At 63.4% G+C, this 50,080-nt stretch carries 50 protein-coding genes and 3 pseudogenes; 30 read left to right on the top strand and 23 right to left on the bottom strand.

Annotated features, from left to right (window positions below):
* Positions 1 to 40: 40 nt before the first annotated feature.
* On the bottom strand, positions 41 to 1,483 hold the full coding sequence (locus KXJ60_RS05570) for an ammonium transporter (RefSeq protein WP_291124929.1): 1,443 nt from the start codon (positions 1,481 to 1,483) through the stop codon (positions 41 to 43).
* 31 nt (positions 1,484 to 1,514) lie between these two features.
* Positions 1,515 to 1,853 carry a P-II family nitrogen regulator gene (locus tag KXJ60_RS05565; protein ID WP_291124926.1) on the bottom strand — a complete coding sequence of 113 codons (339 nt, stop codon included), beginning with the start codon at positions 1,851 to 1,853 and terminating at the stop codon, positions 1,515 to 1,517.
* A gap of 340 nt (positions 1,854 to 2,193) precedes the next feature.
* Here KXJ60_RS05565 and KXJ60_RS05560 point away from each other — a divergent pair.
* From KXJ60_RS05560 to KXJ60_RS05540, 5 genes and pseudogenes are all read left to right on the top strand, one after another.
* Positions 2,194 to 3,144 (top strand): annotated as a pseudogene (locus tag KXJ60_RS05560) (ATP-binding protein); the annotation flags it as partial.
* Between the two features lie 460 nt (positions 3,145 to 3,604).
* Positions 3,605 to 4,558 (top strand): hypothetical protein, encoded by a 954-nt coding sequence (locus tag KXJ60_RS05555; RefSeq protein ID WP_291124924.1) that lies wholly within the window; start codon positions 3,605 to 3,607, stop codon positions 4,556 to 4,558.
* A 303-nt stretch (positions 4,559 to 4,861) separates the two neighbouring features.
* Positions 4,862 to 6,607 (top strand): hypothetical protein, encoded by a 1,746-nt coding sequence (locus KXJ60_RS05550; protein ID WP_291124922.1) that lies wholly within the window; start codon positions 4,862 to 4,864, stop codon positions 6,605 to 6,607.
* Between the two features lie 104 nt (positions 6,608 to 6,711).
* Positions 6,712 to 8,826 carry a hypothetical protein gene (locus tag KXJ60_RS05545; protein WP_291124921.1) on the top strand — a complete coding sequence of 705 codons (2,115 nt, stop codon included), beginning with the start codon at positions 6,712 to 6,714 and terminating at the stop codon, positions 8,824 to 8,826.
* On the top strand, positions 8,823 to 9,374 hold the full coding sequence (locus KXJ60_RS05540) for a hypothetical protein (protein WP_291124918.1): 552 nt from the start codon (positions 8,823 to 8,825) through the stop codon (positions 9,372 to 9,374). The genes KXJ60_RS05545 and KXJ60_RS05540 overlap by 4 nt, the downstream gene beginning before the upstream one ends.
* 773 nt (positions 9,375 to 10,147) lie before the next feature.
* Here KXJ60_RS05540 and KXJ60_RS05535 read toward each other — a convergent pair.
* From KXJ60_RS05535 to KXJ60_RS05485, 11 genes are all read right to left on the bottom strand, one after another.
* The gene (locus KXJ60_RS05535) at positions 10,148 to 10,495 is read right to left on the bottom strand and encodes a cytochrome c (protein ID WP_008904214.1); all 348 of its coding nucleotides are present in this window, start codon (positions 10,493 to 10,495) and stop codon (positions 10,148 to 10,150) included.
* Positions 10,492 to 11,724 (bottom strand): sulfite oxidase, encoded by a 1,233-nt coding sequence (locus tag KXJ60_RS05530; protein ID WP_041484972.1) that lies wholly within the window; start codon positions 11,722 to 11,724, stop codon positions 10,492 to 10,494. The genes KXJ60_RS05535 and KXJ60_RS05530 overlap by 4 nt, the downstream gene beginning before the upstream one ends.
* 85 nt (positions 11,725 to 11,809) lie before the next feature.
* Positions 11,810 to 12,412: a hypothetical protein gene (locus tag KXJ60_RS05525; RefSeq protein WP_066787015.1), complete on the bottom strand. Its 603-nt coding sequence runs from the start codon at positions 12,410 to 12,412 to the stop codon at positions 11,810 to 11,812.
* Positions 12,409 to 12,942: a sigma-70 family RNA polymerase sigma factor gene (locus KXJ60_RS05520; protein WP_050813810.1), complete on the bottom strand. Its 534-nt coding sequence runs from the start codon at positions 12,940 to 12,942 to the stop codon at positions 12,409 to 12,411. The genes KXJ60_RS05525 and KXJ60_RS05520 overlap by 4 nt, the downstream gene beginning before the upstream one ends.
* Before the next feature lie 70 nt (positions 12,943 to 13,012).
* Positions 13,013 to 13,372 carry a DUF305 domain-containing protein gene (locus tag KXJ60_RS05515; RefSeq protein WP_008904210.1) on the bottom strand — a complete coding sequence of 120 codons (360 nt, stop codon included), beginning with the start codon at positions 13,370 to 13,372 and terminating at the stop codon, positions 13,013 to 13,015.
* The gene (locus KXJ60_RS05510; RefSeq protein ID WP_062405660.1) at positions 13,369 to 14,763 is read right to left on the bottom strand and encodes a YncE family protein; all 1,395 of its coding nucleotides are present in this window, start codon (positions 14,761 to 14,763) and stop codon (positions 13,369 to 13,371) included. Before KXJ60_RS05510 ends, KXJ60_RS05515 begins: the two co-directional genes overlap by 4 nt.
* A 161-nt stretch (positions 14,764 to 14,924) precedes the next feature.
* The gene (locus tag KXJ60_RS05505) at positions 14,925 to 15,824 is read right to left on the bottom strand and encodes an anti-sigma factor (protein ID WP_108322911.1); all 900 of its coding nucleotides are present in this window, start codon (positions 15,822 to 15,824) and stop codon (positions 14,925 to 14,927) included.
* A gap of 19 nt (positions 15,825 to 15,843) precedes the next feature.
* A complete protein-coding gene (locus tag KXJ60_RS05500) occupies positions 15,844 to 16,347 on the bottom strand; it encodes a sigma-70 family RNA polymerase sigma factor (protein ID WP_008904230.1) in 504 nt (167 codons plus the stop codon).
* 46 nt (positions 16,348 to 16,393) lie between these two features.
* Positions 16,394 to 16,711, bottom strand: coding sequence for a hypothetical protein (locus KXJ60_RS05495; protein ID WP_231624607.1), 318 nt, complete (start codon positions 16,709 to 16,711; stop codon positions 16,394 to 16,396).
* Positions 16,712 to 16,831: 120 nt separating this feature from the next.
* Positions 16,832 to 17,263 (bottom strand): nuclear transport factor 2 family protein, encoded by a 432-nt coding sequence (locus tag KXJ60_RS05490; protein ID WP_008904227.1) that lies wholly within the window; start codon positions 17,261 to 17,263, stop codon positions 16,832 to 16,834.
* A gap of 161 nt (positions 17,264 to 17,424) precedes the next feature.
* Entirely contained in the window at positions 17,425 to 18,531 is a 1,107-nt protein-coding gene (locus KXJ60_RS05485; protein WP_100174373.1) for a YeiH family protein, read from the bottom strand.
* 117 nt (positions 18,532 to 18,648) lie between these two features.
* On the opposite strand from KXJ60_RS05485, the gene KXJ60_RS05480 reads away from it, so the two are divergent.
* The 5 genes and pseudogenes from KXJ60_RS05480 (at position 18,649) to KXJ60_RS05460 (ending at position 23,152) form a co-directional block, all read left to right on the top strand.
* Positions 18,649 to 19,578: a LysR family transcriptional regulator gene (locus KXJ60_RS05480; RefSeq protein ID WP_100174423.1), complete on the top strand. Its 930-nt coding sequence runs from the start codon at positions 18,649 to 18,651 to the stop codon at positions 19,576 to 19,578.
* A 1,154-nt stretch (positions 19,579 to 20,732) separates the two neighbouring features.
* Positions 20,733 to 20,948 (top strand): annotated as a pseudogene (locus KXJ60_RS05475) (IS21 family transposase); the annotation flags it as partial.
* 44 nt (positions 20,949 to 20,992) lie between these two features.
* Entirely contained in the window at positions 20,993 to 21,844 is an 852-nt protein-coding gene (locus KXJ60_RS05470; protein WP_291124882.1) for a hypothetical protein, read from the top strand.
* A 550-nt stretch (positions 21,845 to 22,394) separates the two neighbouring features.
* On the top strand, positions 22,395 to 22,595 hold the full coding sequence (locus tag KXJ60_RS05465) for a hypothetical protein (protein WP_291124879.1): 201 nt from the start codon (positions 22,395 to 22,397) through the stop codon (positions 22,593 to 22,595).
* A 284-nt stretch (positions 22,596 to 22,879) separates the two neighbouring features.
* Entirely contained in the window at positions 22,880 to 23,152 is a 273-nt protein-coding gene (locus tag KXJ60_RS05460) for a hypothetical protein (protein ID WP_291124877.1), read from the top strand.
* An 11-nt stretch (positions 23,153 to 23,163) separates the two neighbouring features.
* Here KXJ60_RS05460 and KXJ60_RS05455 read toward each other — a convergent pair whose 3' ends face one another.
* Positions 23,164 to 23,865: an SOS response-associated peptidase family protein gene (locus KXJ60_RS05455; RefSeq protein ID WP_291124875.1), complete on the bottom strand. Its 702-nt coding sequence runs from the start codon at positions 23,863 to 23,865 to the stop codon at positions 23,164 to 23,166.
* 17 nt (positions 23,866 to 23,882) lie between these two features.
* Between KXJ60_RS05455 and KXJ60_RS05450 the strand changes: the two genes are divergently transcribed.
* Positions 23,883 to 24,263 (top strand): hypothetical protein, encoded by a 381-nt coding sequence (locus KXJ60_RS05450; RefSeq protein ID WP_291124873.1) that lies wholly within the window; start codon positions 23,883 to 23,885, stop codon positions 24,261 to 24,263.
* A gap of 71 nt (positions 24,264 to 24,334) precedes the next feature.
* Positions 24,335 to 24,487, top strand: coding sequence for a hypothetical protein (locus KXJ60_RS05445; protein ID WP_291124871.1), 153 nt, complete (start codon positions 24,335 to 24,337; stop codon positions 24,485 to 24,487).
* Positions 24,488 to 24,616: 129 nt separating this feature from the next.
* Here the strand turns inward: KXJ60_RS05445 and KXJ60_RS05440 are convergent, their stop codons facing one another.
* The 4 genes from KXJ60_RS05440 to KXJ60_RS05425 all read right to left on the bottom strand — a co-directional run bounded on the left by KXJ60_RS05440 (position 24,617) and on the right by KXJ60_RS05425 (position 28,512).
* Positions 24,617 to 25,168, bottom strand: a complete 552-nt coding sequence (locus tag KXJ60_RS05440; protein WP_291124869.1) for a hypothetical protein — start codon at positions 25,166 to 25,168, stop codon at positions 24,617 to 24,619.
* Between the two features lie 352 nt (positions 25,169 to 25,520).
* A complete protein-coding gene (locus tag KXJ60_RS05435) occupies positions 25,521 to 25,961 on the bottom strand; it encodes a hypothetical protein (RefSeq protein ID WP_291124867.1) in 441 nt (146 codons plus the stop codon).
* A 260-nt stretch (positions 25,962 to 26,221) separates the two neighbouring features.
* Complete coding sequence (locus KXJ60_RS05430) at positions 26,222 to 26,713, bottom strand: hypothetical protein (RefSeq protein WP_291124866.1); 492 nt, start codon at positions 26,711 to 26,713, stop codon at positions 26,222 to 26,224.
* Positions 26,714 to 26,751: 38 nt separating this feature from the next.
* Positions 26,752 to 28,512: an AAA family ATPase gene (locus KXJ60_RS05425; RefSeq protein ID WP_291124863.1), complete on the bottom strand. Its 1,761-nt coding sequence runs from the start codon at positions 28,510 to 28,512 to the stop codon at positions 26,752 to 26,754.
* Positions 28,513 to 29,204: 692 nt separating this feature from the next.
* On the opposite strand from KXJ60_RS05425, the gene KXJ60_RS05420 reads away from it, so the two are divergent.
* The 3 genes from KXJ60_RS05420 (at position 29,205) to KXJ60_RS05410 (ending at position 31,469) form a co-directional block, all read left to right on the top strand.
* Positions 29,205 to 29,843 (top strand): VOC family protein, encoded by a 639-nt coding sequence (locus KXJ60_RS05420; protein WP_291124861.1) that lies wholly within the window; start codon positions 29,205 to 29,207, stop codon positions 29,841 to 29,843.
* Position 29,844: 1 nt separating this feature from the next.
* Positions 29,845 to 30,219 carry a YciI family protein gene (locus tag KXJ60_RS05415; protein ID WP_291124859.1) on the top strand — a complete coding sequence of 125 codons (375 nt, stop codon included), beginning with the start codon at positions 29,845 to 29,847 and terminating at the stop codon, positions 30,217 to 30,219.
* A gap of 104 nt (positions 30,220 to 30,323) precedes the next feature.
* On the top strand, positions 30,324 to 31,469 hold the full coding sequence (locus KXJ60_RS05410; RefSeq protein ID WP_291124857.1) for a porin: 1,146 nt from the start codon (positions 30,324 to 30,326) through the stop codon (positions 31,467 to 31,469).
* Positions 31,470 to 31,492: 23 nt separating this feature from the next.
* Here KXJ60_RS05410 and KXJ60_RS05405 read toward each other — a convergent pair whose 3' ends face one another.
* The gene (locus tag KXJ60_RS05405; protein WP_291124856.1) at positions 31,493 to 32,275 is read right to left on the bottom strand and encodes an IclR family transcriptional regulator C-terminal domain-containing protein; all 783 of its coding nucleotides are present in this window, start codon (positions 32,273 to 32,275) and stop codon (positions 31,493 to 31,495) included.
* Positions 32,276 to 32,416: 141 nt separating this feature from the next.
* On the opposite strand from KXJ60_RS05405, the gene KXJ60_RS05400 reads away from it, so the two are divergent.
* The 12 genes from KXJ60_RS05400 to KXJ60_RS05345 all read left to right on the top strand — a co-directional run bounded on the left by KXJ60_RS05400 (position 32,417) and on the right by KXJ60_RS05345 (position 44,855).
* On the top strand, positions 32,417 to 33,661 hold the full coding sequence (locus KXJ60_RS05400; RefSeq protein WP_291124855.1) for a Rieske 2Fe-2S domain-containing protein: 1,245 nt from the start codon (positions 32,417 to 32,419) through the stop codon (positions 33,659 to 33,661).
* On the top strand, positions 33,658 to 34,143 hold the full coding sequence (locus KXJ60_RS05395; protein WP_291124854.1) for an aromatic-ring-hydroxylating dioxygenase subunit beta: 486 nt from the start codon (positions 33,658 to 33,660) through the stop codon (positions 34,141 to 34,143). The genes KXJ60_RS05400 and KXJ60_RS05395 overlap by 4 nt, the downstream gene beginning before the upstream one ends.
* Positions 34,144 to 34,150: 7 nt before the next feature.
* Positions 34,151 to 35,197: a 2Fe-2S iron-sulfur cluster-binding protein gene (locus KXJ60_RS05390; protein ID WP_291124853.1), complete on the top strand. Its 1,047-nt coding sequence runs from the start codon at positions 34,151 to 34,153 to the stop codon at positions 35,195 to 35,197.
* Positions 35,198 to 35,222: 25 nt separating this feature from the next.
* Positions 35,223 to 36,443, top strand: coding sequence for a cytochrome P450 (locus KXJ60_RS05385; RefSeq protein ID WP_291124850.1), 1,221 nt, complete (start codon positions 35,223 to 35,225; stop codon positions 36,441 to 36,443).
* A gap of 26 nt (positions 36,444 to 36,469) precedes the next feature.
* Complete coding sequence (locus tag KXJ60_RS05380; protein WP_291124846.1) at positions 36,470 to 36,793, top strand: 2Fe-2S iron-sulfur cluster-binding protein; 324 nt, start codon at positions 36,470 to 36,472, stop codon at positions 36,791 to 36,793.
* The gene (locus KXJ60_RS05375) at positions 36,793 to 37,968 is read left to right on the top strand and encodes an FAD/NAD(P)-binding oxidoreductase (protein ID WP_291124842.1); all 1,176 of its coding nucleotides are present in this window, start codon (positions 36,793 to 36,795) and stop codon (positions 37,966 to 37,968) included. Before KXJ60_RS05380 ends, KXJ60_RS05375 begins: the two co-directional genes overlap by 1 nt.
* A gap of 47 nt (positions 37,969 to 38,015) precedes the next feature.
* Positions 38,016 to 38,774, top strand: a complete 759-nt coding sequence (locus KXJ60_RS05370) for a glucose 1-dehydrogenase (protein WP_291124840.1) — start codon at positions 38,016 to 38,018, stop codon at positions 38,772 to 38,774.
* A gap of 11 nt (positions 38,775 to 38,785) precedes the next feature.
* Positions 38,786 to 40,234: an NAD-dependent succinate-semialdehyde dehydrogenase gene (locus KXJ60_RS05365; RefSeq protein ID WP_291124838.1), complete on the top strand. Its 1,449-nt coding sequence runs from the start codon at positions 38,786 to 38,788 to the stop codon at positions 40,232 to 40,234.
* A 74-nt stretch (positions 40,235 to 40,308) separates the two neighbouring features.
* Complete coding sequence (locus KXJ60_RS05360) at positions 40,309 to 41,355, top strand: TRAP transporter substrate-binding protein (RefSeq protein ID WP_291124836.1); 1,047 nt, start codon at positions 40,309 to 40,311, stop codon at positions 41,353 to 41,355.
* Entirely contained in the window at positions 41,352 to 42,344 is a 993-nt protein-coding gene (locus KXJ60_RS05355) for a 4-hydroxythreonine-4-phosphate dehydrogenase PdxA (RefSeq protein WP_291124834.1), read from the top strand. The genes KXJ60_RS05360 and KXJ60_RS05355 overlap by 4 nt, the downstream gene beginning before the upstream one ends.
* A gap of 574 nt (positions 42,345 to 42,918) precedes the next feature.
* Positions 42,919 to 43,563 (top strand): 3-hydroxyacyl-CoA dehydrogenase family protein, encoded by a 645-nt coding sequence (locus KXJ60_RS05350; RefSeq protein WP_291124832.1) that lies wholly within the window; start codon positions 42,919 to 42,921, stop codon positions 43,561 to 43,563.
* Between the two features lie 107 nt (positions 43,564 to 43,670).
* Complete coding sequence (locus KXJ60_RS05345; RefSeq protein ID WP_291124830.1) at positions 43,671 to 44,855, top strand: acetyl-CoA C-acyltransferase; 1,185 nt, start codon at positions 43,671 to 43,673, stop codon at positions 44,853 to 44,855.
* A gap of 133 nt (positions 44,856 to 44,988) precedes the next feature.
* Here the strand turns inward: KXJ60_RS05345 and KXJ60_RS05340 are convergent, their stop codons facing one another.
* Positions 44,989 to 45,741: a hypothetical protein gene (locus KXJ60_RS05340; protein WP_291124828.1), complete on the bottom strand. Its 753-nt coding sequence runs from the start codon at positions 45,739 to 45,741 to the stop codon at positions 44,989 to 44,991.
* A gap of 197 nt (positions 45,742 to 45,938) precedes the next feature.
* On the opposite strand from KXJ60_RS05340, the gene KXJ60_RS05335 reads away from it, so the two are divergent.
* Positions 45,939 to 46,256 (top strand): helix-turn-helix transcriptional regulator, encoded by a 318-nt coding sequence (locus KXJ60_RS05335; protein WP_291124826.1) that lies wholly within the window; start codon positions 45,939 to 45,941, stop codon positions 46,254 to 46,256.
* 23 nt (positions 46,257 to 46,279) lie between these two features.
* On the opposite strand, the gene KXJ60_RS05330 is transcribed toward KXJ60_RS05335, so the two are convergent.
* The 3 genes from KXJ60_RS05330 to KXJ60_RS05320 all read right to left on the bottom strand — a co-directional run bounded on the left by KXJ60_RS05330 (position 46,280) and on the right by KXJ60_RS05320 (position 47,880).
* On the bottom strand, positions 46,280 to 47,221 hold the full coding sequence (locus tag KXJ60_RS05330; RefSeq protein WP_291124824.1) for a reverse transcriptase family protein: 942 nt from the start codon (positions 47,219 to 47,221) through the stop codon (positions 46,280 to 46,282).
* 107 nt (positions 47,222 to 47,328) lie between these two features.
* Complete coding sequence (locus tag KXJ60_RS05325) at positions 47,329 to 47,610, bottom strand: helix-turn-helix transcriptional regulator (RefSeq protein ID WP_291124822.1); 282 nt, start codon at positions 47,608 to 47,610, stop codon at positions 47,329 to 47,331.
* A 42-nt stretch (positions 47,611 to 47,652) separates the two neighbouring features.
* Positions 47,653 to 47,880: a hypothetical protein gene (locus tag KXJ60_RS05320; protein ID WP_291124820.1), complete on the bottom strand. Its 228-nt coding sequence runs from the start codon at positions 47,878 to 47,880 to the stop codon at positions 47,653 to 47,655.
* 535 nt (positions 47,881 to 48,415) lie between these two features.
* Between KXJ60_RS05320 and KXJ60_RS05315 the strand changes: the two are divergent.
* Together KXJ60_RS05315 and KXJ60_RS05310 are read left to right on the top strand one after the other, a co-directional pair.
* Positions 48,416 to 49,027, top strand: a pseudogene (locus tag KXJ60_RS05315) (ATP-binding protein); the annotation flags it as partial.
* Between the two features lie 113 nt (positions 49,028 to 49,140).
* On the top strand, positions 49,141 to 50,080 hold a 940-nt coding region (locus tag KXJ60_RS05310; RefSeq protein ID WP_291124818.1), incomplete at its 3' end, for an aldehyde dehydrogenase family protein.

Genomic DNA, 50,080 nt, shown 5'->3' with positions numbered 1-50,080 from the left:
GCGTGGTGGCATCCGCACCCCCCGCCGGAGCTCGGGGGGCTTAACGGTTGTAGGCCGTCTCGCCGTGTGCGGAAATGTCCAGGCCTTCGCGTTCGGCTTCTTCGCTGACGCGCAGGCCGATGACCATGTCGACGATCTTGTAGGCAATGAAGGCGACCACAGCCGACCACACCATGGTGATCAGCACGCCTTCGGCCTGCACCACCATCTGGCTGGCGATGGAGTAGTCGTCGCCCTTGATGCCGCCCAGCGAACCGGCAGAGAACACACCGGTGAGCAACGCACCCACGATGCCGCCCACGCCGTGCACGCCGAACACATCGAGCGAGTCGTCAGCACCCAGCATCTTCTTCAGGCCGGTCACACCCCAGAGGCACAGGAAGCCAGCGATCAGGCCGATGGCGATGCCGCCCATGGGGCCGACCGAGCCGCAAGCCGGCGTGATGGCGACCAGACCTGCAACCGCACCGGAGGCAGCACCCAGCATGGAGGCCTTGCCCTTGCTCAGCGCTTCGCCGATGCACCAGGCCAGCACCGCAGCAGCGGTGGCCAGCAGCGTGTTGATGAAGGCGAGGCCTGCACCGCCGTTGGCTTCCAGGTTGGAGCCGGCGTTGAAGCCGAACCAGCCCACCCACAGCAGCGAAGCACCGACCATCGTCAGCGTCAGGCTGTGAGGCGTGAGCGCTTCCTTGCCGTAGCCGATGCGCTTGCCCACCATGTAGGCGCCCACCAGACCGGCCATGGCCGCGTTGATGTGCACCACGGTGCCGCCGGCGAAGTCCAGGGCGCCCTTGCTGAACAGGTAACCACCGGCGCCCCAGACCATGTGGGCGATCGGCAGGTAGCTAAAGGTGAACCAGATCACCGAGAACAGCAGCACGGCGCTGAACTTCATGCGCTCGGCGAACGAGCCCACGATCAGGGCGCAGGTGATGCCGGCGAACGTGGCCTGGAAGGCAACGAAGATCAGCTCGGGAATCATCACGCCAGGGGTGAACGTCGCAGCCAGCGTGTCGGGCTTGATGCCCAGCAGGAAGGCCTTGCTGAAGTTGCCGATGATCAGGCCTTCACCGCCGAACGCCACGCTGTAGCCGTAAGCGGCCCACAGCACGGAGATCAGCGAGAACACCACCATCACCTGCATGAGCACCGACAGCATGTTCTTGCTGCGCACCAGGCCGCCGTAGAACAGCGCCAGGCCCGGCACCACCATCAGCACGACCAGCACGGTGGAGATCATCATCCAGGCCACGTCGCCTTTGTCCATGGTCTCCTTGACCGCTTCGGCAGGCGCTGCGGCTTCAGCGGGAGCGGCGGCTGCAGCCGCCGCAGGTGCTTCGGCCGGTGCGGCCATGGCGGGTGCGGCAGCAGGCGCTGCAGCGGCGGGTGCGTCGGCAGCAGGCGCTGCCGTTTGTGCCATGGCGTTGAGGCCGCCAAAGGCCAGTCCCATGCCCAGGAACAGGGTTGCAATGAGTTTTTTCATGTCCGTGTCTTTCTTGTTCAGGGGGCGGCGTTCAGAGCGCTTCCTTGCCGGTCTCGCCGGTCCGGATGCGCACCACCTGTTCCAGGGAAGTGACGAAAATCTTGCCGTCGCCGATCTTGCCGGTGCGGGCAGCGCCTTCGATGGCTTCGATCACGCGCTCGACGAGCTCGTCGGACACGGCGGCTTCAATCTTGACCTTGGGCAGGAAGTCGACCACGTACTCCGCGCCGCGGTACAGCTCGGTGTGACCCTTCTGGCGGCCGAAGCCTTTGACTTCGGTGACGGTGATGCCTTGCACGCCCATGCCGGAGAGTGCTTCGCGCACTTCGTCCAGCTTGAACGGCTTGATGATGGCTGAAACCATTTTCATGCTGTGATTCCTCTTCTAGAACGGAAGGGTGCTCAGACCAGGGGGCCGACACCGCGGTTTGCGGAGGGGCTTTGGGAACTTCCTCGGCCCGGATTCAATCGCTTACATCCCCAAGCACAGACCATGCCAGACGCGGGCAACCCTACCCCCTGGGGTTCCCGCCTCTGAGCGCGCCTACAGTGCGCGGGCGCTTCGGTGGCCCGGCCACGCGGCTCCAGCACCCCCACGGCCCGCACCGGGCCACACCAAAGCAGTGCGCACCATTTGAGTGCGGCACGTGCCGGCGATGGAAATGCACCGCACAGCCCCTGGCGCGCACCGAAACAGGGAGAAATCACACATGAGTCTGTCATTGGTGCACAGCCGCGCCCTCCTGGGCCTGGAGGCGCGCCCCGTCTGCGTGGAGGTTCACCTGGCCAACGGCCTGCCCAGCTTCACGCTGGTGGGCCTGGCCGACACCGGGGTGAAGGAAGCGCGCGAGCGGGTGCGCTCGGCCATCGCCAACGCGGGGCTGGAATTCCCGTCCAACAAGCGCATCACCGTCAACCTCGCCCCGGCGGACCTGCCCAAGGACTCGGGGCGCTTTGACCTGCCGATTGCCCTGGGCATCCTGGCCGCCAGCGGGCAGATCGACGCGGCGCGCCTGGCCGGCTGGGAGTTTGCGGGCGAGCTCTCTCTGGGGGGCGAACTTCGCCCGGTGCGCGGCGCGCTGGCCATGAGCCTGGCGCTGCACCGCCACGACGCCGCGGCCGCCGCCGTCACCCGCCTTGTGTTGCCGCCGGGCAGCGCAGAAGAAGCCGCGCTCGTGCCCCAGGCGCAGGTGTACCGCGCGCGCCATTTGCTGGACGTGGTGGCCCGCTTTCTGCCCGACAGCGCCGCCGCCCACGCCGAACCGCCCGAGGCCTCGGGCTGGACGCGGCTGGCCTGCACGGCCCTGGGCGCCGCGCCCGCCTACCCCGACCTCGCCGACGTGAAAGGCCAGGCCGCCGCCAAGCGCGCACTGGAGATCGCCGCCGCCGGCGGGCACAGCCTGCTCATGGTGGGGCCCCCCGGCTCGGGCAAGTCGATGCTGGCGCAGCGCTTTGCCGGCCTGCTGCCGCCCATGGACACGCTCGAAGCGCTTGAATCTGCCGCCGTGGCCTCGCTCGCCGGGCGGTTTGCGCTGGAGCGCTGGGGGCAGCGCCCCACCTGTGCCCCGCACCACAGCGCCAGCGCCGTGGCCCTGGTGGGCGGGGGCTCGCCGCCGCGCCCGGGGGAGATTTCGCTGGCGCACCACGGGGTGCTGTTCATGGTTATAGCCGGATAAACAAAAAATAGACGAGATAGTCGATACCTCGTATCTTTGATGGTGGGTTCTATTCACAAATTGAGCGCACTAGATGGGATACAGGGTTTACTTCAGCAATCCTGTGGCTACGACAGCCGCAGGCTTCGGCAAGGTTGCGCGGCTACCTTGTATCTTCGATAACCGACCTGGATATCACCGCCTCGCAAGCCGGTATCTCATTGACCGTGGACTCGGGATTTGGGACCCGGTGTCCCATGGCCGTGAGCCTAGGTCACCCCCCACAGACAGGACGATCCTCAACTACGCGCACTGGTTGGCAAACTTTCTGGAGTGGGCCAACACCCGAGGCGTAGACATATTGACGTGTGACTACGCGAACCATGTGCACGGCCGTTATCAAGGCGAGATGCTGAGGGGCTCATGGTCGAGAGACGCTACACCGCTAAGCCCTCAAACCATCAACTTGCGTGTGACGCAGGCGTGCGATTTCCTGACATGGCTAGCCGATAAAGGCCACCGATCTACCTTTGAGTTCCCAGTTGAGACCAGAAGCATCAAGATGGGCTGTGCAACCAGTGCAGTTGCCCATGAGAGCTTCCAAATTGCTGTTCGAAAAGGAAAGATCCGGAAGAACAAGCGCTGGCTCCGAATGCCTACCGACGAACAGCTACATGCTTGGCTCAAGCGGGTGTACCAGACCTGCGGACACACCAAAGGTCTGATGTGTGAGACGGTCCTTCTGACGGCGATGCGGCGCGAAGAAGTCGCGTGCCTGAGAACCGACACGCTACCCGAGAGGCCAGGCGACTGGCACCTTAGCAAGGAGGACGCGCCGCGGCATGAGCAACGCGTTCTTATTGACATCAAGTTCGGCGCGAAGGGGCCTAGTTATGGTGTTGATCACGGCGACAAGGTGGGACCGGAACGCAGCATCTGGATACCGCTCGACCTTGCCGAACGCCTCCACAGCTATCGGGAAATTGAGAGACCTAAGGCGCTGCGGCGTTTAGTCGAGCGGGAGAAAAGCGTGTCGGGGAAGCGCAAGTGCATCATGGAATCTGTGCACCTGTTTCTCGACGATGTATCAGGGTTGCGCTTGAACGCGCGTGAACTTTACAGGGCCTGGACAAGCGTCCAGCTGCCTTTCAAGGGGTGGTCACCTCACCTAGGGCGCGACTGGTGGGCGTGTTCGATCCTTTGGGGAGAGCTCAAGAAACACGAACACCTCGCATCGCATGGCCCCCATCCAAGCGCGGCGCTTCTCGAATCAACCGCAATGAGCATCATCAGGCTACAGATTCAGCCTCAACTCGGGCACAAGCGAGACAGTACGACGATGATCTATCTCCAGTGGGTGGCCGACATGCTCGGCACCAACCTGTCCATCATCTACGAACTCGATCTCGCCGGGGAATAGTGGATGGCGATACGGCGATACAACAAAGACCACCTTCGACAGCTTGCTCCTGAAGTCACGTTAGTGCGACCTAGGGAGCTTGAGCACAAAGAAGGTGACCCGCTGGTGTTTTGGACTAGGCATGAGCTGCCTCAGCTTGTCGACCTTCGTGTTTTTGCTGATGGCGACGATGGACGGTCAGGAGGCAGAAAAGGGCGCCGAGTCGCGCGTCCTTTCACCGGCCGGCCAAACCTGATTGCTGAGCTGGCACCAGCACTTCGTGCCCTGTGGGAGTACGCCGCACCAAGGACAGTCGCACAATATATGCAAGCCCTTCGCGAGTGGTGGCGCCTTTTTGATGTCGTAGAAGGGGACCTTGCTGATCATGGCGTACCGTCACAGAAAGTGCGCAGCGTCAAAGACATCGGCGAACTGCACCGGCAGCGCGCCTTCGATGACAACATGCGTCGTGGCCCCTTCGGTGCTGTCCTTGCGGCAATCAACATCGCGCGCAAGGCGCAAGGCCTTCGCCAATTGCTTTGGTCGCGCCCCGCGTTTAGGCCAAGGGCCCGCCACCTGCCGCCCGAGTCGCAAGTGCGAGAGGTCCGGATTGCGTTGAAACACGGCTGGTTTGCCACGCTGGATCGATGGCAAACCGCAGACGAGCTCCTTGCCGGGCGCGAGCCAACCGATGCAGAAGAGCTGCGATTACTGCGGAATTACAGGATGCTGGAGGCTGCGCAGCTACATGCCGGACAACCTCGTCCGCGCAAAGACGAGGTCTTGAATGGAAGGAATGCCAGCTCGTTCTACGCGGACGGCTTCAGCCTTTCTGACATGTTTCGCGGGCGGTATCCCGATGCGGAAGACATTCGATATGCCTTTTATCTGTGTCTCGCCTCCACCGGGTGGAACCCCTCGGTGCTGCTCACGATCGACGCGAATTCGGGGTTCATCGAGACCCATCCAAAAGATCCCACGAGATACCTGCTTCGTGGATATAAGGCGCGGAGCCGAAGTGAGCAGTACAGCGAAGGTCTTTACAAGTCGCAAGGTTCAGCAGGCGTCGTCATCCAGACGCTAATCAGCCGGACGGAGCCTTTGCGAGTACAGCTTCGCAAAGAGTTGAACAGGCAAGAATTCGAGTATCAACGGATGCTTCGGGATGGGGAGCCCGCAGAGCAACTGGACGCGCAACGAAAGGTCGTGACGAAGCTTCAGATTGGTGTGTCGTCTCCTTGGTTGTACGTGGCGACAAGCACCGACGAGATCGTCTGGCTCGATCCAAACTTGTCGGTGTACGCTAAGGGCGTCAACGGCGGCGAAGGAACAAGCTTCCTGGACGGTCTGATTGGAAGGCTGAACGCCGACCGATCTCGTGATCAACAAATCGCGCCCATGACGGCAGGAGACTTCCGCGACGCATTTGCCGCGTATGCATATCGAATCAGCGGCGGCATGGTTCTGTATGTCATGAAGGCGCTCGGACATAAAAGTCCGCAGAGCACACAAATCTATCTCAACAAAACGCAACTCAACGATCAGTCGGTTGAGTTGTTTCGTACATTCAGCAATGCCTTGTGGAGCGAAATCAAGGTTCACAAGCGACTTGACCCCACCATCGTGGCGAAGTGTTCGCGCGACGGTGAGGCGAATGCCGTTGAGCGAGCGCGCTTGGACAGCTATCGAACGCTGAGTCGAAGTCGAATTGGAGTTGGGTGCAAGGATCCCACGCGCCCACCTGCACACATAGCACCGAACTTCCGAGTGGATGGCAGGGCGATGTGCCATGTGCAGCGATGCATGTTGTGCTTGGAGCATGCCGTTATCTTTCCAGACAGTCTTCCTGGGCTGACGAAAAGGTTGGCAGAGCTACGAGCAATTCAGCGCAGAATGTCTGTTATCGCTTTTCTCGAGTCCTCTTTTGGTCAAGAGATGGAGAACACCGAGCTGGCCTTGAGCGGATTCAACGACGATGCCGTGGCGGCATCGGTACGCGATTGGGAATCGCGGATATACGATGGAACGCATTTCGTCATAGATCTCGATGGGCTACAGGGGGAGGCATGAGCGGGAGGAACAGTTCTGCTCTAGCGACCGACAGCGAGCGCGAAACACCGTCCAATGAGATCGAGAGCACACGAGCACAAGTCCGTCTTCTCATGAGCCCCGAGATGATTGTTTCCGCCGACGTGACATCACTGGTCGCCGCTCAAACGATTCTTCAGCACGGTAAAGTGCTTGGGCGCTGGATCACGCCGCGACGGTGGTGTCCATTTGTGACGCCCGCCAAGCGCGACGTTGACGTTCGGGCTCGGCTTATCGCGGCCATTCCCGACGAGTCACTTCGCTTCATTGCCGAAGACGTGGGTAACGAACGTCTTTTGAAGCTCGCAGTAGAGACACTCACCCGCTATCTTCTTATACTTCGAATGGGTCCCGCGGGCACGGGCAGAAAGGGAAACGCGAGGTCTCTGGATCCAGGCCAGGTTGCGGACTGCGCCTACTACATCGCGCCTACTCTTTTTGCCCTTGCGCTGGTCCACTGGCTGCGTTCCAAGGATGTAGCTCCAACAGCAGGTGGCCTCCTGAGCGTGGTAACCGTTGACGATCTGGCGCACCTGAGTGCCAGCCTGCGTGAATCGGTACTGAAAGAAGTGCGCAGAATGTACGCGCTTCACCACCGAGGTTGCTGGGAAGACCTCCCCAGGATTGGAAACGATCTGGGTCAGATCACAGAAGTTGCTGGGGACGCTGCGCCTGGACTCAGTGAACGCCAGCGCGACTCACATCTCCCGCTTCCTGACGAGTATGTATCTGAGATGGGCCAGCGAAGCCTTTGGCTCATGGAATCTCTTGCGCCAAATCTCTTTGCGATCACGCAGAGAATCCTGGAGATTTGGGAAGAAACTGACGATGGTGCCCTTGCGTCGAATATCGGCTACCGACGCCGGCTGGCCGCTGAGAAGCTCCTCTCACATTGGGAATGGCGCGATGACAAAGGTGCGTTGATCGAGAAGCCGCCGTTTGACCTAAAGCTAGCACTTCAAGGGAGCGAGGGAGAGGCAGCGGGATCTGCATGGCCACCGCGAAACCTTGCTTCTATTTTCGGGTTGCTGAGCAACCTACAACTGGCACACCTCTTCGTAGTCTGCCTCTCCACTGGAGGCCGGAGATCTGAAACATTGGATTTGCGGCGCGACTGCGTTGCATACGCCTCGGATGGCAGACCCTACGCAAAAGGACGCACCTTCAAACTTGTCCAACGTCACGATGGCGAACTACGGGACTGGGTTCTTCCAGACTTGGCAGTAGTCGCGATAGAGCAGCAGTCACGCCTGGTTAAGCTGGTGGAGGCGATTGGACCTCTAAAACCCTCTACGGACGGAAAGCTGGCAGTAGCCCGGAGCACTCTGGACCACCTTTGGGTTCAGGTTTCTGGGGGATCGGCGAGCGACCGGACTAAGCCGCTATTGCACTTGGAGAGGGCGATGCTGTCCTATGCGAGAACCCTCGGGATGGATCTGCGCCCTAGCAATCAATGGCTGAGGCCACACAGGTTCAGGAAGACCGTGGCGCGCATGGCTGCACTTGCTATCACTCATGCGCCGAAGGTACTGATGGACGTCTTTGGCCACAAGTCGATCGAGATGACGCTCTACTACATCCTTAGCGACAAGGCGCTCCAGGCCGAGATTGAGCAGGTCGGAAGAGAATTGCGCGTCATGCGCGCTAAACAGGCGATCGAGTCGATCGTGGCGGCAGAGGACGCGGGCGACAACGGGCTTGCGCTTGGCGGGTATGGCGGACCAGCTGCCCTCATGATCGATCGTGCGATCAAGGTCCAGCGAGAGCGAGCGCATAGACGCGGAGAGCTTTGGGGGGTAGACAGCGTACGTGAGCTTGCGGAGGTGCTGACGCTACAAGGCAAGGCTTGGGAGGTCGTGCGACATGGGGTGCTGTGCACCAAGTTCCCGGGCTCCGAAGCAGGCCCTTGCAATAGGAGCAAGGGACGCCCGGAGCCCGCTCACTGCCAGAGCGACTGTAGCCACCGTCTTGAGGAGGCTTTCCTCACAGACGACGTAGATGCAGCGATAGCCTCATGTGTAGCAGAGTATGTGACAGCAATCGAAACGGACGATGACTTGCTGCAGGCAATGTGGGCCGGACAAATTCGCGCGCACGTCGTGCGCTTCGAGCACCTCCGTGTTAAGTGGATGTGTCATCCGATGGTTGTTCGTGCCGGTGCACATCACGGGGGCGCTGAGCCCGCGAAGGACCCCACATGAGTGCAAGCGATTCGAAAGGCTCCGTGAAACGGTCGGACGCCACCCGAGATTTGATCCGGGCCAAGGCACTTGAGCGGGGGCAACATCGGTCCGCCGAAACGCGGAGCCAGGTGTTGTCAGCCATGGCGGCCATCGAGCAAGAGATGGCGGCGAACAACGGCATCTATCCTCAGAACGGCGGGGCGGTTTCAGCGGCAGAAGTCGCTCGAAGGGCGGGCGTGCACTCGACGACGTTCTTCAGCCCAAAACAGCGCGACCTCGGCCAAGAGGTGCGATCTTGGCTCTCTTTCCTGAAAGGCCGACACGCAATCTCGGCGAAAGCCGTGAAACGATCTCTCGCGGAGCGGATCGCTGATTGGAAACAACTGTATGAAGAGCTGGCGCAATCGCATCGGGACACAGAATTGCAACTGCAACAGCTCGAGGCCGAACTCGCTAAGGCTCGCGTGCAACTCGGCGCTCTGAGCGGCGAACGCGATGTTCTGCTTGAACAGGTCAAGGTTTTATGCAGTACAAGCGTCGTTCCACTGCGCCGCAAGGGGAAGTAAGCCATGACTCGCGGTTGCGTGATGCCTGCCATTCGCGAGCGGCTCAATCACTTACTGGTTTAGTCGTTGACAGTCGGCCGAAGCTGCCAAAGAGAAGTTTCGCCACAATTCACATTGGATCGAAAGACGGTTCATGGCAGATCCCTCTCGTAGAGCGCCACATTAAATGGAACTGGCGCCAAAGTGCTGCGACTGGAGGTCACTAGTTGTTGCGACTGCACTATTTCGTGCCAAAGTTTTCGTCAACTGACGTTGTCAATGGGTTTTGGCTGCGGCCTTCCCTCAGCGCTTGGGACGTCTGAGTGAAGGTCGTCTATGCAGCGGTTGCTGCCGTTCGAGTTTTCAACGTGAATGCCCTTGGCGTGCCGGATTGCGATCACTCCTATTCATGCATCGTGGTAATGCGCAGAGACAGGTTTCAGGCGCGCAGTTGACATTGCTAGAGAGTTGACAACAGCGTGCAGAGATCTGCAAGCTCGACGAGCAAGACTGCAGCAGCATCAAGCATGGTGCGATCAATCACCTGGGCGTGTCGCCAGCGTTGATGGCTTACCGCGAGCACAAGGCCATGCTGGGCAAGACTTAGGCCGGCGAGAAGTTCCCGGCGGTTGTGATGATGGGGGCTGGCTGGATGGTGGTCCCCGACATCAAACCAGGCAAGTGATGGTGAGTGGCTGACCCGCCCTGGGTCAGCCACTCAGTCGGGATCGCTGTTTGCAGGTGATCCCGTCCTTTTTGTCAGTTGGCGCAACAGCGCTGTGGCCAACCAGCCATCACTTTGATCCACCCGAAGCCTTGGCCACGTAGGCCGCCAGGGCGGCAATTTGCGCATCACTGAGTTTGCCGTTGTAGGACGGCATCTGCCCAATGCCGTTGCGCAGCGCGGTGGCCACGCGCTTGGCATCGGGCTTGAGCTCGTCCAGGCTGGGGCCCACGGCGCCTTCGGCTCCCGCGTCCTTGAGCGCATGGCACAGGGCGCAGGCAGGCACCGCGCCTTGGCCGAACAACACCTTGCCTTGTTGAAGTTGCGCGGCATCGTCGGCGGCGTGCACGGGCAGCACTGTGAATGCCAACGACCACAGGGCAGCGACCAACGCGTGTTTTTGGATTGTGCGCTTCATGCCACGCTCACTTTCACGGCGTGGTCGGCCCAGCTGGTGTTGTTGTAGCCGCCCGCGTTTTCCATGCGTTGTTCGGGCTGCACGTTGCCTGCGGTGTCGGTGGCTCGGCTCGCCAGGGTGAACTGGCCCGCCGGCAGGCGCGCCGCAAAAACAAACTGCCGCCACGCAAAGCGGCCGAGGTCGGGCCCCACCATGCGCGCGAGCTGCCAGGTTTTTCCGCCGTCCAGAGAAACCTCGACCTTGGCCACCGCGTTCATGCCGCCAAACGCCACGCCATGGATCTGTGTGTCACCCGCTTTAAGCGGGGCGCCGTCCGTGCCGGGACCGTTGATCCACGACTTCACCGTCATTTCCTGCACCGATGGCTGCGACGGGTCGCCCTTCGCGCCGGGCGGTGAAATGCGGTAGCCGTGCGACATGATGCGTGCGTCGGTCTCCTGAGCGGTGAAGGCCAGGCGTTTGACGTACTTGATGTTGTTCACGCCCGTGTAACCCGGCACGATCAAGCGCAGTGGGCCGCCGTGGGCCAGCGAAATCGGCACACCGTTCATTTCCCAGGCCAGCAGGGCATCGGCGAGTGCGGCAGCAGGCACCGAGCGTTCCACGATCACGCTCTTGGGGTCCAGTCCATCGGGGAGTTTTTCGCCGCCTGTGCCGGTGAGGTAGGCCATGCCGGCCTCCACGCCGCCCAGGGCATCCACCACCCAGCGCACCGGCACACCGCTCCACACCACACAGCCTGCTGCGCCCACTTGCCAAGGCGTTCCACTGGGCTTGTTGGGGAAGTAGCCGCGTCCGTTGCCAGAGCATTGCAACACCATCGCCGTGGTCTCGATGCCTATGCGCTTGAGGTCGCCCAGCGTGAGTTTGCGCGGGTTCTTCACCCCCTCGATGTTGATCTCCCAGGCATCGCGGTTGCCCAGGATCGAGGCGTCGGGCGCGGGCAGGTTGTTGCGGATGTAGAGCTGCTCGGACGGCGTGATTACGCTGGTGCCGAACACACTGCGCTTGGTCTCAATGGTGGTGCTGCTGTGCACGATCAGGCTGGCCGGGTCCTTCCAGCCCACGTACGCTGGCAGAGGCTTGGCAGCACCGGCCAAGGCGACGGGCGCGGTCTCACCAGCAGCGGCTGCGGTGCGGCCAAAGCTGGCCAGACCAACGGCAGCCAAAGCAGCGCCGCTGCCGGCCAGCAGGTGGCGCCGGGGGAGCGAGGTGGGTTGTTGGTTCATTTCTGGGGTCTCCGGTGGTTGGGCGTCGTGCGCCGGTTGGGGTGAAAGGGGTGAGCGGTTGATTCGTTGACAGGGACGCGGTGCCTCAGCCTGGCCCGGACACGGGAGGTGCCTGCAGTGCCGTCTGCGCGACCGCCAGTGCCTTCTTTTTCTGGGCCACCAGCAACAAGGGCTTGCCCTCGCGCGAGCGGATCACCTTCCAGTGCACGTTGCTCCACCAGCCGCTGGCCTCGCGCAGGTCCACAGACTGGTCAAAGGCATACACCGTCACCATGCCGCCCTTCTCGAAGAACGTGGTGAGGTGGTAAGCGAGGTGACCTTCGATATCGCATGGCCGCATGAGTTGGGGAAACCCGGGCACCACGTTGGCGTCCCGCATGCCCAGGTGCATGAGCAACTGGCGCTGCTCCATGAAACTGCCCCGCAAGCTGCGCTCGTGGTATTCGTGGTCGATCGCGTCGCGCACCATCGCTGGCGGTCGCACGGCGAGCACCCCGCCGCTGGTGCCACCGGCCAGCAAAAGCGCAGCCAGAAAACGCTGCAAGCCGCGTCGCGCCAGCAGCGGCTGCGGCTTTCGGTACAGGTGTGCCGGTGCGTCGCTGGCCTCGAAGGCGATCGCCAACTCGGCGCGCGCGCGCAAATCGAATTCGCTGTCGGGCAGGAAAGGCGCGTCGGTATCGGGGCTCATGTCTTGGTCCTGCGAAACGGGGTAACGTTGACATCGGCCTTGGGTGTCGCAGGTACCCCCATGGCCAGCTTCAAAGCGTCGCGCGCACGGGCTAGGCGCGACAACACCGTGCCGGGCGCGATCTCCAGCGCCTCGGCCATCTGGGCGGTGGGCATGTCGTCGAAATAAAACAGCACCAGCACCTCGCGGTGGATGGGCGCCAGGCGCGCGAGCGCCTTGACGACATCGAGTTTGTCGTCCAGCCCCGCGTCGGGCGCCGCTTGCTCGGGCTGCTCTTCATCGTCCAGCGACTGCATGCTGGGTGCGGCCTGGCGAAAGGCGGCGCGGCGCATGATCTGAAAGAGCCAAGCCCGTGCCAGCGCAGCGTCGCGCAGTTGCTCCCGGTGCTTCCAGGCGTTGGCAAAACAGTCTTGCACCACGTCTTCGGCAATGGCGCGCGAACCAGTGAGCGCCCACGCACTGCGCAGCAAAAAACGGTAGTGCTCACGCACCCATTGGTTATAGCGGGACTCGGCAGACTGGAACAGCATGGTGATCAAGAGCGCTGCATGGCTTGGTTCATTCCGTGGCGCTCATTGGTACTTTCCCTAGGGCTGTCGATCAAGGCCCCCGCGTCCCACCCAGCGACGGAAATTCCGCTTCCGCACCTTTGGCTGTGCGCTGCTGCAGGGTGTGCAGTCGGCGTTGCATGCTCTGGATCTCCACCGTCTGCCCGGCAATGATTTCCTCGGCCAACTGCCGGGTGACAGGATCGCGCCCATGCTGCAACACCAGCCGCGCCATGTCCACAGCGCCGGCGTGGTGCGGAATCATCATCGCCAGAAAGTCCTGGTCGGCCTGGCCTGCGTAGCCCGGGCTGTGCATGGCCTGCATCATGCGGGCCATCGATTCGTCCATATCCCGCTGGAATGCGCTGGTGTGCGCGGCGCTGGCGCCGTGGCTGGTGTGCGCGCCGCTCATGCCGTCTGGCCCTTCTCGCCCACACGCACGTAGACGAGGTTGATGCTCTTTTTGTTGCGCAGCGCGCCAGAGGGCAGCGTCAGATTGCCCAGGGGGATCTGCGCAATGAAGGTCGGGCGCAGCGGGTCGCTCACATCAAATGCACTGCACACGGTCTGGCCCGCGTTGGGCGTGCCGGGCAGCTCGTCCTGTTCGTGGGCCACATACAGCAGCGTGTTCTCGGGGTTGGTCCACAACCCGTGCGACTCGCGGCCACGGCTGGAGAAGGTGCCCACCACCTTGCGCTGTCCGCCCGGAGCGCTGCGGTCGATGATGGCGATCGGGCTCGACGCCACGCCGCCGGGGCCACCATCGTCGATGCGCGCCAGGCTGGCATAGACCACGCTGCCGCGCGCATTGCGCACGAACTCAACGTGGTTGGGCCGAGCGCCCATGCCGAGTGGCACGGTGTCGATCAGGTCGAAGCCACCCTGCGTCGAGCGGCAAGACACCGCATCAGCCAGCTTGTGCGAGAACCACACCTCGGCACCGTCGGGTGTGGTCTTCATGAAGGGCGTGAAGCCGGGTTTGTCCTGTGCGCTGATGTCCAGCGTGGTCAGCCGCTGCGGTTGGCTGTGGCCATCCGCGCCGGGGTTGACGCGGAACACGTCGATCTTCGACACCTTCTGGCTGGCCACAAAGGCCAACGTACCCTCACGGTTGAACCACACCTGCGCCGGGCCGCTCAGTGTGGGCAGGTATTGGCGAACCGCGCTGGAGCCCGGGCTGTCGGCCCCCTTGAGCTGGCGAACGGCACGATCGACGCCGACGATGGCAATACGGTCTTCACCGCGCAGCGTGACCCACAGCTCGCGGCCGTTGCGCGTGAAAGTGGGCTCGTGCGGTTCGCGGCCCAGCAGCAGGCCACTACTCAGGCGCTCGGGGTTGGTGGTGGGCCCAGACGCAGGGTTGGGTGTGTTGCCGATCACGCGGCGCTGCTCGGCGTCGATCAGATAAATGTTGCTGGAGCCGCGCCCGCTGGTGGCCAGCAGCCGGCCGTCGGGCGACGGCACCGCGCCGTGGGCGTCGATGCAGCCGTGGTACAGCGGCTTGTGGATCATCGCCGCGTGTGTCGGCGCCACGCCGGCGGTGACGTAGCGAAATGGAGGCCGCGGGTCTTCGTCGAAGCTGGTCAGGTTGATCGTGCTCTCGACGGTGTTCGTCTTCGGATCGATGACGACCAGCGTGTTGGAGTCTTCATTGGTGATGAAGACGCGGTCGCGCGGGTCGATGCCGGTGGCTGCGGCTCCCGCTGAAGCGCCGGACGGGGCCTGGGCATGTGCTGCGGGCAGCGCGCTGGCTGCCGCGGCGGCCAGGGTGTACTTGAGAATGTCGCGGCGTTGGGTGGTCATGTGTGCTTTCTGAGTTGGTGTGGAGAGTGATCGCTTGGGTCGTGGGCCGGGAGCCGCCGATGAACCACTGCCCAGCGCTTGCTTCAGGTCAAGAGCGCGGCTCGGGCCGTTTCATTCCCTGGGCATGCCGACAGCGCGGCGCGCCGACGCCGCCCTGGCCTTCAGCGCGGGGTGCCAAGTTGCCGATAGACCTCGGCCGACACCTGCGCCAGCACGCTGCGGTCGGCGTCGGACGACAGGGCGTAGCCGAAGGGACCGTCGACCCAGTAGAAGACATTGACCACACCTTCGCGTGCGAAGCGGAAGGCCGTGTCTGTGTTCTTCACGCTGGCCTGCAGTGCCTTGTCCGGCCCCGCGGCACTGCCCACGTCGGCGACATCGTTGGATACGTACAGCGTCAGTTTGCTGCCGAGCTCGTTGCGGTACATGAACTGCGCCACCGGCCCCTGGCCGCCCGGCAACAGGCGCCCGCCTTCCAGCGTATAGCCCTGGGCCTGCAGGTACGGCGGCTTCATCGGCGCGCCCATGCGCTTGGACAGCCAGGCCACGAGCTGGTCTTCGTGCGCCGCGTCCACCTCGACCGGGCGGCGCGGGTCGGGACTGTATACCGCGTGAGCCACCGCCGCGCGCTGCGCGAAGCCGCCCGCTGACGCCAGCGTCAGGCCGCGCTCGGCGGGTGCCGCGGCGGCCATGCGGCCGGCATCGTCGCCCCCCGCGGGCAGGCCGCCCCGCAAGCCCCAGCCTGTGGCGCCGCTGATGACGGCGATGGCGATCCCAGCGGCCAGGCGCTGGAGGTACCAAGGCGTCTGCGGCACGGCGCGCGGGCGCGCCGATTTCAGCAGGCGCTGCGGCGGCTGTTCATCCAGCACGGGATCGAACAAGGCGTGCAGTTCGCGCTTATGCGCCCGGTAGGCCTCCAAGCGCTGCGCGTCTTCAGGGCGTGCGGCCAGATAAGCGGCGATCTCGACCTGGCGCTCAGCGGGCAGGCGGCCATCAACGAACGCATGCAGGTCGGCCTCGGTGACCGGGGGAATGGACGGTGGCGGACGGTCGGTATTCATGGGTTGCTTCGCAATACATTCATTTGACGACTTTCAGCCGCACCGGTTCTGCGCGGCCTTCCATCAGGCCGCGCAGGCGCTCACGGCCTCGCGACAGGCGCGACATCACGGTGCCGATGGGGATACCCAGGGCCTGCGCCACATCGGCATAGGCCATGTCTTCCAGCGTCACCAGAAGAAGCACTTCCTTCTGCTCGACGGGCAGCAAGTCCAGTGCAGCCTGCAGATCCAGTACAGCCAGCCTGTCGGTTTGTGTCGGCGCCACCGGCACTTCGGGCGTGTCGTCGTCCATGGTCACGGTGTGCAGCCTGGGACGGCGCACGCCATCGACGTGCAGGTTGTGCATGATGCTGAAGAGCCAGGCGCGCATGTCGGCCACGCCGCCCCACAGGTTCGACTTGGCCCAGGCCCGCTCCAGCGTGTCCTGCACCAAATCGTCGGCGTCGTCACGGTTGTTCACCAGTGCGCGCGAATAGCGGCGCAGGCGCGGCACCCAGCTCAGCAGGCTTGCGTCGTCTTGCATCGGGGGGTCGTGGCCTGAGGGTCTGGACGGAAGTCGACAGCAAATGTCATTCCTTGATGATGTGCCAGACGTCTTTGAAGTTGTCGCCGGCGCGGTCGCCGGGCTTCTGGTCGGCCTGGTAGGTGTACACCGGCTTGCCCTTGTAGGCCCACTGGCGCGCACCGTCGTCGCGCATGACGATCGTGTATGCACCGGCGGGTTGGTCGCTGGCGGCGGCCATCGCGGGCGGCCACAGCGCGGCGCAGCCGCCGTTGCAGGTGCTTTTGCCGCTGCCTGCCACGTCCTTGTCGAAGGTGTAGAGCGTCATGCCCTTGGCGTCGACCAGCGCGCCGTTGGCGAGCTTGGCCGGCGCGTCGGCAGCCATAGCGCCGGTGAGTGGTGCCGCGAAGGAAGCCGCTGTGATCAGCAGCGCGGCCAGAGTCGAAAGGTGCTTCATGGGGTTGTCCTTTAGGGTCTGGTGGAGAGTAGCCACGCTGCGTGCCGTTCAGTAAGCCGCAGCCACCGCCAGCTTGGGGTCGATCTGCCAGGTTTCACTGACGATCTTGCCTTCACGGAACGTCAGCACGTAGCGCACCTTGATGGGCATCTTGCCTTCGAAGACGACGTTGGCCGAGACGGTGGCGCCCTTGGGGTTGGCCGATTCTTCAATCTGGCCGACTGTGAGCTTCAGTGGGCCGACGGCCTTGCCGAACTTCTCCCAGGTGCCGCGAATGGCATCGGTGGTGGCATAGGTGCCGTCGAGTGGGCCGCCTACCCAGTTCAGCTGGGCCTGGTCGGCATAGGCACGCATGACGATCTGGGTGTCGCCCGAGGCGATGGCCTGGAAGTGCGTGCGGGCGTCGTCGCTGGGGGCGGCGAAGGCGCTGCCGGAGGCGAGCGTCAGGGCGGTGGCGGCGAAAGCGAAAGTCTTGAACATTGTGGGCTCCGATGAAGGGTTGGTGTGAAGTGAAGGGGGGTGAGTGCTGGACGAAGGGTCCGATAGGTCCCGACAAAAGAGCAGACGGCGTCGGCATGCGGTCTATTCCAGAGCGTGCAAAGAAATTTAGGGTCAGGGCCCTGGGCCGTGAATTCGAGGCTTCAGCCCAGCAGGGCCGGCACCCAGCGGTTGATGAGCGCGCCTCCGACGATGAGCCAGCCGAACAAGATCAACGCCAGCAGCAGCGGCTTGGCCCCGGCCTTGCGAATGGCGCCGATGTGCGTGGCCAGGCCGAGCGCAGCCATCGCCATCGCCAGCAGCGCGGTGTCAATCTCGATCGTCACTGCCACCACCGACGCCGGCAGCCATTGCAGCGAATTGAGCAACACAACCGCGACGAAGCCGAAGGCGAACCAGGGCACAGCGAGTTGACCCTTGGCGTGAGCATGCTCTGCCTCCACCAGGGCTTGCAGGGTGCTGTCGCGCGCCAGCCAAGCCGACAGCATCACCAGGAACGGCGCCAGCATCATTACTCGAACCATCTTCGCGATGACGGCCGAGTTGGCTGCGTCCGGGCCCACCGAACGTGCTGCGGCCACCACCTGGGCCACCTCGTGGATGGTCGATCCGACGTAGATGCCGAACCCGTTGGCGCCGCCGGGGATCAGCGCCCAGTGCCGGTTCAGCTCGAACAGCGCCGGGTACAGGAAGATCGCCAGCGTGCCGAACACCACCACCGTGGCCACCGCCACCGTGACCTGCTCGGCGCGCGCCTTGACCACCGGCTCGGCGGCCATCACCGCAGCAGCGCCGCAGATGGCACTGCCAGCGCCGATCAGCATCGCCGTCTTGCGCTCCAGGCCCAGCCAGCGCGTGCCGATGAGGCAGGCCAGTGCGAAGGTCGAGCCCAATATCATTGTGTCGATGGCGACACCAGCTATGCCAACATGGTCAATGTCCTGCACGGTGAGCCGCAGGCCGTACAGCACCACGCCCAGGCGAAGCAGGTTCTGCTTGGAGAAGTTGACGCCGGCGCCGCTGGCTACCGCCCAGCGCGGGGCCCACGGGTAAACCGTGTTGCCCACGATCATGCCCAGCACGATGGCCAGCGTCAGCGCACTGAAGCCATGGTCCTGCAGCCAGGCGATGCGGCCCAGCGCGATACCGGTGGCAGCCAAGGCGCCGCTCAGGGCCAGGCCGGGGAGCATGCGTGCGAAAGCCGATGCAGAGGCCGATGTGCGTGGCTCAGGAAGTACGTTGATGGTCATGCTGCTTGCCTCCGGTTGAAGTTCATGAGGACGAAGCTTCCGGCTTCATAGATGACCCGTCAAACGGGTTGTATCGCTAAGATGTACCCATCTGATCGCTTTGCAAACAAATCCGCCATGAATACCCTTCGCCTCACGCTGCGACAGCTGCAGATCTTCGTGGCGGTTGCGCGCAGCGGCACTACCACGGCAGCCAGCGCCGAGATCGCGCTGTCGCAGTCGGCCACCAGCTCGGCCGTGAATGAACTTGAGCGGCTGCTGTCGCTGCGCCTGTTCGACCGCGCGGGCAAGCGCCTGCTGCTCAACGACAACGGCCGTGCGTTACTGCCGCGGGCCCTGGCGCTGCTGGACGGTGCCGCCGGCATCGAGTTGATGTCCCGCGATGGCAGCGCCCAGGCGCAGTCGCTGCGCATCGGCGCCAGCACCACCATCGGCAACTATGTGCTGCCCAGGCTGCTGGCCCGTTTTGTCGCAGCGCAACCGGGCCATGCCAGTGCCTGGCGCTCAAAGGTCGTGATCGGAAACACGGCGGCCATCTGTGACGCGGTCGCTGCGTTTGAACTGGACGTGGGCCTGATCGAAGGGCCTTGCCACCAAGCGGCGCTGGCCGTCACGCCATGGCACCAGGACGAGATGGTGGTCGTTACATCGCCCGACAGCGCGTGGGCACGAATGAGCCTGGCCGGCGAGCGGGTGCCAATGCGGACACTGCGTGAAGGGGTCTGGCTGGTGCGTGAGTTGGGCTCGGGAACGCGCGAGGCCACCGACCAAAGTCTGCTGCCCCACTTGCGCTCCTACCGTCGAAGCATCGAGCTGGGAAGTTCGGAGGCGATCAAACATGCGGCCGAGGCGGGTATGGGGGTGGCCTGCCTTTCGTCGTGGGTCGTGAGCGACGCTTTGGAGGCCGGCCGCCTGTGCCGCATCGCCACGACCTTGCCGCGGCAGCTCCGACAATCTCACCTGGTCGTGCATCGCGACAAACAGCCCACCGCTTCGCTGCTGGCATTTGTCGACCAGGTATCTGGCGCCGAGAAAACGGCGCCATGAAATGTGACTCCATCGAGGTCAGGCCTGAGCAGCTCGCCAGTCGGCGCTCAAGCTTATCCACGCACCTTCAACGAGATTCACGGCAGGCTCACCTGCACAAATGCCGGATGCGGATGGCGAGGTCAAGACTGCCGCATATCCACATACCGCACGCGATGTCTTGGGCATTGCGATCCAACGGCCACCCCTTGTCTCCTTCTTTATTTGCGGCGAGAGCAATGATCAGAATGTTGCAACAGCATCAGGTCAAAGTGAACTATTGCCCGTCTATCACGCACTTTGAGGAGCACTGGGAACCCGGGTGGCGGGTATTGCGCTACGGACACTGAAGGACCAAAAGAAGTGATTCGCCCTCCCTGCTGGCGCTTGAAGAAGGCCTGCCCAGGGTCCGGAACACCGTTTCGTCCGTGACGCAAAGGGCCATTCCAGAACTTTGCACTTCGCTACAGTGCCGAACGACCGGTACAGGTAATCGATCGGTCGCTTGAGATCCTGACCGGTGAGCGACCGCTTGCGGTGGCGCCCATGGACTCTGCCGTCGAACCTAAGTGGCAGCAATCAGTCTCGAGCTGCCCTTGGAGCCTGGCCTTCGGCTTCGCAGCGGTTGCTGCAAGTCACCCTCGTGCTGCGGCCTAGCACTATCGGTCGGGAGCGGAAGTTCACAGAGTGACAACCAATGACCGGTCCAGAGCTTGCCTTTCAGCGGCAGGCACATTACATTTTCACGAAGCACTACGTGCTGTAGGTTTCACGGTTTACCTGCTTTGCTGTATGTGGGTTTGTCTGGAGACTTCTTAGGTGGTCTGATTGCCTTTGCCTCCACTTTGAAAGTGGAGTTCAAACTCGAACTCGAAGCGAAAGCCAAGAAAGGAGTCAAGAAATGAAGGTCAAAAAGGTTCATTTGAAATGCGGTTGGAACGGCGCCAAGTCTCTGGGGGTTAAGGCAAAGGACCACTGAAAGAAGTTAAGGACAAGGGGCATGCAGCTGGGTAAAAGCAGACTCCCCCGCCATTCTGGACGCCTCCGCATGGAGGCGTCTTTGTTTTGTTGTCTGCAGGACGCTCACGCGTCTGATGCGTCGCCAGACAATCACCTCAACTCCCGCTCTGCCTTGTTGGTAAGTACCGCAGGCGTCGTTGATTCCAAGCGCTCAGATGACTGAAGAAGCGAACATCCGCGAGATCTCAAGGCGTACTGGCCTGGCTCGCAACACCGTGAAGAAGTCCCTGCGGGCGGGCGATGAAGATCCCCGCTACGCCAGACGTGCAAGCTCCAGCAGGTCCGATCCATTCGCCGACAAACTCTCAACCTGGCTGTCGATCGAGGCAACAAAGTCGCGCAAACAGTGGCGCACTTTGCTGCAGCTCCACACAGTCCAGAACCTGACTTTCGAAACTGCCATCCACATCTAAGCATGGGCGCAGCAACCAAGCGACGCAAAGCATTTCTTGCACAGCACTCGATGTGCGCGTTCTGTGGCGGCGGAAGTCCCGCAACAACAGTAGAGCATTGCCCACCGAGGGCACTGTTCCAGGATCGACAGTGGCCCGAGGGCTTCGAGTTTCCGTCTTGTGAACCGTGCAACCTTGGCACAGACGATCAAGATCTCGTCGTCGCGATGTTGGCTCGAATGGACCCGTTTGAAGAGAAAGGGGACAGGGACGGCAAGTTGGTCGGCCTGATGAAAGCCGTGAACCGTCAAAAGCCGGACTTGTTTCGCAAGATGCTGCCGAGCGCAGCCCAGGCGCGTCAGCGCAATCGTGAACTTGGCATCGTGCCTGGGCCTGGTCAAACGCATCAAGAGGTGGCCGGCGTTAGCGTCCCAGAAGAGTTCCACAACGCGGTATGCACCCTTGGCCGAAAGTTGGCAAAGGGCGTCTTCTATCGTGAAACGGGACGTGTCTTCCCAACTGACGGCTGCCTTCTCCTCAATTGGTTCACCAACACCGATCTCGTGAGACACGGGAAGTACCCCATGTTCGAACTGTTGAAGGACATAGGCGGAGACGCTCCGCCTGTTCAACGAGGGGCTACCTACTTGGGCGACCAGTTCGAATACAAACTGACCTTCTCGCCCGATACAAATCTCCTTGCCCTGCAGGCTCGCTTCGGCAATGCGTTTGGCCTAGTTGTGTTCGGTTCCTGCGTCCCAAGCCTCCTGGAATCAATCGTTGATCGCCTACGAACTAAGACAGGGAAGGACGGCCCATTTGCCGTGCTCCATTCTCCTACTCTGCCGCACTTTGACGCCAGCAGTGGGGCCTAACCCTCGGTCGAGGCGAGGCCCAACGGCGAGCCAACCCGCCCGCTTCCAGGCGGGGTCTTACATCCTTCCAGCGGGCGGGTTGGCTCGCCGTTGGGGCAGCCTCACCTCGACCTCCTCGAATCCTCCGCGTACTAGCGCCCTGCTCTGACAATTTCTCCCACTACGGGTCGAGATACTTGCGCCACTGCCACACACGAATGTCTTCGAAGCTCGATCCTCCCCGAGCTTCTCCTCCGCAAAGCGGTTAGCCCGCTTCGGCGGGTTTTCTTTTGCCCAGCCGGAATGCCAGCGTGCGCCACCATCCTTGCGCGGCCGGGGCACCTGCATACCCCCTCCCGTATCATGTCCGTGTGGACCACCCGACGCTCTTGCGCCACCCTGTACCGGATGGACTCCCCTTTCCCGTTGAAACGGTTCTGGAGTTATCAGCGACAGCCTACGGAGTCGAGCAGCGAGGCGACTGGTGGATCGTCCGTATTGCGGCGACCGGTGAACCTATCTATCAGGGGCCAGGACCCGTCGAAGTGTTTGTGTCGCCGGTGCTGTTCTGATGGTGGAGCATCCGACCCTGCTCTGGCACCCCATCGCCGGGAGACGGCAATACACCGAGCGAGTGCTGCAACTTGAGCCCGATGCCTATCATGCGATCCAAGTGCGCGAGTGGTGGATCGTGATCGTGATTGCCACCGGTGAGGTGGTGTATGAAGGCTCGGGTCCGGTAAAAGTGTATCGATCGCCCGTGCCTTTGTAGGCCTCAGCAGGGATGCGCTCCGGCGAGTTTTCTTTTCCCATCGCAATGCCCGCCGCACGTCGGCCGGGCTCAAAAGAGTGCATGGGCAACTGTATATTAATACAGTGTTCTACGAAGTTATCGTACTCCGTCGTAACGAGAGGCGCCTGCACCCCAAGGAGTGGCCGGCACCTGAGTTTGGCCGCATTTCCATGGCCACCTGGAGTCCTGGTCGTACGTCACTGCTGAGGACTGCACGGGTAGCGACCCTATACCAGCCAGCCGGATTGATGCAACGCCCCGTCATGATCTTGATCGAACCGCGAGTTACCCACTTGCCCATCGACGGAGAGGTCTGGCAAGGCACCCAGCTGCAAACGACGGACAAGGGCATCGAGGAAATCGAGCAGGCATGGCTTGTGCGCCCGCGAGGCAATGACAGCCAGCCTTTGCCACCGTTTGATGTGAAGCTCTGGAATGAGATTCGCAGTAAATCTGGGGACAGGCCAGAGCCACCAGTGGGCAAAGGCTGGCTCAAGCCCGAGCGGAGCTATCCACCTAGAGCGCGCATCCGATGATCGACGTCATCTCAAAGCAACGTAGGTGTGGATTGCACCGAAGGCCCGGCGTCAAACACCTCGACCGGCGCCAGCCGGAGCAAGGCATGCGCATCCTGAACAGTGCCCCCCAGCCACTGGTCGACGTCGGTCTGCTCGATCGGGATGACACTGCGCTTGTCCTGCTTGTCCATCGGCAACGGCAGCTTTGTGGCTGGGTCCAAGTCGGGCCGATGCATCCGCTTCATGAGAGGGTGACTGTTGGCGTGCGGCGTGAGCATTGTGTAGCTCTCAACCTCTTCGCCCGTGGCAGCGTCCTTCCAGACGTTCCACAGCCCAGCAAGGCCCCAGGGCTCGCCATCGGCACGGCGGAAGCGCCACCACTCGTTCTTTCCGGTTTCCCAGTTGGGTTCATCGAACCAGTCGGCAGGGATGATGCAGCGCTGCCCGCGCGCCCAAGGGTGCTTGTAGCTGGCCTTCTCGGTCAGCTCTTCGGATCTCGCGTTGTTTGTGGCGTACTTGATGTCGGCGGTTTTGGAGAACCATGGAATGAGGCCCCAGCGGCCGATTGCCAGCTCGCGCGAGTACCCCGCGTCATCACGCGCACGCCGAAGGAAGGGGCCGGGCTTGCGAGGTGCAACGATGCCGCCAGGCCATTCCAGCGGAAGTTGATTCGCCGGCCGCCAATGCTTGCGGACGTTGGCCTCTTTGGTGCTGCCGTATAAGTTGCACATGTAGAAAGGATACTGCCATGTTCCAACCTGAACGTGTCGCCGCCGACAACGACGCCATAAGCCAAGCCTTCGATGTCATTGGCATTTTTGGGCGCTCAACGAAGTCCTTGCGCACGCTCGACCTCTGGATCAAGGGCGATCCCGGCGTCCATGCCAGAGCCAAGGAATGGCTCGATTCAGACTCTGAGTACCTTCTGTTCTGGCGCGTGAGTGAGGGTCCTGCTGCGATGATGTTCTGCGACAGCAAGGAACTGCTCTTAAAGGAAACCCTTGGGCAGGTGATGAAGGCCGCCGAACATCCGAAGACGGCTCTCTTGATGAGCCTCACGGGCACCGAGATCGACAAGCCTGCAGAAGACGCATGGGGCGCACGAGGCGGCTTGGTGGCGCAGTGGTAACTGGGGTCAGCGTGAACTTTCCTCCAGGACACCCAACGCTGCTGCGCCATCCCATCCCTGACGGGTTGCCGATGCCGGCTGAGACCGTGCTGGATCTACCTGCTACGGCGTACTTCATCGAGCATCAAGGGGACTGGTGGATCGTGCGCATCGTGGCCACCAATGAGGCCGTGTATCAAGGCCCGGGGCCGGTGGCCGTGTTTGTCTCGCCGGCGCCGTTTTGATACGTTTTACCAGCACACGGCGGGAGGGAGATGCCAGGGGTTGGAGTGCAGTGATGGAGGCTGTCCTCAATCATGACGGAATGGCTCACGGGAACAGCCGGAGACAGTAGCCTGGCGAAAGGCAATGGGTCAAGCATTGCGGGGCTTCAAGCGATCCGTGAAGTTGTCCCTCTCGAACAATTGATTGATCAGGTCAGCACACTTTTCAATGTGCCCTACGCAGTCAGGCGTCAAGAACGTGGAGCCATGCGCAGATTCGTTTCGCAGCGTAGGAAGAACGACAAGGAGTGATTTGCAGTAGGGATTCGCCGGACTTGGATCATCAAGGTGGCGAAAGCCTGAGTCTTTGAGAAGGCCCGCGTTCACTGCCTTTTTGAGAAGCCAAGCAAGTGACTTCCCTACAGATTCAGGGAATCGCTGCTTCAGCGCAAGCTCGATCACCGCATAGGTCTTCATCTGCACCTCAGGTGCCATCGCATAGTGGAAGAAGTAGTAGAGCGCCATATTTCTGGCGACGTTGAACTGTCCTCGGACGCCTTCTGGTACACCTTCATGAAGCTCGATGCTGCCTAGCTTGGCGTGCAACTTTGGCAACGAGATCAGAAAACCGGTAACGCTGGACAATGCACGATGAGCTTCATCGACAGTTGTGATTTCGTCGAATGTTTTGAACTGCTCCATGTCCGTATCAGCACCCGCCGTAGTTCTTCTTGCCGCTCTTGGTGATGGTGTACGTCCCACCGCGTGGGCCTGTGTAGCAGGTTTTCCCACTAGGCGCTGAGTAGTTCGCGCTCGGAGTTGGGGCAAAGTTGTAGGTGTTCGCAGGGGCAGTCTGCGCAGGAGGGCGGTACACCGACTGCGGAGCTGCAATAGGTGCGCCAAGTGCAGCGTTCTGATTCGCTGCGCGCAGGCATTCAAGCCGCTTCGAAGCGGGCTCTAACGCGTTGCAGGCCTCCAGCAATACGGCCGGCACTTGCGCCGCGACCGCTCCAGCAAACAGGCCCAAGAGTATGACCAGGTAGCGCGGCATGCCCTACTCCACGTACTGAATGACCGCAAAAGTCGCGAAGTTCTTGCGGGCCGCTATCGTGGTGGCGCTGCCGGTTACACGGGTGGTCGAGCCGAGCGTGTGGGCACTCGCGAAGCCCGAAGTCTGATACCCCATGATCTGCGACTGGCTGTTGATCTTGATCACCGCCTGGCCACCAGCCTCGCGAGCCTTCTTCACTATGTCGCCTAGAAGCTGCCCCATTGGAATGATTCCACCCGGCCGCTCGTCCTCTATCAGACCGATCAGTTTGAACCTGCGGGGAGGGTCGCCGTTCTCCCAGATGTCCATTCCATCGACAACGACACGAGTGCCGCCATTGCCCTCGACGACATTGCCTCGGCCCTCATAGGCCTTGAATTGCGTGGACGCACAGCCCACAAGCAGCGCGAGCAAGGCGATGGACGAGATGATGGATCGGCGCATGAAGTCTCCTCCGAAAGAACTTCACGCGAGTCTAGGCGGCTGGACGTGCAAACAGGGTGAGGAGTTACCGGGATCGCAGCAGCATTTGCAGGCTACCCTGTGAGCAAAATCACGGGTTCCCGCACGGTGCATGAGCGAGGCTCGCCAACCCCCGGGCACTTTGAATGCTGAGTGATCGATCCAGACTGCTCTCGGACACGCGCGCCAAACTAACACGGGGGCCGGACTCGATGACTCCCTTCTCCGACCTCTGTAAAACTTCAACGCTTCTTTCCGGACGCCTTGACCAGCATGCGCAGCACGCGCGGATTCGCACCATTCAGCTCATGGACGCCATCGCCCAGCTGCAGTAACGGCACCGCAGAAAACTCGCCGACCCACTTGGCCACCGCAGCTGAACGACTCACGCCACCATGGCAGTGCACAACGAGGCGCACTTGTTCAGGCGACGCGTGGTGCCTGTTGATGAACTCAACGATTCGCTGCGCGTCGATGAGTTCAGGCGCCTTTTCTTCGTCGTGCTTGCAGATCACTTTGTGCTCCTCCTCCGACATCTGGTCCGGCCAGTCCGGCTCCCCTGGTTTCTCGAAGGTGTCCACGAAGTACAGGATGAGATCGTCCTTGAACCGGTGGAGGTGGTCGGGCCGGTTGTGTTCTTCGAACTGGTCAAGGATCGAGATGATCACAGTGTCCGATCCTGGCTCGAGCTTGCTCGCTTCCCGCACCCCCATGAAAAGCACTTCCTTCAACATCTGACCGCTCCGTGCTGGTGTCAATGAATGCCTGCCGATCAGTGCTTGAGCTGAGGACCCATGTTCAGCTTTGCCCACACCGCCAGGTAGCGTGTCAGGAACTCCTTGAGAGCCCGCATGTTGGGCACCTTCACGTTGGCAGGTGGCTCGATGGACGCGAACACTTCTTTGGGCAGATGCCAGTCCTGGGCGATGTCTTCCAGCGCAAAGGGGATGGCCTTGTGGATGTCGTCGGCCGAAGGACGTCCGAAATCCAGGATCGTGAACCGCGAGCGCAGCGCATTCGACAACCAGGTCAAGTCGTTGGCTGTGGCGATGAACACCATCCCCGTGAGATCGCAATCCGTCTGCAAGAAGGAATCAAACCAACGGCGTGCGCTTTCTGGCTCCAGCAAGCCCAGGAGAAAGCTTGAAAGCGGCGGTGTGTGGTGCGCACCGTCAATGGCCTTGTCAATCTCGTCCAGCAAAACGAGAGCGGATGCCGACTTGTCGTTCAACAGCGGTTCGAGCAGCACAGAGGGCTGGCCAGATGCCCACCCACGGGCGGTACCAGTGAGAGAGCGGATGTCGGACATGCCGCCCAGGCCGATGGCCCGGAACTCCAGGTCCATCTCTTCTGCAAACCGTCGGGCGAACCGGGTCTTGCCCACGCCGGGCGGGCCCAGCAGAAGCACGGGGCGCAGGTGGAACTGCAGTGCACCGAACTGGCGGCGCGTGATGAGCTCGTCAAAGATGGTCCCGATCGCAACACTGGCCCAAGGAAACTCGGCGAGCAGTTTGGCCTGGATTTCTTCCAGCCGGGGTACATCGGGCAGGATGGCTACGGGCTGCGGCGACTCCAAGGGCTTGAAGCGCTCCAAAACGGCCTTGTCACCTGTGTCGTTGGCCGGAGGCACCGGTCCCCAGACGACGATGCGATGCGGGGCCTTCGGCTCGTTGGAGGGATGTGCCGATAAGGCGCTCGCCGTGGGATCCAGGACTTGCTTGCCTGCGCCTGGGCCATTCCTTGCGGCACTTACTGCGTCGTTGGCGTCGGTGAGCCGCTTGAGGACCGAGTCGTACAAACTGCGCTGCAGCGGATCCATCTTGGCGGCGCCGGCCGATTTCATTTTGGCCAGAGGATCCTGGACGGCGGCAGACCTCAGCACCATCCAGTATGCCCAGACCGTCGTCGTGTGAAACTCCAATCGGTCCCACGCTGCCCACTCCTTGTTCATCGGCCTGCCGTACTGAACGAACAAGCACAGCAACTCCGCAGCCTTGAAGCACTCCATGTAGCCCAATGGGGTTTCTCCGCGCCACATTAGCTTCTTCAGCAACTCCAAAGAGCGCTCAAGGCATGGCCACAGGGAACGGTCGACCAAGTGGCCGACCGGCAGTTCCCTCGCGTGCTTTGTGAGGATGAAGATCCTCTGTGTGGACTCTCTTGACTCCCGGCGGTGGATCATCATGGCGCTGGCTCTGATGTGGGCGACGGCAAAGGCGTGAAGCAGACTCACCGACCAGGGCAGTCGGTCCAGGAGCCGGAAGAAGTCGCTCATGAACACTTCGACGTTCAAGTCCTCAGCGTGCCGCCAAAGCCACACACCGGTGCATCGGATGGCGGCGCAGCGCAGCGTTTCGCTGCCCTGCGGATCAAGCGCCTGGCAGACGTGCTGTTCCAGTTCGAACAGATGCGAAGGTGCCCCATGAGGGAAGGGCATTGCCAGGAGAAGGGGGTGCCGTAGCTCGATTGGGAGTTCGGCGAACAGGGCTTGCGCCCTGGTGGGAATGACGGATTCCGGGTGTGCTGTTTCCATGCTGCTCTCCACAAGAACGTTGCGGTTCAAGCTGCGCAGCAGCCTTCGGAGAGCAACCAACAGGGCGGGGAATCGATGAGATGTCCGCCCGCTTGAGACGCACTTTACGACCCCGCTGGTCCGGCGGCAAGCCCCGTACCCCCACTTTCCAGCCAACGCACTTGCGTATGAAATATCAGGGTGCGACGTGCGGTTTTCTGCTGCGGGATCCTCCATAGGGAGCAAGCCAAATCATTGACCGCTCGTCAGTTGAAAATGATTTTGCCCTCGATCAGTGTCCTGACGACAGCGCCACGCGAACTGTGCCCCGCTAGCCACCCACCAAGCTGGTTGCCTGCAAAACATGTATGCCCGTACCCTCGAAGAGCGAGAGACGGTTGTGCAGCGCATGCGGCCTGGCGACGGCGCTCTGCGGGCCCTTGTTTTGCCGAAGTGTTGAACGACTGGTTTTTCTTCAAGCTGGCGTTCGAGAGCCGCACCTCGAACGGCAGCGACAGTCTGGAACCGTCGGCCAGTCGTCAGAGGTCGTCAGTGCAGCGATTGCTGCCGGCTGAGCCAACGCACCGAACGTGCGATCTGCACCAAATTGCAGTCATTCAGTCGTTGGTCATGAAGGTCTACGGCTTGCAGGCAGCGGTGCCACGGCTAGACTGCCGCAATCGGCCAGAAGCGGACATCTAGCACTAGCCAGTATGTACAGCCCTTTAGTCACCGCGCTTGTCATCGTCGCCTTCGGCCCTGCAGCCGCACCGTCGCTCATGCCCCCCGCGCCCGAGATCAATGCGCCCGGCCGCTACCGCCGCATCGGGGAACGCGCATCGGATCTGAGCTCGCTGCAGAAGAAGGCCAGGCCCCGGCGCCTCGGACACCTCATCAAGTTCAGCACCGACGTCAACCGCGCCGTCGACTTTTACACGCGCGTGCTGGGCATGCGCCTGACTGACCGCGCCGGCGACATCATCGCCTTCGTGCGCGGTTGCGCCGGTGGCGACCACCACATCATGGCGTTCGCCAAGAGCACCCACACGGGCCTGCACCATGTGAGCTTTGAAGTGGGCGATGTCGACGAGATCGAGATCGGCGCGCAGACGCTGATGCGGGCGGGCTACAAGGACGGCTGGGGTCTCGGGCGCCACCTTGGTGGCTCCAACTACTTCCACTACATCCGCGACCCTTGGGACAGCCTGGCGGAGTATTTCTGGGACATCGACATCATTCCCGAGGACGACGCGGACTGGAAACCGATGGACATCGGGATCGAGCAGATCAGCGCCGTGTGGGCGACGACACCACCGCCGCCCGAGTTCCCAATGAACTTCGAGCCGGTGTGACATGAACGACACGCCCGTGCCCGATCTGCTTCGCGCCATGTTGAACAAACCGCTCTATGTGGCGCTTCGTCAACCGGCCGATCTGTCGCGCCTCTCCGAACTGCTGCCTGCGCACCTGGATTGGACCATCGCCGCCGAGCGGCGTGGCGAGCTGTTCGCTTCGGGTCCGTTCGCGGCCGACGGCGTGACGCCGGGCGCGCTCGGGGGACTTTCCATCCTCCGGGCCCAGTCCGTCGAGGACGCACAACGGCTCCTGCAGGCAGACCCTTTCATCCGTGAAGGTGTCTACACAGTGGACGTGAAAAAGTGGATGTTGATGGAAGGTGGTCTCACGCTCACCGTCCGCTTCTCCGACCGTTCGGCCAACCTCTTCTGACCCTCTGATCCGAATTCCGACCCGCCCGTCAGACGGCGGTCTGGGCGAAGCCTTGCCTGCCCGCAACCGCTCCCCCTGTTCCTGCCCAGCACACCTCGCCTCATATGAAGTACCAACTGTTCACCTATGAACTCGAAAACCGCCTCGGCAACCCCAAGGCCGGCATCGCGATAGGCGACAAGCGTTTCGACCTGTCCGGATTGGCCACCCACCTCGGCCTGGGACGACTGGTCGACCGCGGTGTCGATCAACTGCTCGAAGACTGGGAGGCGTCGCAACAGCGTCTGCGCGACATGGCCAGGCGCGTGCCCACGCTGACGGGCAGCCTGCCCTCCCGATGGGGCATGCGCGGCAGCGAAGACCTGGGCAACGGCTTGCGTGCCGTGTTCACCCTTGAACAAGGTTTCGCGCCCGACTCCGGCGTGCTAGGCCAGGGCCGGACATTCGGCCGCCAGGCCTTCGTCGGGCTTGCGGGTTCATGGGGTTCCATCACCTTGGGGCGGCAGTACACGATGCTGTTCTGGTCCCTGCTCGACGCGGAGGTGATGGGCCCCAACGTCTACGGCCCGGGCTCGCTCGACAGCTACATCCCGAACGCGCGCGCCGACAACGCCATCGCCTACCGTGGCACCTTCAACGGCCTGACCCTGGGCGCCACGTACAGCCTGGGCCGGGACGCCGTGAACCTGGGCCCGGGTCCCGCGGGCACCAATTGCGCGGGCGAGAACGCGGCCGACAAGGAGGCCTGCCGCGCCTGGTCCGTGCTGGCCAAGTACGACGCCGCCAGCTGGGGCGCCGCGTTGGCGGTCGATCGCCTCCGGGGCGGCCCGGGCGCCTTCGCGGGGTTGACCGCGAGCCACTTGGGCGACTCGCGGGTGTCGGCCAACGGGTATGTGAAGCTCGGCGCCACGAAGCTCGGCGGGGGCGTGGTCCGTCGCAACAACGACGCCAGCCCGACGCCCGAGAGCGACCTCTGGTACGTGGGCGTCACGCACCCAGTCACACCCCAGTTCATCGTCGATGCGCAACTGGCCCGCCTGAACATCAAGGACAGCGCCAACCAGGCCACGCTGCTGGCGCTGCGCGGGTCCTACCTGCTGTCCAAGCGGACTCTGGTCTACGCCACCGCGGGCCGACTGGCGAACGACGGCACGCTGGCCCTCTCGGTCAGCGCCGGCGCGCCCGGCAGCAACCCCGTCGCGGGGGATTCGCAAACCGGTGTGATGCTGGGCATCCGGCACGTGTTCTGAGGGTTCGCGTCGCACAGACCACGCTACAGCTGCATGGCGAAGGTGCGACGCGCCACCTCCAGCTCGGGCAGCAGCTTGTTGACGACATCGTCGCGGGACATGCGCTTGGTGGACACCGCCAGGCTCATGGCGCCCAGCAGCTCGCCCTTGGCGCTGCGCACCGGCACCGCGATCGATCGCAAGCCCAGCTCCAGCTCTTCTTCGACGACCGCGTAACCGCACTGCCGCGCGGCGCGCACCTCCTGCATCAGCAGCCCGAGGTCGGTCACGGTCTTGGGCGTGAGCGCGTGTCGCGTGGTGCGCTGCAGGCGCAGTTCGACCTCTTCGTCGGCAAAGCCCGCGAGCAGCACGCGACCGGTGGCTGAACAGAACGCGGGCAGGCGCGCGCCAATGCCCAGGCCGAACGACAGACTGCGCCGCTGCGTGGAACGGGCGACGAACACCACGAAAGGCGAGTCGAGCACCGCCAGCGACGCCGACTCGCGCGTGCGCTCGCTGGTGATTTCCAGAATGGGCTGGGCCACCTTCGTCAGCGGGGTCGAGTTCACGTAGGCGTGCACCAGCCGCAAGGTGCGCGGCTCCAGGAAGAAGTGCCGCCCCGACGCGCGGGCATAACCCAGCTTGACGAGAGTGAGCAAGGCGCGCCGCGTGGAGGCCTTGCTGTGCCCCGTGATGTCGGCCGCCTCGCTCAGCGTCAGCGGTGAATTGCTCGCACCGAACGCCTCGATCAACAGCAGGCCTTTCTCCAGGCCCATCACGTATTCCTTGTCGACCGCCGTCGCCGTGGCGGCATCCGCAGCACCCATGTTCCACCTCTGAAGAAGTTCGGTATCCGAACAATTTATCGCATCTCGTTGACGCGTGGCAAGCCCGAAAAATACATTCAAGTCCAACGCACGGCCGCATGACCGCACCGTGAACCCCACATCCAACAAGACACAAAGATCATGAGCGTCAGCGCCCCATTGACCTTCTGGCCCCCCGGAAATCTCACCCGCGTTCCCTACCACCTGTACCAGGCGCCGGCCGTGCTCGACGCCGAGCAGAAGCAGGTGTTCGAGGGGGCGACCTGGAACTACCTCTGCCTGGAAGCGGAGCTGCCCGCGCCCGGCGACTACCGCACGACGTTCCTGGGCCGCATGCCGGTGGTGGTGGCGCGCGACAGCGACGGCGAGATCTACGCATTCGAAAACCGTTGCTCGCACCGCGGCGCCCTGATCGTGCTCGACGACGGTGGCAGCGCCCGCGACTTCCAGTGCGTGTACCACGCGTGGCGCTACGACCGCCAGGGCAACCTCAAGGGCATCGCGTTCCAGAACGGCGTGAATGGTGAAGGCGGCATGGACCCGGCCTTCTGCATGAAGGACCACGGCCCGCGCAAGCTGCGCACCAGCGTGTTCTGCGGCCTCGTGTTCGGCAGCCTGAGCGACGACGTGCCGGACCTGGAAGACTACCTCGGCCCCGACATCGCGCGCGGCATCTCGCGCGTGCTGCACAAGCCGGTGCAGATCCTGGGCCGCTTCAAGCAGACGTTGCCCAACAACTGGAAGCTCTACGTGGAGAACGTGCGCGACACGTACCACGCGAGCCTGTTGCACGTGTTCTTCACCACCTTCAAGCTCAACCGCCTCTCCCAGCGGGGCGGCGTGGTGGTCAGCGACTGCGGTGGCAACCACATCAGCTTCTCCGCGATCGATCCGGCCGCCGAGCAGGGCGATCACTACAAGGCCGAGGAGCTGCGCTCCGAGAAGGACGACTTCAGCCTGCAGGACGTGACGCTGCTCAAGGGCATGGACGAGTTCGGCGACGGCGTGACGCTGCAGATCCTCTCGGTGTTTCCTGGCTTCGTGCTGGCGCAGATCCAGAACACCCTGGCGGTTCGCCAGGTGCTGCCCGAGGGCGTCGAGTCCACCGCGCTGAACTGGGTGTACCTGGGCTTCGAGGACGACACGCCCGAGCTGCGCACCATGCGGCACAAGCAGTCCAACCTGATCGGTGCCGCCGGCTTCGTGTCGATGGAAGACGGCGCGGTGGGTGGCTTCGTGCAACGCGGCATCAGTTCGGCCAGCGAGCAGCAGGCCATCGTGGAGATGGGCGGCGATGCGGTGCACTCGCAAGCCAGCCGCACCACCGAGGCGTCGGTGAGGGGGTTCTGGAAAGCCTACCGCTTCCACATGGAGGGCGCAGCATGAACCGCGCCGCATCCGCCATTGACACGCACAGCGCGCTGGAACTCAATGCGCAGTACGGGCGCTGCATCGACAACGACGACCTCGAGGCCTGGCCGGGTTTCTTCACCGAGCAATGCCTGTACCGCGTCACCACCGCGGACAACCACGCGCAGGGCATGGAGGCGAGCCTGATCTACGCCGACTCGCGCGCCATGCTGAGCGACCGCGTGCTCTCCCTGCGCACGGCCAACGTGTACGAGAAGCAGCGCTACCGTCACCTCGTCGGCCTGCCCGCGCTGCTGGGCGAGACCGCGCGGGGCCGCCAGAGCGAAACACCGTTTCTGGTGGTGCGCGTGATGCGCGGCGGCGACACGATGATCTTCGCCACGGGTCGCTACCTCGACGAGCTGACCCTCGACGGTGACGGCGCGCTGAAGCTCGCGAGCCGGATCGTGGTCTGCGACAGCCACAACATCGACACCCTGCTGGCGCTGCCGCTGTGAGCATGCCGTGAGCACCACGCACCGCATCCACATCACCGGGATCGACGTCACCGTGCCGTGCGGCGAGACCCAGACCGTGCTCGACGCGGTGCGCGAGGCCGGCTATGAAATGCCGTTCTCCTGCAATGCGGGCGTGTGCGCCAGCTGCAAGGGCCGCGTGGTGTCCGGGCGGATCAGCCCGGGCGCCGTCGGCGACCACACCCTCAGCGCCGAGGAGATCGCCAGCGGCCACGTGCTGTTCTGCCAGGCCCGCCCACTGTCCGACATCACCATCGAGCCCCGTCACATCGAGAAGACCGACCCGGCCGCGCGCCGGCGGCTCGACGCCAAGGTCATGCGCATCGATCGCCTCGCGAGCGACGTGGTCCGCCTCAAGCTGCGATTCCCCGCGGGGGAGAAGGTGAAGTTCAAGGCGGGCCAGTACCTGCAGGTGCTGCTGCCCGACGGCCAGCGCCGCAGCTTCTCCATGGCCAATCCGCCGCACCAGAACGATGGCGCGGAGTTGCACATCCGTCTGCTCGAAGGCGGTGCGTTCTCGCGGACGCTGGCGAACGATCTCAAGGTCGGCGATGTGCTGCGGGTGGAAATCCCCCATGGCGACTTCTTCATCCGGGAAGAAGGCGCAGGGGCGCCCATCATCATGCTCGCCAGCGGCACGGGATTCGCACCCATCAAGTCCATGCTGGAGGACGGCTTCCGCCAAGGCCAGATGCGCGACGTCACCTTGTACTGGGGCGCACGCACGCAGAAAGACCTCTACCTGCTCGATCTGCCGACCAGTTGGGCCTCTCGCCCCGGTTTCCGCTTCGTTCCCGTGCTGTCCGACGCCGCGCCCGACGCGGGCTGGACGGGCCGCACGGGTTACGTGCACCAGGCGGTGCTGGAAGACCACGCCACCCTGGCATCGCACCAGGTGTACGCCTGCGGCGCACCGGCCATGGTGAGCGCTGCGCGCGCCGATTTCATCGATCAGAGAGGCCTGTCGGCGAACGCCTTCTTCTGCGACGCGTTCGTGGTGGCTGCACCCCAGACGGCCGCCGCCGCCACCGCTTGAGCCTCATTGAAAAAGGAGAACCGAAATGACCCACGAAAACCCCTACCGCGACGTTCCCTCCAGCGACTTCGACCCCTACGCCACCGAGGTGCTGGCCGACCCCTACCCGCACTACGAGCGGCTGCGCGAACTCGGCCCGTGGGCCTGGCTGGAACGCTACGGCGTGCTGGCGGTCGCGCGGCACGACGAGGTGCAGCGCATCCTGTCGCAGCCCGACGTGTTCTGCTCCAGCGCGGGCGTCGGCCTGGCCAACTTCCACACAGAGAAACCCTGGCGCAAGCCCAGCATCATTCTGGAGACCGATCCGCCCGACCACGGCCGCACCCGCAAGGTGGTGGCCCGGGTCCTCTCGCCCGCGTCCATCGGCCGCCTGCGCGCCACTTTCGAGGAAGTCGCGGCGCGCATGGTGGACGAACTGGTCGAGCGTGGCTCGTTCGACGCTGCCAAGGATCTGTGCGAGGCCTTTCCGATCAAGGCGTTCGGCGACGCCGTGGGCCTGCCCGCCGCAGGCCGACAGCACCTGCTGCCATATGGCGATATGGTGTTCAACGGTTTCGGCCCGATCAACGAGCGGTTCCGCAGCCGCATGGAAAGCGCCGGGGAAACCGTCGACTGGATCGCCAAAGTCTGCCAGCGCGACGCCCTCACCAAAGACGGGCTGGGCGCGCAGCTCTTCGCGGCCGCCGACGCTGGCGAAATCGAACATGAAGAGGCCGGCATGCTGGTGCGCACGCTGCTCTCCGCCGGCCTGGACACCACCGTCTTTACCCTGTGCAACGCCATCCAGAGCTTTGGCCGCCACCCCGAACAATGGGCGCTGCTGCGCGAAGACCCTTCGATGGCCCGCCAGGCGCTGGAAGAGGTGCTTCGCTACGACAGCACCTTCCATTCCTTCTACCGCACCAGCACGCGCGACGTCGAGCTCGGCGGCATCACCGTGAAAGCAGGCCAGAAGATCGCCGTGTTCATCGCATCGGCCAACCGCGACCCGCGCCGCTGGCCCGATGCAGACCGCTTCGATGTCACCCGCCGCGCCACCGGGCACATGGCCTTTGGCACCGGCATCCACGGCTGCGCCGGCCAGATGATGGCCCGGCTGGAAGGCGAGATCGTGCTCACCGCGCTCGCGCGCCGCGTGGAGTCGATCCGCCTCGATGGACAACCCGTCCAGCACTTCAACAACACGGTGCGCGGCCTCAAGAGCATGCCGGTGACGGTCACGCCGCTGAGCGTTGCCGTGCACTGAACCCCCACGTCAGAAAGACACCCACGATGCCCCAGATTGTTTACGTTCAACCCGACGGCACCCGCGAGGCCGTGCCCGCCAGCGCGGGTGCCACGGTCATGATGACCGCCGTCTCCCACGGCATTGCCGGCATCGTCGCCGAGTGCGGCGGCTCGGCCATGTGCGCCACCTGCCACGTGTATGTGGACCCGGCCTCGGTCGGCTTCCTGCCGCCCACCAGCGAAGTCGAGAACGAGATGCTGGCCAGCGCCGCCAGCGAGCGCCAGGACAACAGCCGCCTGAGCTGCCAGCTGGTGCTGGCCGAGGGCGTCGACGAATTGGTCGTCCACATCCCCGAGCGGCAGGTGTGATGGCACACGGGATCGTCATCGTCGGCACGGGCCAGGGCGGTTTCCAGCTCGCCGCCTCGCTGCGTGAGGCGGGGTTCGCCCACCCCATCACCCTGGTGGGCGACGAGCCCGGCCTGCCCTACCAGCGCCCGCCGCTGTCCAAAGCATTCCTGCAGGGCAAGGTGGACGAGGTGGGCCTGCTGCTGCGCCCGTCGGCGTTCTACGAGCGCCTGAAGGCGCGCATTCTGGATGGCACGAGGGTGCTGGGCATCGATCGCGGGGCGCGCACCGTGTCGCTCTCGAACGGCGAAACGCTGCCTTACGACCACCTGGTGCTGGCCACGGGCGCGGCCGCCCGCACGCTCGATGTCCCGGGTGCCCAGCTCGACGGTGTGTGTGTGTTGCGCGGTCTCGACGATGCCCGGCGACTGAAGGACCGGCTGAAGCAGGCGGGTGCGGTCGCCGTGGTGGGCGCTGGCTTCATCGGCCTGGAGCTGGCCGCGGTGGCGCGGGGCATGGGCATGGCCATGCATGTCATCGAGATGTCTGAGCGCCCCCTGGCGCGCGCGCTCTCCGAGCCCATGGCTTCGCACCTTCAACGGTTTCACGAGGCCCAGGGCACGCGCTTCCACCTGTCGGCGCAGCTCGACGCGATCGAGGGCGAAGACGGCCACGCCACCGGCGTCTGGCTGCGGGACGGCACCCGCGTGGCCGCCGACCTCGTGGTGGTCGCCGCCGGTGTGAGCCCGAACGACACGCTGGCGCGCGACGCCGATCTGGCCGTGGGCAACGGCATCGAGGTCGATGAGCTGCTGCTCACCAGCGACCCGGCCATTTCCGCGCTCGGCGATTGCGCCAGCTTCCCGTTTGCCTGGGGCGGGGGGGCGCGCGTGCGCATCGAGTCGGTGCAGAACGCGGTGGACCAGGCGCGTTGCATCGCGGCGCGCCTGTGCGGCCAGCCCGTGCCGTACGCGAAGGTCCCCTGGTTCTGGAGCGACCAGGGCGACTGCCGGCTGCAGATGGCCGGACTGGCGGCGCCGGGCGATCGGTGCGAGATCGAAGGCGATCCATCGACGGGCCGTTTCTCGGTGCACCGGTTCCGCGGCAACGAACTCAGCGCCGTCGAATCCCTCAACGACCCGGGCGCGCACATGCGCGCGCGCAAAGCCCTCGTTCCCACGCCCGCGACGGCGTGAACCCCTTTTTCATTTTCAACCGTTTCCCATCGAGAAAGAGACAACCCATGACAGCAACCACATCCCGGGTCATCGCGGTGACCGGCGGCGCCAGCGGCATCGGCTTCGCCTTTTCAGAAGCCCTGGCGAAGTCCGGCCACCGTGTCGTCATCGCCGATCTGCGCGGCGCGGCCGAGGCCGCCGAGCGGCTCACCGCGCAGGGCCTGCAGGCCATCGGCACGCAGACCGACGTGATCAAGCCCGATCAGGTCGCGCAGATGGTCGAGCAGACCGTCAAGGCCTTCGGCCGCTTCGACGTGCTGGTCAACAACGCCGGCCTGTTCACGACGCTCGCGCTCAAGCCCTTCGACCAGATCACCGAAGCCGAATGGATGCGCGTGATGGAAGTCAACACGCTGGGCCCCTTCGTCTGCGCCAAGGCGGCCGTGCCACAAATGCGCAAGAACGGCTTCGGCCGCATCGTGAACATCGCGTCCACCACGCCGATCAAGGGCACACCCAACATGCTGCACTACGTGGCAAGCAAGGGTGCCGTCATCGCGTTCACGCGCTCGCTGGCCCGCGAACTGGGCAAGGACGAGATCACCGTCAACGCCATCGCACCCGGCTTCACGCTGAGCGACGGCGTGCTGGAGAACGACCTTCACAGCAAGATGGGCGACGTGGTCCGCAAGACCAGCCGCTCGCTGCAGCGCGACCAGGTTCCCAACGACCTGGTGGCGGCCCTGCTCTTCCTGGCCAGCGACGGCGCTGGCTTCATCACGGGCCAGACCATCGCCGTGGACGGCGGCTCGGTCTTCATCTGAGCCGCATGCCCATGAGCAACACCAACTACACCGCGCCGTTCCTCTACATCGATGGCGAGTTCATCGAGGGCGGCGACCGTCCGCGCCAGGACATCGTCAACCCGGCCAATGGCCAGGTCATCGGGTCGCTGCCGCACGCCAGGCGGGACGACCTGGACCGCGCACTGCTCGCCGCGCAACGCGCTTTCGAAGGCTGGCGCAAGAGCTCTCCGCTGGAGCGCTCCCGCGTGCTGCGCCGCGTGGCCGAGCTCACGCGGGAACGCGCGCCCCACATCGCCGCACAGATCACCCTGGATCAGGGAAAACCGCTGAGCGAAGCCCTGCTGGAGGTCACCACCTGCGCCGAACACGCCGAATGGCACGCCGAGGAATGCCGCCGCATTTACGGCCGCGTGATTCCGCCACGATTGCCGCATGTGCGCCAGCTGGTGCTGCGCGAGCCGGTGGGCGTGTGCGTTGCCTTCACGCCCTGGAACTTTCCGTTCAACCAGGCCATTCGAAAGATGGCGGCCGCCATCGGTGCCGGCTGCACGCTGGTGCTGAAAGGTCCGGAAGACTCGCCCGGCGCGGTGACGGCGCTGGCGCAGATGTTCCACGACGCGGGCCTGCCGCCGGGCGTGCTCAACATCGTGTGGGGCGTGCCCGCCGACGTGTCGGACCACCTCATCCGCTCTCCGATTTCGCGCAAGGTGTCCTTCACGGGCTCGGTGCCCGTGGGCAAACAGCTGGCGGCGCTGGCCGGCCTGCACATGAAGCGCATCAGCATGGAGCTGGGCGGGCATTCGCCGGTGGTGGTGTTCGACGACGCCGACGTGGACGACGCGGCGAACCTGCTGGCGCGCTTCAAGGCGCGCAATGCCGGCCAGCTGTGCATTGCCCCCAGCCGCTTCTTCGTGCAGGAGAGGGTCTACGACCGCTTCCTCGACACGTTCACCAAGGCGTATGGTGGCCTCAAGGTGGGCGACGGCATGGACAAGTCCACGCAGATGGGACCGCTGGCGCATCTGCGGCGCGTGGATGCCATGGAAGGCTTCGTGGCCGATGCGCTCGAGCGCGGCGCCAAACTGGCCAGTGGCGGCGCGCGCCTGCCGGGGCCTGGCTACTTCTACCCACCCACGATCCTCACCGACATCCCGGACGACGCGCGCCTGATGGTGGAAGAGCCCTTCGGGCCGGTCGCCCCGATCACCCGCTTCAGGAACACCGACGAGGTTCTGCAACGCGCCAACGCCCTGCCCTTCGGCCTCACCGGCTTCGTGTTCACCGGGTCCATCAAGACCTCGGAACGCATGGTCGATGGTCTGGAAGTGGGCATGGTCAACGTGAACCACTTCGGCATCACCCTAGCCGAAACGCCCTTCGGCGGCGTGAAGGACAGCGGCATCGGCAGCGAGGGCGGCAGCGAGACCTTCGACGGTTACCTCACCACCAAATTCGTGTCTCAGGCCAGCCCGGCTTGAACACCACCCACAACAAGCCTGCGGCACCCAGGGAGCTGGAACGCTTTTTCCCATCCACCCACGGAGACACATTCATGATGCAACGAAGAACCCTGATCAAATCGGCCACGGCAGCCGCCACCCTTGGCCTGCCCGGCCTCGGCGCCCTGGCCCAGCAAGCCGTCACCCTGAAGTTCCACACCTTCATGGCACCCACCTCCAACGTGTACCTCAACGCGCACAAGGCGTGGATGAACAAGGTCGAGAAGGACGCGGGCGGCCGCATCAAGTTCGAGGGCTACCCGGCCATGCAACTGGGTGGCTCGCCCGGGCAGCTGTACGACCAGGCTCGCGACGGCGTGGTCGACATCGTCTGGACACTGGCCGGGCTGACCCCAGGCCGCTTCCCGCGCACCGAGGTGTTCGAGCTGCCGTTCATGACGGTGGACGCGATCGGCGCCTCGCGCGCGGCCTGGGAGTACCTGCAGACGCACGCGGCCGACGAGTTCAAGGACGTGCAGCCACTGGCATTCCACACCCACGGCCCGGGCGTTCTGCATTCCAAAACGAAGCCGATCATCAGCGCCGCCGACCTGCGGGGCCTGAAGATGCGCGGGCCGACGCGGCAGGCCACGAAACTGCTCACGGCGGCAGGCGCCTCCGCAATCGGCCTTCCCTTGCCGCAGATTCCCGACGCGCTGTCCAAGGGAGTCATCGACGGCGCGGCCTTGCCCTGGGAGGTGATTCCATCGGTCAAGGTGCATGAGCTGGTGCAGCACCACAGCGAGTTCGCGCAGGGCAAGCCTGCTCTCTACAACACCGCTTTCGTGATGGTGATGAACAAGAACAGGTACGCCGGGCTGCCGCCCGATCTGCGCAAAGTGATCGACGACAACTCGGGCATGGAAACCTCCGCCTGGTTCGGCAAGGTGCAACAGGACCAGGATCCGGTCAGCCGCAAGATGGCAACCGACCGCGGCAACAAGGTGCATGTGTTCACCGACGCCGAGGCCGCCGAGTTCGTCAAATTGACCGGCGGCATCTCCAGCGAGTGGGTGCAGGAAATGAACCGGCGCGGGCAGGACGGCGAAAAACTGTTGGCCGGCGCCAAGGCGCTCATTGCCAAGCACAGGGTGGCATGAGCGGCGGCGCGCGCCTGGCCATCGCGCTGGGAGACCCGAACGGCATCGGGCCGGAGATTGCGCTCAAGGCGCTCGCGGCGTTGCCGCAGGCCGAGAGGGAGCGCTTCTCCGTGTTCGGTCCGGGCGAGGTTCTGCGCCGCACCGCGCATCAGCTGGGGCTGAACGACGTGCTGGCCGGCGTGCGGCACCACGAGGCGGGCACGCTCGAGGCCAGTGCGATCGCGCCCGGGCGCATCGACGCAGCGGCAGGCGCATCGGCCGTGGCCAGCGCCACCGCCGCCATCCGGGCCGTGCAGGCGGGCGATTGCGACGCGGTCATCGCCTGCCCGCACCACGAAACCGCCATCGCCCAGGCCGGCATCGCTTTCAGCGGCTATCCCTCGCTGGTGGCGCGGGTGTGTGGGCAACCGACCGATTCGGTGTTCCTCATGCTCGTGGGCGGTGGGCTGCGCATCGTGCACGTGACGCTGCATGAGAGCGTTCGCACCGCGCTGGACCGGCTGCACACCGATCTCATCGTGCGTGCGGCCCGCGCCGGCGCCCTGGCGTGCACGCGCCTGGGTGTGGCCTCGCCACGCATCGGCATGTTCGGCATCAACCCGCATGCGTCCGAAGGCGAGCTGTTCGGGCCGGAGGATGCGCAGATGGTGGTGCCCGCGGTGGAGAAGCTGCGCGCCGAGGGATACCGGGTGAGCAACCCCGCCGGTGCCGACACGCTGCTGTCCGAAGGCGGGCATGACCTGTACGTGGCGATCTTTCACGACCAGGGACACATCCCCATCAAGCTGCTGTCGCCCAAGGCCGCCAGCGCGCTGTCGGTGGGAGCGGGTGTGCTGCTGTGCAGCGTGGGCCACGGCAGCGCGATGGACATCGCGGGCCAGGGCATCGCCGAACCCGAAGCCGTGCTGCGCTCCATCCAGTTGGTGAGCACAGGCCGTGCCGCGCATGGACCTTCAACGCCATCCGCCCGCTCACCCATCGAACAGTAGCCCCACGCAGGACCACGGGATTTCCGCGGTTCTCTCATCGCAAGGTGAGGCTCCTTCATAGTACGGCCATATCTTCATTGCGAACCCACGATCAGACGATCGACACCGAGCCACCGACACCCTTCGACCCGAGCCCACCGGCCCTGCCCGAGAACGTGGTGGGCATTGCCAGAGCCGAACGCCATTGGGGCGGTGTGCACCTCGCCGTGACCGACTTTCAATGCAAGGGTCGCGTCGTCCATCCACTGGGCAGTGAGCACGGGCCCCGGCTCAGCATGGTGCTGGACGAGGTGGGTGGCCGCTGCGAGCCCCGGCTTCGCGAGGATCAACCCTGCCCCGTGGCCTACATACCCCGGCACATGACGTTCATGCCCGCGGGCATGGAGGTGTGGGGCTACGCCGACGGACTGCGGTTCGCGCGCGATGCCACGCTGCAGTTCGACCGCGCGGAACTGGAGACGCGGCTGGGCACCCGCATCGATGCGCAGACGGTGCTCGACCCCAGGCTGCGCTTCGCCGACGACGGTGTCTGGACAGTGGTGCGGCTGTTCGTGGCGCCGAGACGGCACCACAGGTGCTCGCCACCGTCATGCAGCTCGCGAAGCGGATCGGCAAGGTCGGTGTGGTGTCAGGTGTCTGCTACGGCTTCATCGGCAACCGAATGGCCGAGGTCTACACGCGCGAAGCCGAGTTCCTGTTGATGGAGGGCGCCACGCCCTCCGACGTCGACGGCGCGGTGGAGGCCCTCGGCATGGCAATGGGTCCTTGCCGCATGCTGGACATGGCCGGCATCGACGTCGGCGCCAAGACCGTGATCGAGTACGGCAAGGCGGGCGGGCTGCCACCCGATCCGAGCTACCGCGCCCTGGTGCGCCGGCTGTTCGAGTTGGGGCGCTTCGGCCAGAAATCCGGCACTGGGTACTACCGATACGAAGGTCGCCAGGCCTTGCCCGACCCGGACGCCGCCCACCTGGCGCGCGCCGTGGCGGCCGAACATGGCATCCCGCAGCGCGCGGACATCCCCCGGGAGGAAATCGTGGAAAGACTCTTCTATCCGATGATCAATGAGGCCGTGAAGATCCTGGACGAAGGGATCGCCTACCAGCCCGGGGATGTGGACGTGATCTGGACCGCGGGCTACGGTTTCCCCGATCACCAGGGCGGGCCGCTATTCATGGCCGACGAGATCGGATTGGAGCGGGTCCTGGCGGGTATGTAGCACTTCGCGCAGGTGCGGGGCAATGCCTTCGGCTACTGGACGCCGAGCCGGCTGCTCACCGAGCTGGCGACGCGGGGACAACGGATCAGCGACTGGAGGCGCGCAACATGAGAGAAGCGGTCATCGTGTCGACGGCACGCACCGGCATCGGGCGCGCGTTCAAAGGGGCACTGAACCACACCAGGTCACCTACCCTGCTGGGTCATGCAATCGCGCATGCGGTCCAGCGCGCGCGTGTCGACGCCGAAGAGATCGACGACGCAGTGATCGGCACCGTGCTCGCTGCCGGCACTGCGGGCATGAACATCGCGCGCAACGGTGTGCTGGCCGCTGGCCTGCCCGTCACCGTCGCTGCGCAGACCATCGACCGGCAATGCGCCTCCGGCCTCATGGCCATCGCCACTGCGGCCAAACAGATCGTCGTGGATGGAATGAATGTGGTGGTCGCGGGCGGGCAGGAAAACATCAGTGCCGTGCAGAAGCGCTACTTCGATTGGGCGTCTGCCGAAGTCGACCCACAAGTGGCGCGGCATGTGCAGCACGCCTACATGCCCATGCTCAAAACCGCAGAATTCGTCGCTGCCCGGTATGGCATCAGTCGCGAGGCACAGGACGCTTATGCGCTCGAATCTCAGCGCCGCACGGCGTCGGCCCAAGCGCAAGGCAGATTCAGGGAGGAAATCGTCCCGTTCGAGACGGTCATGACGGTCAGGAACCCAACCACGGGAGAGGTTGGCCACCACCCGGTGCGCCTTGACCACGACGAAGGCAGCCGGCCGGACACGACGCTGGACAGCCTTTCGGCACTGAAGCCGGTGATTGAAGGCGGCAGCGTAACGGCCGGGAATGCCAGCCAGCTGTCCGACGGGGCCTCGGCGTGTGTGTTGATGGAAGCCTCCATGGCACACCGACGGGGGTTGCCAGTGCTCGGCATCTACCGGGGCATGACGGTCGCCGGCTGTACGCCGGAGGAGATGGGGATCGGACCGCTCCATTCGATTCCCAAGCTGATGGCGAATTGCGGCTTGAAAATTGGCGACGTAGGGCTATGGGAACTGAACGAAGCGTTTGCCTGTCAGGCCCTGTACTGCCGAGATCAGCTCGGCATCGACCCGGCCCTCTACAACGTCGACGGTGGCGGTATTTCCGTAGGCCACCCCTACGGCATGACCGGTTCGCGCCTTGTTGGCCACGCATTGATTGAAGGCCGGCGGCGCGGCGTCAAGTACGTGGTGGTCGCCATGTGCGTAGGCGGCGGTATGGGAGCCTCGGCACTTTTTGAAGTTGCCTAGTCAGTATTGACACTTGCAGCATCCTCGGCACGATCATCTCGGCAACATTTTTTGGGCAGCACAAGCTGGGCACACATCGGGCACAGCGCGTTGCCGTTCATGAGCAAGGATTCCTTGGACATCAGTGACCAGGCTAGGAGAACAACTCACGCTCAATCAAAGCTAAGTATCGGTTTGTATAGAACAGATCCGGCTGGTGATGCCGGGGACGCACCAACACCTTGAAGGCAGGGGTTCCTGGAGCGTCTGAATCAAACGTCACCAACGCAATTCCTGATATCTCACAGAGGGCGTCGAGTCTCGCGATCTCGTCCTCGTTGGCCTGTTGCGGAATAACGAGATATGAGCGATGGCAGAACAGCCGGTAGGCACAGGCTTGCCCGAAGGCTGTGACTAACTGCATCGTGTCTACCTTGATCTCAGCTGCCACTATCTCGGTAGGCGCCTTAATCACATCACTTCGACGGGACTCACGCTTGCCGATGACATCGGGCGTGCCCCATCGATCACGGAAAACGTTGCCTCCCAGTGGGATCGCATGCGTTACTTCTTCCGCTTCATTTTTTAGCCAGTCGGCGAAGGTGCGATAGAAGGCGCTCTCGCGCACTCTTGAGGCCGTGTTCCCGTTAGCCTTTCCCGAATCCTCGATGACTTCGGAATCTTTGAAATGGCAGTGCATGTACAGCCCTTTTGAGGGCTTCCACACTTCATTCGGGAGTATGACCTCCAAGCTCCACAGAGACGAATTGATCGTCCCGGTATTAAACGACGGAGTCGACTCACGGAGCATGCGGTGAAGCTCAGAATAGTGAAGCCCCTCCCGGTGAGCAAGCAATAGCCCTACCGCTTGACGGCGGATGTCGTCACGAATGCCAAGACTCTTCACGTTGCCCACCTCCGGCTGAAACCCTCCCGGCACGCAGTGCTGCGTGCCACAAGGTTGCGGTTCGTTGCGGCCGTCTGCCCAACTATCGCCTCGCGGTTTCAGCGAATGCAACGGAAGATCGGGCAGAGATTTTAGTCGATTTTCGCATAGTCTAATCCGGCATTGATCCTTGAGCCACTCCTCCAGCAAGTGGTTCGATGAAGTTCCCTCCCCATTCCGACGTCCGCAAAGTCTTTATTGAACAGCTTCGCGCAGTCCGAATCGACTTGGGCACTACCCAGGCGGAGTTGGCGAAGGTGTTGGGCATCCAACAGAGCGACGTGAGCAAGGTGGAGCGTGGCGTCCGGCGATTGGATGTAGTTGAGCTTCGGGCATGGCTGGCGGCCATGGCTGTGCCGTTCGCCGACTTTGTCAGTCAGCTTGACGCAGAACTATCTTCACGAGAGTCCCTGACTAAGGCTTGGAAGCGCCGCAGCCCCACGAAAAGCTCGAAAACGACATCTCTCCGCAAGTAAGCAAGCTGCAACTTTACGGCTTTCTACAACTCCCATGGAGCCCCACCCACCGGTGGATGCTCGCTCAGCCAATCGGAATCATCCAGATGTGATCCGATATGAGAGATGCGTGGAGGCGACTTACTTCTACGGTCCTCAAGCAGTGAAGCCGCTTGGGCTACTCGCTCGACTAGTTGCCCCCCACTGCGGAGATGGAAGCGCTTGACCTTGTACGCTTGACCGCGGACACGAGGAAGCAGCTGCTCCAGCTCTTCCTGCGAACCGCCCGCGTCGACTCGCTGACAAAAGTTGTGAACCAGCGCCCGGACCCGCGAGCGTTCTTTTGGAGGAAGTGACGGTTTCGCGTTCCCGACGAGCTTGAGTATCTTGATCTGGCCGTCTGCTTGCATCACCTCGTGCTTGCCTGTGTGCACAAGAAGTCCTTTCGTTGCCAAGGCCGCTGAGACTGCTCGTACCACCCAATCAATGCGCTGAGAGCTCAAGTGCTCGGCGCTTGACAAAGTGATGTCGTCGACGTGTCGAGAGTATCGTGTCACTCCAATTGAATCTAGCTTGGTGATGAGTTTTGACTCGACATCCCACAATGCCAAGTTCGCTAGATAGCCACTTGTAGGCGCCCCCTGCTCAAGGTGCCCATCTCGCGTCGTAAGCATGGCCAACAACTCTGCCACTTCATCAGCAAAGCCAAAGAACCTCCCCCAGATGTCGCGCACTACGTCAAAGCTCACGCTTGGGTAAAACTTCGAGATGTCTTCCTTGACCACCGTTCTGGCACCAACGTGGATTTTCACGCTATCGGTGTAATCTTTTCCAGGCACTCCACCCGTCAAATATTCGGGATATACAACCTGCCGTAGGAAGTGCGCGTTGATACGGTGCAATACGGTTTTGAGTGGTTGGCGTGTGTCGTAGAGGGTGCGCTCTGTGCCATCGTCCTTCAGGACAGTCTTCGCGACAAAGTACATGCGGGAAGCGCTTCTTGCAAGTCTATGGAGCTGACTTGGCTCCATGCCCAGAGGGTGCCGCAGGGAGTCAACCGACTGCAGTCGGTCGCGAAGGTATTTTGGAGCGCTCATTCCTGCCTAAGCAAGTCGAGAGCCAGTTTGGAAAAGCGTTGCGCAGTCTCCTTGTCCAAGCCTTCGAGCTCGCTGCTGTCCGAGGCCAGGAAGATGACTATAGGAACCGGAACATCGAGCGCCTCCGCCACTTTTCCGATAAGCGCCAGTGTGGGCTCACGCTTGTCATTTTCCAATCGAGACAGGTAGGAAACTGAGATGCCCGCGCGCTCAGCAACAGTCTCTAAAGATAGCGCCTTTGCGGTCCGACAGAGCTTCAGTGCTTTCCCGATTTTCATGTGATGGCAACAAAAGTGTGGGTCTTGTGTGCTCGCGCTCATTCACTTCAAAAGCGTCATCACATTCGTGACGATGCTCAGCAGTGACGCCAAAAGCTGTGCGGCTTCTGACGCGATTCGCCACTGATCGATGGCATCTGCTTCATCGGCCTGCTTTTTGAGCTGGCCGATCTTGAACTTCATAACTGCTCGCACTTCGGTGTTGAGCTGACCGTGGGTCAGATCCAAGAGCTCTTCGAGCTCTTGAAGCTGCTTCTTCAAGTTACGCATCTGCGTTCTCCATACCAGGCACATGCCTGCCGCCCAAGAGCAATGACCGGAAAGGAGTCGCTCAACACCTCAAGACCCACCACCGACGAAAGAGGTTTTAGCCGCCCTTTCCGCACTAGACAGGCTGCCGGTCGACATCCACTGCTCAGAAGAGCCGCTGATTGCCACCTGCTGCCGCTGATCGCGGGAAGTTCGACACCTCGCTACGTGCTCGCGGTCACCCACGCCCACGCAATAGCCAGATGTTGGTCCCATCTAGCGCCAGCTCATGCCAGCGTGAAACGGTCCTATCTCAGACGAACTGGAGAAAAAACTATCTACAACTTGAAGAACACACGAGCGAAACGCTCGCCCAAAACGAATTAGAGCACAGAAGCCGCTGTTTGGCAAAAATATTGCCTCTTGGACAAAATTCCGCTAGGCGGTCCTCAAGTTACTCCCCAGTCACTATTCCATCTACTTCCTTAACTGTTAGATCAAGAATAACTTATTGATAACTAATCATTTTTTTACTTAATCTATGAGTTCGCCGGCTATATACATGGACGAGCTCCCCGAATTTCCGCGCGCAGCGCTGGAAGCCCTGCGCGAACCGCTGGAGAGCGGCCACATCCGCATTTCGCGCGCGGCCATGCAGAGCGAGTTCCCCGCGCGCTTTCAGCTGGTGGGCGCCATGAACCCCTGCCCCTGCGGCTTTCTGGGCCATCCCACCAAAGCCTGCCGCGACACGCCCGACCAGGTGGCCCGCTACCAGGGCAAGCTCAGCGGCCCGCTGCTCGACCGCATCGACCTGCACGTGGAAGTGCCCGCGCTGCCGGCCAACGACCTGCTGCACGGCGTGGCGGGCGAGCCCAGCGCGTCGATCCGCGAACGCGTGCAGGCCGCGCGCGCACTCGCCCAGCGCCGGCAGGGTTCACCCAACCAGGCCCTGGCCGGCCAGGCGCTGGACGCGCACGTGAACGCCGAAACGGCGGCGCTCAAGTTCATGCACACCGCCGCCGCCCGCCTGGGCTGGAGCGCGCGCGGCACCCACCGCGCGCTGCGCGTGGCGCGCACCATTGCCGACCTGGCCGGGCTGGAGGCGGTGGGTGTGGCGCACGTAGCCGAAGCGGTGCAGTACCGGCGCGTGCTCAAAGTGGGCGGCTGAGCCCCGGGCGCAGGCCGCGGGAAATCCCCGGCCACGGCGTGGCGGCGGTCTGCTGGTATGGTTTCCCCCTTTCCGCCCAACCCCCTTTCCCCCATTCCCAAAAGGAGACCGCCATGACCTACCCCAACACCCAGCTCTTCATTCAGGGCGAATGGCGCGAGGCCAAGGCGGGCGAGTCGCTGGCCGTGTTCAACCCGGCCACCGGCAAGGAAATCGGTCGTGTGGCCCATGCCCGCCAGGCCGACCTGGACCTGGCCCTGGCCGCCGCCCAAAAAGGCTTTGAGACCTGGCGCGACACGCCGGCCATCACCCGCTCCAAGACCATGCGCGCGGCCGCCGCGCTGCTGCGCGAGCGCGCGGGCGCCATTGCCGCGCTGCTGACACAAGAACAGGGCAAGCCGCTGGCCGAGGCCAAGGGCGAGGTGCTCGCCGGCGCCGACATCATTGACTGGTTTGCCGACGAAGGCCTGCGCGTGTACGGCCGCATCGTGCCTTCGCGCGGCAGCCTGGCCATGCGCCAGATGGTGCTCAAGGACCCGATCGGCCCCGTGGCCGCCTTCACGCCTTGGAACTTCCCGATCAACCAGGTCGTGCGCAAGCTCGCGGCGGCATTGGCCACCGGCTGCTCGATGATCGTGAAAGCCCCGGAAGAAACCCCGGCCGCGCCCGCCGAGCTGGTGCGCGCCTTTGCCGACGCCGGCCTGCCCGCCGGCGTGCTGGGCCTGGTGTACGGCACGCCGTCGGACATCTCCAGCTACCTGATCGCGCACCCCGTCATCCGCAAGATCACGTTCACCGGCTCCACGCCGGTGGGCAAGCAGCTCGCGGCCATGGCCGGCCAGCACATGAAGCGCGTGACCATGGAGCTGGGCGGCCACGCGCCGGTGATCGTGGCCGAAGACGCCGATGTGGCGCTGGCCGTGAAAACCGCCGGCGGCGCCAAGTTCCGCAACGCGGGGCAGGTGTGCATTTCGCCCACGCGCTTTCTGGTGCACGAGAGCATCGCCAAGGAGTTTTCGGCCGCGCTCGTGAAGCACGCCGCCGGCCTGGCGG

This window comes from Hydrogenophaga sp. (genome assembly GCF_019264445.1).
GTDB lineage: Bacteria > Pseudomonadota > Gammaproteobacteria > Burkholderiales > Burkholderiaceae_C > Hydrogenophaga.
Note: the sequence above shows the minus strand (reverse complement) of the source record. Positions and strands in the feature narration are given on the sequence as shown.

Excerpts from the sequence above, each read along its gene's own strand:
- KXJ60_RS05570 (WP_291124929.1), bottom strand. The coding sequence starts at position 1,483 with ATGAAAAAACTCATTGCAACCCTGTTCCTGGGCATGGGACTGGCCTTT.
- KXJ60_RS05565 (WP_291124926.1), bottom strand. The coding sequence starts at position 1,853 with ATGAAAATGGTTTCAGCCATCATCAAGCCGTTCAAGCTGGACGAAGTG.
- KXJ60_RS05550 (WP_291124922.1), top strand. The coding sequence starts at position 4,862 with ATGCAAGCCCTTCGCGAGTGGTGGCGCCTTTTTGATGTCGTAGAAGGG.
- KXJ60_RS05545 (WP_291124921.1), top strand. The coding sequence starts at position 6,712 with ATGATTGTTTCCGCCGACGTGACATCACTGGTCGCCGCTCAAACGATT.
- KXJ60_RS05540 (WP_291124918.1), top strand. The coding sequence starts at position 8,823 with ATGAGTGCAAGCGATTCGAAAGGCTCCGTGAAACGGTCGGACGCCACC.
- KXJ60_RS05535 (WP_008904214.1), bottom strand. The coding sequence starts at position 10,495 with ATGAAGCGCACAATCCAAAAACACGCGTTGGTCGCTGCCCTGTGGTCG.
- KXJ60_RS05530 (WP_041484972.1), bottom strand. The coding sequence starts at position 11,724 with ATGAACCAACAACCCACCTCGCTCCCCCGGCGCCACCTGCTGGCCGGC.
- KXJ60_RS05525 (WP_066787015.1), bottom strand. The coding sequence starts at position 12,412 with ATGAGCCCCGATACCGACGCGCCTTTCCTGCCCGACAGCGAATTCGAT.
- KXJ60_RS05520 (WP_050813810.1), bottom strand. The coding sequence starts at position 12,942 with ATGCTGTTCCAGTCTGCCGAGTCCCGCTATAACCAATGGGTGCGTGAG.
- KXJ60_RS05515 (WP_008904210.1), bottom strand. The coding sequence starts at position 13,372 with ATGAGCGGCGCGCACACCAGCCACGGCGCCAGCGCCGCGCACACCAGC.
- KXJ60_RS05510 (WP_062405660.1), bottom strand. The coding sequence starts at position 14,763 with ATGACCACCCAACGCCGCGACATTCTCAAGTACACCCTGGCCGCCGCG.
- KXJ60_RS05505 (WP_108322911.1), bottom strand. The coding sequence starts at position 15,824 with ATGAATACCGACCGTCCGCCACCGTCCATTCCCCCGGTCACCGAGGCC.
- KXJ60_RS05500 (WP_008904230.1), bottom strand. The coding sequence starts at position 16,347 with ATGCAAGACGACGCAAGCCTGCTGAGCTGGGTGCCGCGCCTGCGCCGC.
- KXJ60_RS05495 (WP_231624607.1), bottom strand. The coding sequence starts at position 16,711 with ATGGCTGCCGACGCGCCGGCCAAGCTCGCCAACGGCGCGCTGGTCGAC.
- KXJ60_RS05490 (WP_008904227.1), bottom strand. The coding sequence starts at position 17,263 with ATGTTCAAGACTTTCGCTTTCGCCGCCACCGCCCTGACGCTCGCCTCC.
- KXJ60_RS05485 (WP_100174373.1), bottom strand. The coding sequence starts at position 18,531 with ATGACCATCAACGTACTTCCTGAGCCACGCACATCGGCCTCTGCATCG.
- KXJ60_RS05480 (WP_100174423.1), top strand. The coding sequence starts at position 18,649 with ATGAATACCCTTCGCCTCACGCTGCGACAGCTGCAGATCTTCGTGGCG.
- KXJ60_RS05470 (WP_291124882.1), top strand. The coding sequence starts at position 20,993 with ATGGGCGCAGCAACCAAGCGACGCAAAGCATTTCTTGCACAGCACTCG.
- KXJ60_RS05465 (WP_291124879.1), top strand. The coding sequence starts at position 22,395 with ATGGTGGAGCATCCGACCCTGCTCTGGCACCCCATCGCCGGGAGACGG.
- KXJ60_RS05460 (WP_291124877.1), top strand. The coding sequence starts at position 22,880 with ATGATCTTGATCGAACCGCGAGTTACCCACTTGCCCATCGACGGAGAG.
- KXJ60_RS05455 (WP_291124875.1), bottom strand. The coding sequence starts at position 23,865 with ATGTGCAACTTATACGGCAGCACCAAAGAGGCCAACGTCCGCAAGCAT.
- KXJ60_RS05450 (WP_291124873.1), top strand. The coding sequence starts at position 23,883 with ATGTTCCAACCTGAACGTGTCGCCGCCGACAACGACGCCATAAGCCAA.
- KXJ60_RS05445 (WP_291124871.1), top strand. The coding sequence starts at position 24,335 with ATGCCGGCTGAGACCGTGCTGGATCTACCTGCTACGGCGTACTTCATC.
- KXJ60_RS05440 (WP_291124869.1), bottom strand. The coding sequence starts at position 25,168 with ATGGAGCAGTTCAAAACATTCGACGAAATCACAACTGTCGATGAAGCT.
- KXJ60_RS05435 (WP_291124867.1), bottom strand. The coding sequence starts at position 25,961 with ATGCGCCGATCCATCATCTCGTCCATCGCCTTGCTCGCGCTGCTTGTG.
- KXJ60_RS05430 (WP_291124866.1), bottom strand. The coding sequence starts at position 26,713 with ATGTTGAAGGAAGTGCTTTTCATGGGGGTGCGGGAAGCGAGCAAGCTC.
- KXJ60_RS05425 (WP_291124863.1), bottom strand. The coding sequence starts at position 28,512 with ATGGAAACAGCACACCCGGAATCCGTCATTCCCACCAGGGCGCAAGCC.
- KXJ60_RS05420 (WP_291124861.1), top strand. The coding sequence starts at position 29,205 with ATGTACAGCCCTTTAGTCACCGCGCTTGTCATCGTCGCCTTCGGCCCT.
- KXJ60_RS05415 (WP_291124859.1), top strand. The coding sequence starts at position 29,845 with ATGAACGACACGCCCGTGCCCGATCTGCTTCGCGCCATGTTGAACAAA.
- KXJ60_RS05410 (WP_291124857.1), top strand. The coding sequence starts at position 30,324 with ATGAAGTACCAACTGTTCACCTATGAACTCGAAAACCGCCTCGGCAAC.
- KXJ60_RS05405 (WP_291124856.1), bottom strand. The coding sequence starts at position 32,275 with ATGGGTGCTGCGGATGCCGCCACGGCGACGGCGGTCGACAAGGAATAC.
- KXJ60_RS05400 (WP_291124855.1), top strand. The coding sequence starts at position 32,417 with ATGAGCGTCAGCGCCCCATTGACCTTCTGGCCCCCCGGAAATCTCACC.
- KXJ60_RS05395 (WP_291124854.1), top strand. The coding sequence starts at position 33,658 with ATGAACCGCGCCGCATCCGCCATTGACACGCACAGCGCGCTGGAACTC.
- KXJ60_RS05385 (WP_291124850.1), top strand. The coding sequence starts at position 35,223 with ATGACCCACGAAAACCCCTACCGCGACGTTCCCTCCAGCGACTTCGAC.
- KXJ60_RS05380 (WP_291124846.1), top strand. The coding sequence starts at position 36,470 with ATGCCCCAGATTGTTTACGTTCAACCCGACGGCACCCGCGAGGCCGTG.
- KXJ60_RS05375 (WP_291124842.1), top strand. The coding sequence starts at position 36,793 with ATGGCACACGGGATCGTCATCGTCGGCACGGGCCAGGGCGGTTTCCAG.
- KXJ60_RS05370 (WP_291124840.1), top strand. The coding sequence starts at position 38,016 with ATGACAGCAACCACATCCCGGGTCATCGCGGTGACCGGCGGCGCCAGC.
- KXJ60_RS05365 (WP_291124838.1), top strand. The coding sequence starts at position 38,786 with ATGAGCAACACCAACTACACCGCGCCGTTCCTCTACATCGATGGCGAG.
- KXJ60_RS05360 (WP_291124836.1), top strand. The coding sequence starts at position 40,309 with ATGATGCAACGAAGAACCCTGATCAAATCGGCCACGGCAGCCGCCACC.
- KXJ60_RS05355 (WP_291124834.1), top strand. The coding sequence starts at position 41,352 with ATGAGCGGCGGCGCGCGCCTGGCCATCGCGCTGGGAGACCCGAACGGC.
- KXJ60_RS05345 (WP_291124830.1), top strand. The coding sequence starts at position 43,671 with ATGAGAGAAGCGGTCATCGTGTCGACGGCACGCACCGGCATCGGGCGC.
- KXJ60_RS05335 (WP_291124826.1), top strand. The coding sequence starts at position 45,939 with ATGAAGTTCCCTCCCCATTCCGACGTCCGCAAAGTCTTTATTGAACAG.
- KXJ60_RS05330 (WP_291124824.1), bottom strand. The coding sequence starts at position 47,221 with ATGTACTTTGTCGCGAAGACTGTCCTGAAGGACGATGGCACAGAGCGC.
- KXJ60_RS05325 (WP_291124822.1), bottom strand. The coding sequence starts at position 47,610 with ATGAAAATCGGGAAAGCACTGAAGCTCTGTCGGACCGCAAAGGCGCTA.
- KXJ60_RS05320 (WP_291124820.1), bottom strand. The coding sequence starts at position 47,880 with ATGCGTAACTTGAAGAAGCAGCTTCAAGAGCTCGAAGAGCTCTTGGAT.